The organism is Martelella lutilitoris (genome assembly GCF_005924265.1).
GTDB classification, from domain to species: Bacteria; Pseudomonadota; Alphaproteobacteria; order Rhizobiales; family Rhizobiaceae; genus Martelella; species Martelella lutilitoris.
Window position 1 is genome coordinate 169272 of sequence record NZ_VCLB01000009.1, and the last position, 57671, is coordinate 226942.

Here is a 57671-nt window from a genome sequence, read left to right on the forward strand (position 1 = left end):
GAAATTTCGCTTATTCTTCCAGTGGTTGTGCGACCGAACTCCGACCGCGGCCGACAGGCCTTACCGCGCCATCGCCGCAAAGCCGAACCGGAATCAGTCCGCACAGCGTGTGACAAGACCCCGCCGAGAACGATCGGGATCGTGCGGCCAAGCCGAAAACCAGGAGACGAAGATTTCAGGAAGATCACGAGACGCCAGAAGCGGAAATGGAGGCCTCGGCCGGAATCGAACCGGCGTGCAAGGATTTGCAGTCCTCTGCGTAACCACTCCGCCACGAGGCCCCAGGCTCGCGAAAAGCAAGCGTTGGCGGGCGTTTAGCGTTTCTGTACTGACTTTGCAAGAGCCGCGTTCTGAACGCAGTCCTTTTTTTGATCTGAACGCCTGATTTCCCATTGTTCTTGTTGCAGGTCCGGGTTGGCCGCGTATTCGATGTCCGAAAACATCCGCATGAATTCGGACCGGCCTTCCATGGTCGGCTCCCGTCTTGCGGCCTTCCGCCGCCAGCCGTAGGAAGGGCGTGACGACGCGCCTTGAAGGGAGCCAGAGCGAACATGCACATCGCCGACGAAGGAAGCACAGCGCGCTGCCGGACCGGAGACGGAAAACCGTCGTGAGCGCGCTTATTGCCTATGGTGGCCTGTTCGCAAGCGCGCTTGTCGCGGCAACGATCCTTCCGATGCAATCGGAGGCGGTTCTTTCCGGTCTTATTCTGACGAGCGACTATCCGGTCTGGGCCCTGGTTCTCGTCGCGTCACTCGGCAACGTACTTGGTTCGGTCGTCAACTGGCTGTTGGGGCGCGGCACTGCACGGTTTCGCGGTCGCCGCTGGTTTCCGGTCGGCCCGGCAGCGCTGGAAAGGGCGGAAGCCTGGTACCGGCGCTATGGGAAATGGTCGCTTCTCCTGAGTTGGGCCCCGATCGTCGGCGACCCGCTGACTGTCGTCGCCGGGATCTTGCGCGAACCCTTTGCGGTGTTTCTCGTCCTTGTCACGATCGCCAAGGTGGGGCGTTATCTGATGCTGGCGGCGGCGGTCCTCAGCCTGTTTTGAGTGTAGGGCGCCTTTCCCGCCGTGGCAGCATTTGTGCGGCTTGCGCTGAATCGAGCGCCAGCCTGCGTTGGTTTTGCCGAAAAAAAAGCAAATTCACATGGGTTCGGCACGAATCACATAAAAAATCGGGTAGGCTTTGTCGCGGATCGGTGTTTTTTTGACGTCCGGCCGAAGGCAAATGGGTCAAGGAGGCTGCGGAAAAGAGATGTATTCTGACAATTCAAGCCGGGCATGGAGCAACGGCTCCAAAACACCGTTCAGTCGATGCGCTATGCTCGCTCTCGCGCTGCTTTTTGCCTCTCTTTCCGCCTTGCAGCCCGGTAGTTTAACGCCGGCCCATGCGCAAGAGACATTGACGCAGACCAACGAAGAGGAGGAAGCCACCGCCGCGGAGCTGGTTCAGGAAATCATCAGCGACGCCGGAGACAATGAAGGCCTGAAGTCGCGCTACCAACGCCTGGTGACCAACCCGATCTCGCCGCCCGACACGCGCAGCCCGCGCGCGACGCTCGAGAGCTTTCTGGTGATCATGCAGGCGGCCAACAAGCTTTGGCTCGGCGTGCGCGACGAATTTTTCGCCAATGACGATTTCTTCATGACGGAAGAGCAGAAGGACCAGCTGGTTCTCGTCCAGTCGCTGCTCGGCAAGGCGGCACGGACCTTCGACCTTTCGGGCATTCCCGCCGCCTCGCGCGAGCGGTTCAGCATCGAAACGGTGCTCCAGCTTCAGGAGATCTTCGATCGCATTTATCTGCCGCCGCTCGATGATATCCCGGGCCTTCCGGCCGGCTCGAATGCCGGGCTGGATGAAAGCGGCAGCGCTCTACCTGACCGGTGGATCATTCCCGGCACGAGCCTGACCATCGAGCGCATGCAGGACGGTCCCTATTCCGGCCAGTATCTGTTTACCGCGGCGACCGTGGACGAAATCCCCGATGACTACGAGGCGTTGCAGTCCCTGCCGATCATCGCCGACCGGGGTGAGGACCTCTACCAGTATTACATCTATACGCCCGGAAACCTCGTCGCGCCGCAATGGTACGAGTTCATTCTGAAGGGCCCCGGCTGGCTTCAGAACACGTTTGGCGGCCAGGCTTACTGGCAGTGGATCGCGCTTGCGCTCACCGTGATCGTCATGATGCTGGCGCTCGCCGCCTACAGCCGGTGGAACAACCGCCGCTCGGTTCCCCTCGACCCCGCCGCCCGCCAGTCGCGCCGGCTGATGCCGCCGATACTGATCATCCTCGCCGCCAACCTGTTTCACTATCTGTGCGAGGAACAGATCAACATCACCGGCGACCTGCTCCAGATCCTGACAACGGTTGTGAGCGCCATCATCTGGACGACATCGGCCTGGCTCACCTACCAGGTGCTGCAGACGCTTTATCTCTGGACGATCCGCAACCCGGCGGTCAACAGTGCGAGCCTTGACGCAAGCCTGGTGCGCACCGGCTTCAGGGTCGCCTCCTTCATGGTGGCGATCGTCGTGCTCGGCTATGGCGCCACGCGGATCGGCATCCCGATCTACGGCGTCGTCGCCGGTCTCGGCGTCGGTGGTCTGGCCATCGCCCTTGCCGCCCAGCCGACTCTCGAAAACTTCATCAGCGGCCTCATTCTCTATGCCGACAGGATCGTGCGCGTCGGCGATTTCTTCCAGTTCTCCGACACCGCCGGAACCGTGGAGGAGATCGGCATCCGCTCGACCCGCATCCGCGCGCTCGACCGCACGCTGATCATCGTCGCCAATGCCGAACTGGTGAAGCACAAGATCACCAATTACAGCCAGCGCGACGTCTTCCTGTTCCGCCACAAGGTGGGTGTCAGATACGAGACGGACAGCGAAGCCCTGCACAAGGTGCGCGACAGCATCCACGCGGCCCTGGAAGCGCATGAGAGCGTTCTGGAAAGCCCGCTGCGCGTGCGCCTGGTGGAATATGGCGACTTCGCCATTCTCTTCGACATCTACGCCAATATCGCGGCGACCGACATGAACGCCTTCCTCGAGGTTCAGGAACAGCTCCTGATCGCGATCCGCGAGGCCGTCGAGGACAACGGCGCGAGCTTTGCCTTCCCCTCCTCCACTGTCTATCTGTCCCGCGATCAATTGCCGGAACAGAAGACCGTCGACATCGTTGAGGACAAAAGGGACGAGGAGCGGCCGAACGGCGCCCCCGAGGAAAAGGCCTATCCCGTCGATGAAACCTAAGCATTGACCTGCCGCAGGGGGCCGGCGGGTCCTTTTCGGAGAGGTCATGGTCTGGGGTTGGATCAATGCGAATTCGGGTGCGCTAAGCGCGATTGCCAGCATCTGCACGATCGTCATCTGGGCGATCTATCTGCAGCTGATTTTCAGCGGTTTTCGCGAAGGCCGGCGCGCGAAAATTCTCATCAATCGCGGCGCGGGGCCGACCCTCGACGGTCACTGCCTCGTCGCCAATATGAGCGCGAAGCCAATCTATGTCGACGCGGTGCTGCTGGATTTCTCGCTGAAGGACGACGAAGGAAACAGGGATTTCCGCTATTCGCTCTCCAACCTCAACTTCGATGAGAACGATAGCCGCGACCAGCGCGAACGCTGGTTTCAGGGCCCGCTCGATTCCGGCGAGCACATCGATCTCGGCTCGTTCAAGACGCTGATCGGCAAGATGTCGCCGAAAGGTTTCGATGATTTCGAGAACATCGCGGACGTCAAGCTGACCGTGGTCGCGACCTACACGTCGGAGGATCAGCCGGTCGCCGCGGAACGCAGCTTCGACATCATCCGCACCGATGGCGATCTGCTGCTGTCGCCGCGCTCCTATTCGGCCAACCAGATCCGCTCGCGCAGCGCCAGAAAGCGCATCGAGAACGAAATGCGCGACCTGCATAATTCAGAGCGCGGCGATGACCGCGAAACCGGCGACGGCGTGCAGCGGCTGGACTGAGGGCGTTCCTGCCTCGATGGGCCGGTCGGAGGACGAAGACCGCAAGCCGGCGTAAAACGGCCTTCGTTCAGGCTTGCGCGCGAAAGCGGAAGACAATGATATTTTTTTGCAAAAAGGGCTTGGCAAATCGCCCGTGCATTTGTATTAACCCGCTCACACCGCAGCGCCCGAGCGGCGCGCATATTCCCTGGTAGCTCAGCGGTAGAGCACTCGACTGTTAATCGATAGGTCGTCGGTTCGAATCCGACCCGGGGAGCCACTTTCTTACTCTTCCTGAAATGTTTAAGCGGTTTGTCTTTCCGGCTGTCTATGCAGCTGAAAAATTGGCGTATTCTTCCTTTCGAAGAATATGCGAATCATGAAGGCGCGCCATGGATATCACCGTAACAGCCGACCCCGACCAGGACGACATCGCCCGGGTCGACCAGAACCTCTCGGAATTCAACGATGACGATGTCGGGCCGGCGGAGCGAACGCCGCTTTCCGTCTTCGTGCGGGACGCGGACGGTCTTGTGATTGCGGGCATCAACGCGCTTACCGCCTGGGGCTGGCTCTATGTACAGCGGCTCTGGGTGGGCGAGGATGCGCGCGGGCAAGGCGTGGCGGGCAGGATGCTTGCGGCGGCAGAGGAAGAGGCTCTGGCGCGTGGCTGCCACAGCGCCTTTATCGACACGTTCAACCCGGTGGCGCTGAAGGCCTATCAGCGCGCCGGTTATGTCGAATTCGGCAGGATGCAGAACTTCGTTGCCGGTCGTGACCGCATATTTCTGCAGAAGAAGCTCCAAGGACCGGAATGAGCCACTTTGCCCGGCGATGGCACTGGCCGCGCTGATGATGGTGGGGGCAGCGTTTGCGGCGCGCTTTTGAAAGCGCCGTTGCAAATGCGGCGACGTCCCCTGAACCGCGTGCCGGAAAGAGCTTCTTGCCCGTTGCGTTCCCGGGCGAGACGGTTGGATCGCAGGCGCCTGCCGACGTCTTCTCAACCAGACTTCGAAGCGTCAGCGGCGTGTTGGCTGTGTGCCAACTGTGCATTGGCCTCGCGCTCTTGTTGTTGCATCTTCTCGCCATCGCGGTGCGACTTGATAGCAAAGAACATGGCCGTGCCGAGAACGCCGATCTTGAACGCGCCGAGAACAACAGGAACCCAAATCATCGTCTTCACTTTTCTCTTGCTGCTTTTTTTCGATTTCGCGCCCGCAGCGCACTACCTTACGCGCGACGGTGAACGATTGCCATTGGTCGCGTGAAATCGCATTCGCGGCTATCGATTATGCTTTCAGCGCGGTTCAATCAAGCCAACGCGCCGCTTCAAGTTGACGCATGTCAAGATGCGACGGCGGGTGACAGCATGCTATTGCGCAGGCCGACGGAGCCTCTTAGCCAAGGTCATCGGCACAGATAAGGCTTTTGCCGTTCATCCGGAAGAACCAAAGAAGGCTCTCCATCGGAACCGCTTATGGCGCCTGCAAACCGTTTCAACCAATGATTCTTCCGCCGGTCATCGGCTCCGGAACGCCGGTCGTGGTCGGATAGCTGAAGGGAAGGCCGCGCAGGGCCCTCACCGCTAGAAAGGCGAAGCATTCGGCTTCGATCGCGTCACCGCGCCAGCCGACGGCTTCTGCCGGCACCGCCTCGACGCCGGCGCGGGTCTCGAGCATTGCCATGATCGCCGGGTTGCGCCGGCCGCCGCCGCAGACGACGAGACGGCTCGGGCGGACGGGCAGACGGTCCAGCGCCTTGCCGACGGCAGCGGCGGTAAAGGCCGTCAGCGTCGCGGCGCCCGTTGCAGGATCCAGCCCTTCGGCCATGGCAGATGAGAAGTCGAAACGGTCGAGCGATTTCGGATAGGGCGCGGCGAGATAGGGATGTTCGAGCAGCTTTGAAAGCCGCGCCTCGTCCGCCGTGCCGGAAAGCGCCAGCGCCCCGTCGCGATCCATCTCGCCAAGGCCGTTTTCCTTCATGAAGTCGTTGAGCGGCGCATTTGCCGGGCCGGTATCGAAGGCGATCAATCGCTCGGCCCCATCCCACCAGGTGACATTGGCAACGCCGCCGAGATTGAGCACCGCCGTTTTGCCGGAGGTATCGAGGCTTTTCAGCAAGGCCTCATGATAGCCGGCCGAAAGCGGCGCCCCCTGACCGCCGGCCCGCACATCCGCCGTGCGGAAATCATAGGCCACCTTGCAATCGAGGATCCGGCTCATCAGCGCGCCGTCACCCAGTTGGCGGGTATCGCCGAAGCGGGTCTTGGTGGGCGCGCGGTGCAGCACGGACTGGCCGTGGAAGCCGACAATGCCGATATCGGCCATGCTCATGCCCTCGGCTTCGACCAGCGATCGCACGGCTTCCGACTGGGCCTCCGTCAGCACCTTTTCGGCCTCGGCGAAGATTTTCGGTTCCGGTCCCTCGAAATTCCATTTGCGGGCGGCGGCAAGCGTTTCTTCCAGAAGGTCGCGCGTTGGCCGCGGATAGGGCGCCAGCGTATAGGCGCCGAAGGCATCGACGGTCTCGCCATCGGTCTTCAAGAGCGCAACGTCGATATTGCCGTCAAGCACGGTTCCGGTCATCAGGCCGACGGCCCAGACGGGTTTGAAATCCTGCACCATCATTCCGCTCCGTTGATGAGATCGCTGACCCGACGCCTGAGCGCCATGATGCCGCTTTCGGTGTGGCGGCTCGGATGCACGCGGTTGGTCAGCAGCGTCCAGGCATGGCCGCGCTCGAAATCGACGCAGAGCGACGTGCCGGCAAAGCCTGTATGGCCGATTGTGCCGTCCGAACAAAGCGCACCGCCATGCCAGTTCTCGTAAGGGCGCTCCCAGCCATGGGTCCGTTTTTTGGACAGCGGCTCGCGCATCAGTTTCACCGCTGGATCACCGGCGGCATCGCGCTGCAGGAGGCCGGCTGCGTGATCAAGCACGGCATCCACCGTGCCGAACAGGCCGGCATGGCCGGAGCCTTCAAGCGCATAGCAATTCTCGTCGTGCACTTCACCGCAGATCACCCGTCCCCGCCAGTTGCAGCGCTCGGTGGCGGCTGTCTTCTCCGGATCGGCGGAAAAGGCAAAGCCTGGCCCCGGATCGAGATCGCGGATCGTCTTGCCCGAAATGCGCTCGAGCGCGATGCCGAGGAGAATGAAATTGATGTCGGAATAGACCGGGGTCTCGAGCCGCTTCCATTCGCGCTGCAGCACGAAGGCGCGCAGCCGGTCGGGATCGCCGCCATAGGTATAGATCGGCTCGACCGCCGGAAAGGGCGTCTGGTGGCCGAGGCACTGGCGGAAAGTGACCTGCCGCTCCCAGCAATCGGGAGCATATTGCCGGAAGTCGGGGATGCACGCGGTCAGCGGATCATCGAGGTCGATTGCCCCCTCCCCGGCCAGCGCCAGAATGCGCTCCGTGGTAAAGATCACCTTGGTCAGCGAGGCCAGATCGAACCATGTTTCGGTCGTCATCGGCCGTTTTTCCGGCTCCAGCGCCGCCGCGCCGCAGGCCTGCGTCAGTCGCCTGCCCTCACCGTCCACACATCCGAGAACGCCGCCGGGAATGCGGCCTTCGTCGACCGACGCCTTCAGCGCGGAAAAGGCCCTGTCGAAGCGCTCTGAAAAATCCGTCGCCATCACGCCTCTTCCCTCCGCGCCATGTGGTCGGCGCCAAAACGCTGCCACTCGGCCTTCGGCGGCTCAAAGCCTGCCGGGCGCACCAGCGAGGGCACTTCGGTGGTATCGAGCCGATACTCCTGCCGCCGCCGGTCGATGCTGGGCACGGCGGCAATCAGCCGCTTGGTATAGGCATGTTTCGGCGCGGAGAGCACAGAGGCGGCATCACCGATCTCGACGATCTGTCCGGCATAGACCACGGCGATCCGATGGGCGATGCGCTCGACCACGGCCATGTCGTGGGTGACGAACAGATAGGAAAGGTTCATCTCCCGCTGCAGCGCGGTCAGAAGGTCCAGCACCATGGCCTGGACCGAGACATCGAGCGCGGAGACCGCCTCGTCCAGCACCACGACGGAGGGCTTCAGCATCAGCGCGCGGGCAATGCAGAGGCGTTGGCGCTGGCCGCCGGAGAACTCGTGCGGATAGCGGGTGAGCGCGTTTTCGGGCAGGCCGACGCGGTCCAGGAGTTCGGCCATGCGGGCCCGCGTTTCGGCGTTCAAACGCCCGCCGGTGGCAATCACAGGTTCGGCGAGGATGCTGTCGACACGCAGGCGCGGATTGAGCGAGGCATAGGGGTTCTGGAACACCATCTGGATCGGATCGCCATGGGCGGCAACGCCAGCCCCCTCGCCCAGATGAAACGCGCCGCGCGTCGGCTGCGTCAGCCCCATGATGGCGCGCGCCGTGGTCGACTTGCCCGAACCGCTCTCGCCGACGATGCCGAGCGTTTCGCCGGGCATCAGATCAAAGTCGATGCCGTCAACCGCATGCACGGCACCGCTCCGGCGACGGAGGAAGCCGGAGGTGACGGGGAAGCGCACTGTCAGGTCTTCAACGGTGAGCGCCGGCCTGGCGGTTTCCACTTTTGTCCGCGAAAAATCGGTGCGCACCGCGCGGCCGTCATCGAAATGGGGAACGGCCTTCAGCAGATGCTGCGTATAGGGATGCTGCGGATTGTCGAGCACGTCATCGGTCGGCCCCTGCTCCACCGCCTCTCCCTGCTGCATCACCATCACCTTGTCGGCGATGCCGGCAACGAGGCCGATATCATGGGTGATGAAGATCAGCCCCATCTCGCTTTCGCGCTTCAGTTCGGAAAGCAGCGCCAGGATCTGCGCCTGCACGGTCACATCAAGCGCGGTCGTCGGCTCGTCGGCGATCAACAGGCGCGGATTGCAGGAAAGCGCGGTGGCGATCATCACCCGTTGCAGCATGCCGCCGGAAAGCTGGTGCGGATGGTATTTGAGCCGCCGTTCCGCGTCGGGAATGCGCACGCGTTTCAGGGCGTCGACAGCCGCATTCATCGCCTGCTTGCCGGTCAGGCCGTGATGCAGACGGAAGCTTTCGGCAATCTGCTCGCCGATGGTGTGCACCGGATTGAGCGAGGTCATCGGCTCCTGGAAGATCATGCCGATCTCTTTGCCCCGGATTTTCGCGAGTTCCTTTTCGGGTGAGGCGGCAAGATTGGTCACATTACCGGACCCGAGGGTGAAATCGATCCGGCCGCCGGTGATCTTTCCGCCGCCGAAATCGACGAGCCGGTTGAGGCAAAGCGCGGTGACGGACTTGCCCGAGCCGCTCTCGCCGACGATGGCCAGCGTTTCGCCGGCATCCAGCGTGAAATCGATGCCGTGGACGACCTCGTTTTTCACCGGATCCTTGCCAAAACCCACATGCAGATCGGTGACGGAAAGAAGACGGTTCATGCCTCGGCCCTCCTTGAACGCGGGTCAAGAATATCGCGCAGCGCATCGCCCAGAAGATTGAAGCCCAAAATGCCGATCATGATGGCAAAGGCCGGAAAAACCAGCAGCCAGGGCGCCATTTCCATCAGGTTGCGCGCCTCGCTCAGCATCAGCCCGAGTGAGGCTTTCGGCGGTTGGGTGCCGAGACCGAGGAAGGAAAGCCCGGCCTCCGTCAAAAGCGCCCAGGCGAGCGCCAGCGTCACCTGCACGGTGAGCGGCGCGACCAGATTGAGCAGCATGTGGCGCGAGAGAATATAGCGGCGCGACGAACCGAAGGTGCGCGCGGCATCGACGAATTCGCGGGTCTTCAGCGACAGCGCGGGCCCACGCACCACGCGGGTGAAGATCGGCGTATAGACGAAGGCGATCGCCATCACGCTCGTCCATGTGCCGGGGCCGACAATGGTGATGATCAGGAGCGCCAGCAGGATGGCCGGAAAGGCCAGAAGCACATCCATCATCCGCATGATCGTGCCGTCCCAATAGCTGCCGAACCAGGCAGCGGCCAGACCCAGCACGATGCCGGCGACGGTCGCCAGCGCCACGGAGGCGAAGGAGACAATGAAGGATTGGGCGATGCCGATCATCAGCCGGCTTGCGACGTCTCGACCGAGAAGATCGGTGCCCATCCAGTAGGTCGCGCTCGGCGCATGCAGCCGGTCGATGCGGAACTGCATCAGCGGATCGTGCGGCGTGAGCCCGACAAGGCCGAGCAGCGCAATGATGATGTAGACCGCAACGATGGTGCCGCCGATGCGGCCGCTCGGATGGGCGAAGATTAAGCGCAGGAGCTGCATTACTTGCCTCCCAGCCGGATACGCGGGTCGAGCGCGGCATAGGCGAGATCGACCAGCAGATTGACGATCATGAAATTGAAGGCGATGAACAGCACGCTGCCCTGCACCAGCGCGTAATCACGCTGCAGGATCGCTTCCAGCACGGTGCGCCCAAGGCCCGGCAGCGCAAACACCTGTTCGACGATGACGGCGCCGCCCAGAAGATAACCGAACTCGACGCCCGAAACGGTCACCACCGGGATCAGTGCGTTCGGCAGCGCGTGGTGCCAGATCACCGAACGGGAAGGCACGCCCTTGGCGCGGGCCGTGCGGATGTAGTCGTCGGAGAGAATATCAAGCATCGCCGAGCGGGAAATACGGGTGACGGCGGCGGCAAAGGCAAAGCCGAGCGTGAGCGCCGGCAGGATCATCTGCGCGAGGTTTTTCAGCGGGTCTTCCCACAGCGGCGTGAACGTGCCCATGGCGGGCAGAACGCCGAACCAGACGGAAAGCGCATAGATCGCCAGCAGCGCGACAACGAAACTCGGGGTCGACTGGCCGACCATGGCGACGATACGGACGATCAGATCGGACGGGCGCTCGGCATGGGTGGCGGCGTAAATGCCGGCGGGAAGGCCGACGGCGAGCGCGACGACCATGGAGAGAAGCGCCAATTCCAGCGTCAGCGGAAAGACGCGCAGGATGACCTCCATCACCGGACGGCCATAGGTAACCGAAATGCCGAGATCGCCATGCAGCACCCCGCCAAGCCAGTGCCAGTATTGCCCGAACCAGCTCTGGTCCATGCCGAAATAGGCTTCAAGCGCTGCACGCTGCGCCGGCGTCAAAAGGCCGGCCTCGGTTCCCAGCATCGCCGTGATGGCATCGCCGGGAACCAGCCTGATCGAGACGAAGACGAGGACGGATACCCCGAGCATGACCACAGGGAAGGTCACCAGTCGCCGGGTCAGATAGTTCATGGGGTATGCGCCTCTTGCTTCTTTTCTGCCCGGTTATTCGCTGACAGTGACGGCGGAAAGACCGAAGAGCGAGCCGGTCGGATTGGCCTCAAAGCCGCTAACCTTGTCGTTTGCCGCCGTGTAGCTGTAACCGGTGTAAAGCCAGATCCAGGGAGAGACCTCGGTGATGTGCTTGGAGAATTCCGCAAAGATCTCCTTGCGCTTTGCCGGGTCGGTTTCGACGCGGCCCTGCTGCATCAGGCTGTCGAGCGTGTCGTCGCCGTAATGGGCGACATGAGCGAGGTTGCCGTCCTTTGTCCAGTAGCGGTTATACATGGTGTAGGGGTCGGTGCGCCCGCCGTTCAGCGCCACGGCCATGTCGAAATCGCCCTTCAGCCAGCGATCGATATAGACGTTGAGTTCCATCATCTCGATTTCGAGGTCGATGCCGATTTCGCCGAGCTGCGACTGGATCACCTGCGCTTCGGCGGCTGCCGTCGGCGGCTCGCCGGTTGCCGCCATCACCCTGGCGGAGAAGCCGTCTTCATAGCCGGCCTCGGCCATCAGCGCCTTGGCCTTTTCGAGATCGGGCGTATAGCAGAAGAGCTCGGACGGATCGGTCGCATAGGCCGGCATGGTCAGCGGCCCGGTCACCTTGCCCTCGCCGAGAAGCGCCGCGTCGAGCACGTCCTGACGGTCGATGGCGCAAGAGATTGCCTGACGCACCTTTTCTTCAGCCATTGCACCGCGATCGGCATTCAGCTGCAGCACGTGATAGTTCAGCACCGGCTCGCGGTTGAGCGTCAGGCCCGGATTGTTCGGCACCAGGGTTGCGACCAGCGGGTCGTTGATCAGCGCGAAATCGACCTGATTGGTACGCAGCGCCGCCAGGATCGCGGTTTCATCGGGAAGGACCGAAATGTTGATGCCGTCGACGCCGACAGCACCGCCGGCCCAGCTTTCATTGGCGCTCAGCACTTCGCGGGAATTGGGCTCCCAGCTGTCGAGAACGAAGGGGCCGGAGCCGAGCGCTTCCGTGCCGATCGTGCCGGCCTCGATCGCGCTTGCCGGGACGATCGCGGCGTTGATCGACGACATCGCCGTCAAAAGCGGCACATCCGGCTGCGACAGGTTGAAGACGACGGTTTCATCGTCCGGCGTGTCGATGCTCTCGATGGAAAGGAAGTTCGCGCGGGCCGATGCGCCGGTTTCCTCGTTCAGGATACGCTCGAAGGATGCTTTCACATCCGCCGGCATCACCTTGTCGCCATTGGAGAATTTCGCATCCGGGTCAAGTTTGAAAGTCAACGTCTGGCCGTCTTCGGAAAACGCCCAGGACGAGGCGATGGCCGGCGCGATATTGAGCTCGGTATCGGTGCGCACCAACGGCTCGTAGACGAGTTCCAGAAGGCGCAAAGACGAAAACGCCGTCTGCTTGTGCGGGTCGAGACCGGTCGCATCCTGCGACCAGGCCATGTTCAGCGTTGCAGCGGCTGCCGAACCGGCCGCGCCTGCAGCGCCGAGCGCCGCGGCGACGGCAACAGCGGAAACCAGATTTTTGAAACGGGGTCTGCCCATGATCATTTCCCTCGAGATTATTGAGTGTTGCCGATGCGGCCTCCTGCCGACACCGGAGAGACTTCAGCTATCGCGGCTTTTCGCCGTCTTCTGATTGATCGCCTTGCGCAGGAAACCGCCCGTCTCGTCCAGGAGATCGCGGCCTTCCTGCAGTTCCATATCCGTCAGCGCCAGGAGAATGGCGAGCTTGACGTCGTTGTTCGTCTTTCCAAGCAAGTCTTCGGCGGTTTCGGCCGGAACGTCCGACGCCTCCATGACGATCCGCACGGCGCGCGCGTAAAGCTTGGCGTTGGAGACCGTCACATCGACCATCAGGTTCTGATAGACCTTGCCGATGCGGACCATGCTGGCGGTGCTCAGCATGTTGAGGACGAGCTTCTGCGCCGTGCCGGATTTCAGCCTTGTGGAGCCGGCCAGCACTTCCGGGCCGACAACGGGCGCAATCGAGATATCGGCGATTTCGGCGATGGCGGAAGACGGATTGCAGGAAAGCGCCACCGTCGTCGCACCCGTCTCCCGCGCATAGGTCAGAGCGCCGATGACATAGGGGGTACGGCCGCTGACGGCGATGCCGACGACGACATCCTTCTCCGTGAGATCGATGGCTTTCAGGTCGGCGGCGCCCAGCGCGGGATCGTCCTCCGCCCCTTCGACAGCGGTGGTCAGCGCCTTCTCGCCGCCGGCAATCAGGCCGACGACCATGCCGGGGGGAACGGAGAAGGTGGGCGGGCATTCGGATGCATCGAGCACGCCAAGCCGCCCGCTGGTGCCGGCGCCGATATAGACAAGGCGACCGCCGGCATTGAACGCCTCGACGATGCGATCAACGGCGCTCGCAATGGCATCGGCCTCGCGGCCGACCGCGATCGCGGCCTCGCCATCCTCGGCATTGATCTTTTCGATGATTTCGCGCGTCGACAGCAGGTCGAGATCGAGCGTGCGCGGATTGCGCCCCTCGGAAACCAGCTTTTCCAGCTCGCCGGCCAGCAAATTCATGAATGCATTCCCCTTGTCTGCCGCGCGATGCGTGTTTTTGTTCTCTGTCATCGCAGCGTTCGGGAAAGGCTATAATCACAAATTCCATTTGTCAAATCAGATAAAGAATATTTTATTCCATCCTGATTTCCTGCCAACTCGGCCTGCCGCAGCGTTACGCTTTCGCAATCATTCCGTTGTATTCCTATCAATCGGAATTTATTATTCCGTTCCGGATTGCCGACCCAGCGAAAGGAAAGCCCGTGTCCGTTCTCAAGGTGATCGAAGCGCAGATGGACGGCCTTTCGCCGGCGGACCGGCAGATCGGCCGGTATATTCTGGACAATCCCGACGAGGTGCTGCGCCTGTCATCGGCGCGCCTTGCCGAAGAGACTGGCCGCAGCCAGTCGAGCGTGGTGAAATTCGCCCAGAAATTCGGCTTTTCCGGCTACCAGGACATGAAATTCGCCGTCAGCAAGGCGCAGGCGCGCGAGTGGCGCGCGCCCGGCGCGCTGCACAGCACGATTGAACTCGGCGACAGTCCGGCGACGGTGGCGCAGAAAATGCTTTCGAGCAAGATGCACGCCATGCAGCAGACCATCGCCGCCAATGACGAGCGCGACATCGCCCGCGTCATGGACCTGATCGACACGGCGGGCCGCATCCACGTGGCCGGCGTCGGCGCCTCCTCGCTGGTGGCGCGCGATTTCTGTCTCAAGCTGCAGAAACTCGGCCGCTACGCGCTTCACGATGCCGACAGCCATGTGCAGATGGCCAATGTCTCCGCCTCGAAGGCGGGCGACGTGCTGTTCGCGCTTTCCCATTCCGGCACCAGCATCGAAACGGTGCGGATTGCCGAGCTTGCCGAAAAACGCGGCGCGACCGTGGTCTCGATCACCGGGCCGCAGCATAACCCCATCGCGCGCGGCGCTGGCGTCACGCTCTACACGATTGCCGACGAGGAACGGGTGCGTTCATCCGCCATCACCGCCCGCGACGCGCAGTTGATGCTGACGGATTTTCTCTTCATCCTGCTGCTGCAAAGACAAAAGGATGCCGGCGACTATATCGCCGACAGCGGCGAGGCGGTGACCGCGCTCAAGCTTGGCGCCGAAAAATGAACGGCGACCTCAGACCTTCAGCGGCACGCAGATCTCGGTGATCAGTTCGGCAGGCGGGGTATCGCGCGGGTCATTGCGATAGATTTCGCAGGGCGGCCCGTCCGCCGGCTCGTGGCCGGCCGCCGGCAGCCAGCTTCCGTAGAACCAGTTATAGGCCTTGTGCAGTTCCGCATAGGGCCCCTTGTGGGTGAGCACCGCATAGCGACCGCCCGCAAGATCCCGGCTTTCCAGGCCCTGCGGCACATCGGCGCCGTCGGCGAGCGTGAGGCCCGCGAAGGCATTGAGGTCCTTCTCCGCCGTGATGCCGGGATCGTCATAATAGACGCCGATCATTTCCGTCTGCGGCCCGAAGGCTCCGGCAGCGGCCATCATGCCCGCCGCCGGACCGAAGGCCTTGTCGATTTCCATATAGGAGCCGCGGTGCGGCAGGCCCGCAAGCCGCCGCTCGTCCATCTCGCGCACGTCAACATCATACATGTCCTGCATCCTTTCCCGAACCGGTTGATCAAACATCGTATGCCGGCCGGCCTTTCTGTAGGCAGCCGGGGTGATGCCATAGGTGGTCTTGAAAAGACGGGTGAACGCCGGCACACCGGATGATCCGGCCCGTTTCGCGATCGCCTCGACCGGCGCGTCCGAATTGACCAGTTCGCCCGCTGCCCGGTGCAGACGCAACCGCCTCACGGTCGCGGCGATCGTCTCGCCGTGGATGCCGCGATAGATGCGGTGCCAGTGCCAGGGCGACAGGCAGGCGATCTCGGCGAGCCTGGCGAAATCGAGCTCCTCGTCGAGGTGATCGTGAATATAGGCGGTGACCCGCATGAGCCTTTGCTGATAGGTTTGAAAATCCGGCGCGTTGTTCATCTCTTCTTTCCGTTTCCACTTGGCGATATGATTGAAGCACAGGCCGAGTTGACAAATCTTGCGGTATTGTCCGGCGTACCGGAAAACGTTACGCTGACCTTGTCAGCGGCAGCATTTTTGCTAAGCATGAACCGATCATCCCCTCCCCGCGCAAGGTTGCCAAGCCATGCCCACCCGCCTCGTTCCCAAAACCGTCAGCGTTCTCAAGGAAGGCTACAACCTTTCTCGACTGAGGGCCGACGCCATCGCCGGCCTCACCGTCGCCATCGTCGCCCTTCCTCTTTCCATGGCAATAGCGATCGCCTCGGGCGTTTCGCCCGACCGCGGGCTATACGCAGCCATCATCGGCGGCTTCTTCGTCTCGCTCTTCGGCGGCAGCCGGCACCAGATCGGCGGACCGGCAGGCGCCTTCATCGTGCTGGTGGCGGCCTCGGTGGAGCGCCACGGCGTCGACGGGCTGATGCTGGCGGTCATCATATCCGGCCTGATCATGATCGCAGCCGGCTATCTGAGGCTCGGCGCCTATATCCGCTTCATCCCCTACCCCGTGACCGTCGGCTTTACCGCAGGCATCGCCATCATCATCTTCGCCAGCCAGCTTTCGGCCATCCTCGGCCTCAACCTGCCGGAAAAGGAGCCGGGGCCCTTTGCCGACAAGATTGCCTATCTGGCACGGTTCGTCGGCACGACCAATTATGCGGCGCTGGCCATCGCAGTCGGCACCATCGCCCTGATCATCGCGCTCCGAAAGATCAGGCCTGGCTGGCCGGGCATGCTGATCGCCGTTGCCGTCGCGACGCTCGCGGCGACGCTTATGAACCTTCCGGTGGAGACCATCGGCAGCCAGTTCGGCGGCCTGCCGCGCGGCCTGCAAACGCCCGCTGTCCCGACGCTTTCGCTCGAAAAGATTATTTCGGTCCTGCCCGATGCCTTTGCCTTCGCGCTGCTGGGCTCGATCGAATCGCTGCTGTCCGCCGTCGTTGCCGACGGCATGACCGGGCGTCGGCATCGCTCGAACATGGAACTGATCGGCCAGGGCATTGCCAATATCGCCTCGGGGCTCTTTGGCGGCATCTGCGTCACCGGCACGATCGCCCGCACCGCCACAAACGTGCGCGCCGGCGCAACCAGTCCCTTTTCGGGCATGCTCCATGCCGTTTTCCTTCTTGTGTTCATGCTGGTCGCAGCGCCCCTCGCCCGTTTCATTCCGCTCGCCGCCCTTTCCGGCGTGCTGGCGGTGGTTGCCTGGAGCATGGTCGAAAAACCGGCGATCCGCGCGCTTTTCAGGAGTTCGCGCGGCGACGCTGTGATCCTCACCGTCACCCTGCTGCTCGTCGTCTTCCGCGACTTGACCGAGGGGATTGTCGCCGGCTTTGCGCTGGGCGCCGTGCTCTTCATCGACCGCATGGGCCGCAATGTCGCCGTCAGCCCCTATGACGACTACAACGCGAAGAGCGAGCACCCCATCGTCAACACCGATCCGGACACCATCGTCTACCGCATTTCCGGCGCTTTTTTCTTCGGCGCGGCTTCCACGGTCGGTTCGGTACTGGACCGGATTGCCGACCGCTCGAAGAACTTCGTGCTCGACCTGTCGGACGTTTCCTATATCGACTCTTCCGCCGCCAACGTGCTTGAAAGCACGGTCAGGCGGGCACGCGCGCGGCACGTCCGCGTCATCCTCACGGGTGTGGCGCCACCGGTAAAGGCGATCCTCACCGCTCACCACATCGACGAAGACCACGTCACCTACGGTCGCGATCTCGATGCCGCCGCAGCGTTGATTGCGGCAGACGCAGACAGGCCGGGCGAAAACCATTGATCCACATCTCTCTTGCGCCCGAAACATAAAAAGAACACGAAACGAAAAACCATTATATTTCAATGGTACTAGGGGGATTGAAAAAAGGGAACAAATGGAGTACGAATAGGTAAATCAGGGCCTCACCTAGGCGGCGGGCGCAACAAGGGATAAAGTCGATGGCACAGAATTCACTCAAACTCGTTGAGGAAAAATCCGTGAACAAGAGCAAAGCGCTGGAAGCAGCACTTTCCCAGATCGAACGCTCGTTCGGCAAGGGCTCGATCATGAAGCTCGGCGCCCAGGACAGCGTCGTCGAGATCGAGACCGTTTCGACCGGCTCGCTGGGCCTCGACATCGCCCTTGGCATTGGCGGCCTGCCGCGTGGCCGCATCGTCGAGATCTACGGCCCGGAAAGTTCCGGCAAGACCACGCTGGCGCTGCAGACCATTGCCGAGGCACAGAAGGGCGGCGGCACCTGCGGCTTCATCGACGCCGAGCATGCGCTCGACCCGATTTATGCCCGCAAGCTTGGCGTCGACCTGCATGACCTTTTGATCTCCCAGCCCGACACCGGCGAGCAGGCGCTTGAAATTGCCGACACGCTGGTGCGCTCCGGCGCGCTGGACGTGATCGTCGTCGATTCGGTCGCCGCACTCACCCCGCGCGCGGAAATCGAGGGCGAGATGGGCGACAGCCTGCCCGGTTCCCAGGCCCGGCTGATGAGCCAGGCGCTGCGCAAGCTGACCGCCTCGATCTCGCGTTCGAACTGCATGGTCATCTTCATCAACCAGATCCGCATGAAGATCGGCGTCATGTTCGGTTCGCCGGAAACGACGACGGGCGGCAACGCACTGAAATTCTACGCCTCCGTCCGCCTCGACATCCGCCGCATCGGCTCGGTGAAGGATCGCGACGAGGTGGTCGGCAACCAGACCCGCGTCAAGGTCGTGAAGAACAAGATGGCCCCGCCCTTCAAGCAGGTCGAATTCGACATCATGTATGGCGAAGGCGTTTCCAAGATGGGCGAGTTGATCGATCTGGGCGTGAAGGCCGGCATCGTCGAAAAATCCGGCTCGTGGTTCTCCTACAACAGCCAGCGTCTTGGCCAGGGCCGCGAGAACGCCAAGACCTTCCTCAGGGAGAATGCGGCGATCGCCGAGGAGATCGAACTGGCGTTGAGGCAGAATGCCGGGCTTCTGTCCGAGGGTCTGCTGGATACCGACGAGGAAAACCAGGCGACCGGAACGGACGACGATTGATTGGCGCTTTCCTCCGACGGGTGATCCGGACGCCTTTGATACGCATTGACAGCGGCTTTGCGGAGCCGCTGTTTTGTCTTGTCTGGACAGTGACGACGCCTGTCGCTAAAAGCCCGTGAAAGTCTCGGCAGACAACACCGACATATGAAGGGGCGTGGCATTAATGAGTGGCGTGAATGAAATCCGGTCGACATTTCTCGACTTCTTCAAGCGGAACGGTCACGAGGTCGTGGCATCCAGTCCGCTTGTGCCGCATAACGACCCGACCCTGATGTTCACCAATGCGGGCATGGTGCCGTTCAAGAACGTCTTCACCGGGCTTGAGAACCGTCCCTATTCGACCGCGACGACGGCGCAGAAATGCGTGCGCGCCGGCGGCAAGCACAACGACCTCGACAATGTCGGCTACACCGCGCGCCATCACACCTTCTTCGAGATGATGGGCAATTTCTCCTTTGGCGACTATTTCAAGGAACAGGCGATTTCGCTGGCCTGGGAGCTGATCACCAAGGAGTTCGGCCTGCCCAAGGACAAGCTGCTGGCAACCGTCTATCACGAGGATGACGAGGCGTTCGAGCTCTGGCGCAAGATTGCCGGCCTTCCCGAGGACCGGATCATCCGCATTCCGACCTCCGACAATTTCTGGTCGATGGGCGATACCGGCCCCTGCGGCCCCTGCTCCGAAATCTTCTATGACCATGGCGAGCATATCTGGGGCGGACCGCCCGGCTCGCCCGAAGAGGACGGCGACCGCTTCATCGAGATCTGGAATCTCGTCTTCATGCAGTATGAGCAGATCACGCCGGAACGTCGCGAAGACCTTCCGCGCCCCTCGATCGACACCGGCATGGGCCTTGAGCGCGTCGCCGCTGTCCTGCAGGGCAAGCACGACAATTACGATATCGACCTGTTTCAGAAGCTGATCGGCGCTTCGGTCGAACTGACCGGGGTGAAGGCCGAGGGCGAACGCCAGGCCAGCCATCGCGTGATCGCCGACCATCTGCGCGCCTCCGCCTTCCTGATCGCCGACGGCGTGCTTCCGTCGAACGAGGGCCGCGGTTATGTGCTGCGCAGGATCATGCGCCGCGCCATGCGCCATGCCGAACTGCTCGGCGCCCGCGAACCGATCATCTACCGCCTGCTGCCGACGCTTGTCAGCGAGATGGGCCGCGCCTATCCCGAACTCCAGCGCGCCGAGGCGCTGATCTCCGAGACGCTGAAGCTTGAGGAAACCCGCTTCCGCAAGACGCTGGACCGCGGCCTGACGCTTCTGGAAGAGGCGACCCGCGACCTGTCCAAGGGCGACAGCCTCGATGGCGAAACCGCCTTCAAGCTCTACGACACCTATGGCTTCCCGCTCGACCTGACCCAGGACGCGCTCCGGGCGCGCGACATTCATGTCGACCTGACCGGCTTCCAGGATGCCATGCACAGACAGCGCGCCGAGGCCCGCGCCCACTGGGCCGGCTCCGGCGATACGGCAACCGAGACCATCTGGTTCGAACTCGGCGAGAAGCACGAGGCGACCGAGTTTCTCGGCTACGAGACCGAGAAGGCCGAGGGCGTGGTGCTGGCTCTCGTCAGGGACGGCGCCGCGGTCGAGACGGCCGAGGCCGGCGATACGGTTGCCGTCGTCGTCAACCAGACGCCGTTTTACGGCGAGTCGGGCGGCCAGATGGGCGACACCGGCACGATCGTGACCGACGAGGCCAGGCTGCGGGTGACAGATACCCAGAAGAAGGGCAACGGTCTCTTCATCCACTACTGCGAGGTCGAGCAGGGCGCGGTTTCACTCGGTGAGCCGGTGAGCCTTGAGGTCGATCATGCGCGTCGCGCGCGCCTTCGCGCCAACCACTCGGCGACCCACCTGATCCATGAGGCCCTGCGCCAGAAGCTCGGATCGCACGTGGCCCAGAAGGGCTCGCTGGTCGCGCCCGAGCGGCTGCGCTTCGACATTTCCCACCCCAAGCCGATGACGACCGAGGAACTGTCGGTCGTCGAGGACATGGCCAATGAGATCGTGCTGCAGAACGCGCCGGTCTCCACCCGGCTGATGGGCGTTGACGACGCCATCGCCGAAGGCGCCATGGCGCTGTTCGGCGAGAAATACGGCGACGAGGTGCGCGTCGTGTCCATGGGCACGGCCACATCCGGCGAAAAGGCGGGCAAGACTTATTCGCTGGAGCTTTGCGGCGGCACCCATGTGCGCGCCACGGGCGAGATCGGCCTCATTCGCATTGTCGGCGAAAGCGCCGTCGGCGCCGGCGTGCGCCGCATCGAGGCGCTGACCGGGGTGGATGCGCGCCGCTACCTCACCCAGCAGGATGACAAGGTGAAGGCGCTTGCCGCCGCCCTCAAGGTTCAGCCGGACGAGGTGGCAAACCGCGTCACGGCCCTTGCCGAAGAGCGGCGCCGGCTGGAACGCGAACTGACCGAAGCGCGCAAGCAGATCGCGCTCGGCGGTTCGGGCGGTCCTGAGGACGCGGAACAGATCGGCGACATTTCGCTTGCCGCCAAGGTGCTTTCGGGCGTCGCCGCCAAGGAACTCAAGGGCCTTGCCGACAGCGCCAAGAAGGACAAGGGCCGCACCGTCGTCGTCTTCATCAGCGTGGCGGAAGACAACAAGGCCAGCGTCGTGGTTTCCGTCACCGCGGACCTCACCGACAGCGTCTCGGCAGTCGACCTCGTGCGCGTGGCCTCGGCGGCGCTCGGCGGCAAGGGCGGCGGCGGCAGGCCCGACATGGCGCAGGCCGGCGGCCCGGACGGAGACAAGGCAGACGCCGCAATTGCCGCGATCCGCGACGCCCTTAGGGGCTGACGGCGCCTCTCAAGGCTGCGATGCCGGAACGTCAGGCCGTTTCGGCATCGAGAACCACGGCCGCAAAGGCCTCCGCGATAAGCTGCGGCCCCGCGCCGGGCCTGACCGTCTCTGTGGACAGGATCTGGCGGTAGCGCCGCGCGCCCGCATGGCCGCTGAAGAGCCCGATCATGTGGCGGGTCATCTGCGACAGACGAACGCCCTTGCCCATCTGGCGCTCCGCATAATCCATCATCGCGCGGCAGAGCGCGTCCGGATCGAACGGCTTTTCAGCCTTGCCGAAGAGACGGTGGTCGACTTCCGCCAGCAGGCGCGGCGTCTGGTAGGCGGCGCGCCCCAGCATCACGCCGTCAACATGGGCGAGATGCGCCTCCGCTTGATCAAGCGTGGCGATGCCGCCATTGATGCCGATGAAGAGGTCCGGATTTTCCGCCTTCATGCGATAGACCAGCGGATAGTCGAGCGGCGGGACCGTCCGGTTCTCCTTGGGACTCAGCCCCTTCAGCCAGGCCTTGCGGGCATGGATCCAAACGGCGTCCGCCCCAGCGCCAGCCATGCGGGCCACAAAATCGGGCAACACCGTTTCCGGCGCCTGGTCGTCAACGCCGATCCGGCACTTGACCGAGACCGGCACATCGACCGCCGCTCTCATCGCCGTCACGGCCTTCTCCACAATCTTCGGCGTCTGCATCAGGCATGCGCCGAACGTGCCGGACTGAACGCGATCGGAGGGGCATCCGACATTCAGCCCGATCTCGTCATAGCCGAAATCGGCGCCGATCCTCGCCGCTTCCGCAAGCTTCTGCGGATCGGAGCCGCCAAGCTGCAGCACCACCGGATGCTCGGCGGCATCAAACCCCAGGAGCCGCTCCCGGTCGCCGCGCAGGATCGCGTCGGCAACAATCATCTCGCTGTAGACCTGCCCCTCGGCCATCAGCTGCCGATGAAAAAACCGGCAATGCCGATCGGTCCAATCGATCATAGGTGCGACGGCAAAGCGCCTTCCCGATTGATTATTGATTTCACTTGTATTTTTCAATTTTCGGCTCATTTCAGTCTAGGATTTCTATCCTATTTCCTGCCTTTTCAGACCGTTTTTTTGAATGCTAATGCGAATTTTAAGCAACACGAGAAAAGCGTTAGCAATAAGGGCACGATAACAGCACGAAAAAAGAAAAAATCCGGCCTCATCGTCTATACGGCGCAAATCCGCATAACCCGCAAAGGCAAAACAGTCCACAGCGAGAGCCAGACGTTTGACCGCAAGAAGCTCGCCGTCGCGTGGATGAACAAGCGCGAGGGCGACCTCTTCGAACCGGGCGGACTTGAGCGCGCCAAGCATGGAAACGTAACACTGGCCGACGTTATTGACCACTATATCAGGAAAACGCCGCCCCAATGGGCCGAACCAAGGCTCAGGTCCTTCGCGCGCTGAAAGGTTACGACATCGCCGACCTTCCCTGCGAGGAAATCACTAGCGCGCACATCATCGCCCTGGCGCGCGAGCTTTCGATCGGCAAGAAACCGCAAACTGTCGCAAACTACCTGTCTCATCTGTCTTTGCGGTTGCGCGCCCTGCGTGGGGCTATCCGCTTGACAGGGAGGCAATGCAGGATGGCGTGATCGTTGCCAAACGGTTGGGCATGACCTCGAAAAGTAGGCAGCGCGATCGCCGGCCGACACTTGAGGAGCTCGAGCTTCTCCTGGCATTGTTCCGACAACGCAGCATTCAGACACCGCAATCCATGCCCATGGACGAGATCGTTCTGTTCGCGCTCTTCTCCACGCGCAGACAAGACGAGATCTGCCGCATCACCTGGGCTGATCTCGACGCGCAAAACAGCCGCGTGCTCGTGCGCGACATGAAAAATCCAGGACAAAAGATAGGAAACGACAACTGGTGCGACCTGCCGGCGCCCGCCATGGCCGTCATCCGGCGGGCGCCACAGAAAGACGAACGGATTTTTCCTTACGCGCCGGAATCCATCAGCGCCAACTTCACCAGAGCCTGCCGGCTGATCGGCATCGAAGACCTGCACTTCCACGACCTCAGGCACGAGGGCATAAGCCGGCTCTTCGAGATCGGCTACAACATTCCGCATGCCGCCGCCGTCTCCGGCCACCGCTCATGGGTCTCCCTCAAACGCTATTCCCATATCCGGCAGCGGGGAGACAAATACGAGAACTGGGAATGGCTGCCAATCTCCGGTCCCGCTGCAAGCCCTCTATCAGCGCCCAATACAGAGGGCCAAGCGATAGACAGCGGAGGCAAATTCCACATCGGAACTCAATCCTGAACAGATGAACGTCGGCTTAGAACGCCACGACGAATCCCTTTGAGCACAGGAGCTCTGGGCAATCTAGCTGTAAACCACTCTTCGCAGAAACATTGGACTTTTTGTAGGTCGTGTAAACCAGATTAGCCAGAAATCCCCTACCCTTTTTCGCGCGTCCGGACAGAGGGGATTTGCCGCGAAAGCGACCTTATGCAGGCGATCCGTTTCTGCTCTGTCATGAACACGGGAACTTGAAGGATGGGAAATCGCCTCTTGCCCCCTCGCTTTGTCGGCCATTTGGAATTTTGGATTTGAAAACATCCGGTTCGGAGTGCTAACGGACTGCCAGCCTTTTCCAAGCGGTTTCCTGCAGGTTTTATCGCCGGTCTCCAGCACAGCAGAAGAGAATCCGATGGCAGAACATGTCTCCGGTCCGACCGAGCGACCGGTTGCTGAACCCGGCTCGCCGATGGTCAGCTTTGAAAATGTGACCAAGACCTTCAGCAGCCGGGAAACCGGCAAGAGCGCCTTCAAGGCGCTCGACAATGTCACCTACACCGTTCCGCGTGGCGTGATCACCGGCATAATCGGCCGCTCTGGCGCCGGCAAGTCCACGCTTGTACGCCTGGTCAACGGTCTTGAACGTCCAAGCGAAGGCCGTGTCATTGTCGATGGCACGGATGTCGCGGCGCTTGACGAGGTGGCGCTTCGCTCCGTCCGGCGCTCGATCGGCATGATTTTCCAGCACTTCAACCTGCTGTCCTCACGCACTGTCTATGACAATGTCGCCATGCCGCTCGAGATCGCGGGCATGGGAAAGCAGGATATCAAAAAGCGGATCGAACCGCTGATCGACCTCGTCGGGCTTTCGGAACGCACGCGCCATTATCCGGCCCAGCTTTCCGGCGGACAGAAGCAGCGGGTCGGCATCGCCCGCGCGCTGGCCTCCGAGCCGAAACTGCTTTTGTCGGACGAGGCAACATCGGCACTGGACCCGGAAACGACCCAGCAGATACTCGGCCTTCTGAAGACGATCAACCGCGATCTCGGCCTGACCGTGCTGCTGATCACTCATGAAATGGAAGTGGTCAAGGCCGTCACTTCGCGCGTTGCGGTGATGGACAAGGGCCAGATCGTCGAGAGCGGCCGCACATTCGATGTCTTCACCGCGCCTGAGCACGAGACCACCCGCTCTATGCTGGCGGCACTGCCGGGCGGCAGCCTGCCGGACTGGATCGGCCGCCAGGTAATTGCCGACCCCAAGCCCGGCTGTACTGCGCTTCTCCGCCTGCGCTTCTTTGGCGAGACTGCCGACCAGCCATTGGTCTCGCGCCTGATGACGGTGCTCGGAAGCCCGGTCAATATCATCGCGGGCACGGTGGACGAGATCGCCGGCGAACCCTACGGCACGCTCTATGTCGCCTATTCGGCAGATCCGGCAGTGATGCGGAAGGCGGATCAATTCTATGCCCAAACCGGTCTGAACGCGGAGGTCGTCGGCTATGTCGCCTGATATGCTTATCTCTCTTCTGACCAAAGGTACGCTGCAAACGCTGCAGATGGTCATCGTTTCCGGCCTGATCGGAACTTCGCTCGGCCTACCGATCGGCATTTTCCTGGCGACCAGCGGCAAGGGCGAACTGCTGCAAGCGCCGATCCTCAACCGCATCGTCGGCCTGATCGTCAACGCGACACGGTCCACGCCCTTCATCATCCTCGTGGTCGCGATCATTCCGTTCACACGGCTCGTCGCGGGCACGTCGATCGGTACGCAGGCGGCAATCGTGCCGTTGACGGTGGCCACCATCCCCTTCTTCGCGCGTCTGGTCGAGAGTGCGATCCGGGAAGTAGACAAGGGGTTGATCGAGGCCGCGCGCGCCATGGGCGCGACGCCGATGCAGATCGTCATCAAGGTGCTGCTGGCGGAATCGAAGCCCGCCATCACGCTCGCCTTTACGCTCACCATCGTCAGCCTGATCGGCTATTCCGCCATGGTCGGCGCCGTCGGCGGCGGTGGTCTTGGCGATCTCGGCATCCGCTATGGCTATCAGCGCTTCATGCCCGGCGTCATGCTCGCCGTCGTCGTCGTGCTGATCGTGCTGGTGCAGGCCATTCAGAGTGCCGGCGACCGTCTGGCGCGCAGCTTCGACAAGAAGAACCGGAACCAGTAGAGCCTCCGTCGGAGTGGCGCGCGATGTGAGCTCCGGGACCTATGCGTTGGCAAGAAATTGCGCCAACGGCCCAACTTTGGAAACCGGATTTCTTTAGAACCGTTCGGCTGCTCGATAGATCGATAAAATTACCAGGAAACACAGCGCACCGGAGAAACCGGCGCGCCGGCGTCAAGGACAATAGAAATGAAACTCGCAACCCCATTTGCCGTACTTGCCATTGCATCCAGCCTTGCCGCTGGGACAGCCCTTGCCAAGGACACGATCACCGTCGGCGTCACGCCCGGTGCGCATGAGGAAATTCTCGAAGAGGTTCAGAAGCTCGCCAAGGAACAGGGCCTTGATGTGGAGATCGCCACCTTCAGCGATTACGTCGTGCCCAACCAGGCGCTGAATGACGGTGACCTCGATCTCAACAGCTTCCAGCACGTGCCGTATCTCGACAACCAGGTCGCCGATCGCGGCTACGACCTGAAGGCCGTCGGCAAGACGATCATCACGCCGATGGGCATTTATTCCAACAAGGTCGAGAGTGTCGATGACATTCCGGAAAACAGCCGTGTGGCGATCCCGAACGATCCGACCAATGGCGGCCGTGCGCTGCTCCTGCTGCAGGCCAAGGGCGTCATCAAGCTTGCCGATGGCGCCGGGCTGAAGGCTACGCCGCTGGATATCGTTGAAAACCCCAAGAACATCGAGATCCTTGAGCTGGATGCGGCACAGCTGCCGCGTGTTCTCAACGATGTTTCGGTCGCCGCGATCAACACCAATTATGCGCTCGATGCCGGCTTCAACCCGATCGAGGACTCGATCGCCATCGAAAGCCCCGACAGCCCCTATGCCAATGTGATCGTCGCACGCACGGAGGATGCAGACGCCGACTGGGTCAAGAAGTTCGTAGAGATCTATCAATCCGATGAGATTCGCGGCTTCATCGAAAATACTTATGGCGGCGCGGTCGTCCCGGTCTTCTGATCAGACCGCCATGAGCGGGAAACGTCTCTGCCGTACAGCGCCCAGCTTCTCGCGGTGAAAGGCTTTCCCGCACCAACGACCGTGTCTCGCCGAGGCAGCAATCATATGCTCCCTCGGCGAAGCTTTCTGAGGTGGGGTCTTCCTTGATAAGGCCGCATTCGTTGGGGCTCCATAGACCCGCCCCAGATGGGCCGCGCGACATGCGGCCTGAGTTTTGAGCCATCGATAGACTGGCGGCCTGATCACGGGTGAGGATTTAGAACAGGGGAAGGTTTCGGTCTAGGCGAATGTCCTTGCCATCGAGTATGATCACCTCGCCCACAGCCTTCTGCCCACCACTGCCGATCGTGTAGTCGAGCTTCACATCGGCAAACTCAACGCCCGAGAAGATCTCGCGCACCTCAGGCCGGTCATTCAGCGACAGGATGAACCGGCCCTTGATGCTCGAGAGCCGTTCCGCCATTTCGGCAAAGTCGGCGCGCCTGAAGCTATCCTTGCTGTAATCCGTCTCGCAGCCGCAATAAGGCGGGCCGAGATAGAACAAGGCCCCTTCCCTGTCATAGCGGTCGATGAAGGCGCGCCAGTCGAGGTTTTCGATGACGACGCCTGTAAGACGTTCGTGCACCTCTTCAAGGATCGGACCCAGCCGCGTCAGATCGAAGCGGGCCGGGCCGTGGCGTTCGACGCCGAAACTGCGGCCCATGATCTTGCCGCCGAAGGCGAGGCGCTGGAGATAGAGAAAGCGGGCGGAACGCTCGAGGTCGGTGAGCGTTGCCGGATCCGTCGCGGCGAGCCGCTCGAACTCCCGCCTGGAGGTAAGCTGGAATTTCATCACTTCCATGAACTGCGGATAGTGCCGCTGCAGGATCCGGAACAGCGTGATCACGTCGCCGGAATAGTCGTTGATGACCTCGCAGCGCGCTGCGAGCGAACGGCGGAAGAACACGCCGCCCATACCGACAAAGGGCTCGGCATAGAGATCGTGCGGGGTCTGTTCGATGATGGAGGACACGCGCTTGGCGAGACGTTTCTTGCCGCCAAGATAGGCGGCCGGCGGCGACACGGGCCGCACGGAAATCATTCCTTGCATTGTGGGATATATCCGAATCTGCCACACACCGCGTCGCCTGCGCAGGCAACCGGGTGCGGTGAGGATTCTTAGTGCTTACCGGACGGGACCAAGTTTGGCGACTGACCCGTCGCTTGCAGCCTTGGCGGGCTGCAGACCGCCCGGGATCCGGGCACAGAAAAAGGCCGGTGAAGTGTTCGCTTCACCGACCTCTGCTTTTCGGGTTTTCGTTGATGATGCCTATGGCACCCGGTGAATGGCTTTGGCGCCGATCAGGACCTGCGCCGCCTGCTCGATCATTGTTTCGAGGTGGATGAGCCCGCCCATAGCGGCATTGACGCCGTGGACGTCGATATCGGCGGTTGCCAGACCGGTGATCGCCCTGATCTCTTCGGCGCTGGCCTGCATAACCATGATAGGCTGTCTAATAACGTTCTGTTATTCCATGACAACTACTCTCCATATCAGTTCGCAGCATCGCTCCGGACAGGACGGAAGGCGAGCAATCGGATTGCTCATCTCGGCGGATGGAGAATCAGTCTTGGTGAGACCGCATGCAGGAGCGGCGAAAAAAAGACGTCGACGCCTTTCTTCAGCACTATGCTTTCAATCGTAACAATGGAATGTTTTATCTGGACTAACGGATAAACCGAATTTTCGCTGAAGCAACAATGGGAGGTCAGACAATGCCGACGATCAAGGATGAGACATATGAACTTCTGCGGCAGCTCGGTCTGACAACGATTGTCGGGAATCCGGGCTCGACCGAGGAGCCTTTTCTTGCAGATTTTCCCGATGATTTCGAATATGTGCTCGCACTCCAGGAGACCAATGTCGTCGCGATCGCTGACGGGCTGTCACAGAGCCTGCGAAAGCCGGTCGTGGCAAACATCCACACCGGCGCGGGCCTTGGCAATGCAATGGGTGCGGTGCTGACCGCCTACCAGAACAAGACGCCTCTCATTATCACCGCCGGGCAGCAGACGCGGGACATGCTTCTTTTGGAGCCTCTGCTGACCAATATAGACGCCGCCCAGATGCCGCGCCCCTGGGTCAAATGGTCCTATGAACCGAGTCGCGCGGAGGATGTGCCAGCGGCCTTCATGCGGGCTCTGGCCGTAGCGATGCAGCCTCCAATGGGCCCTGTGTTCCTTTCGCTTCCCCTTGATGACTGGAACAAGGAGGCGACGTTCCCGGCCGTCGTTCGAAGTGTAGCGACGCGCCAGGCCGGCGACCCGGAACGGGTTTCCAAATTTGCCAATACGATCAATGACAGCCGGAATCCGGTCGTCTTATATGGCGCCGATCTGGCGCGAAGCCAAGCGTGGGAGGCTGGAGTTTTGTTCGCCGAGAAATTGGGGGCGCCCGTCTGGACAACTCCGTTCTGCGAGCGCACCCCATTTCCGGAAACCCACAAGCAATATGCTGGGGTACTGCCTGCGGCAATCGGGCCGTTGTCGTCGAAACTCGAAGGCCACGATCTGGTGATCGTGGTCGGAGCTCCGGTATTCCGCTATTATCCTTATGTCTCGGGCGACTACCTGCCGGCAGAAGCCAGGCTGCTCCAGGTCACCGACGATCCAGACATGGCTGGCAAGGCTGCTGTCGGAGACAGCTTGCTATGCGATGCCAAGCTTTTCCTTGACGCGGTGCTACCGCAGATCGACAAAAGACCCTTGAAGAGTTCCGCGCCGCTTCGCGCTGCTCCCGAACCTGCCAGTCTCGAAGAACTACCCCTCACGCCGCCCGCGGTGATGTCGACCCTCGCATCTCTGATGCCGCAGGATTATGTCCTGGTCGAAGAGTGCCCTTCCATGGTGGCGGAAATGCAGAACCGGTTGCGTATCGACAAGCCGGACTGCTTCTACACCTTTGCTTCGGGAGGATTGGGCTGGGGGCTTCCGGCCGCTGTCGGACTCGCACTTGGCGAACGGGAGAGCGGACGGAACCGGCCCGTTGTGTGCCTAATGGGCGATGGTTCCTTCCAGTATTCGATTCAGGGGCTTTACACCAGCGCGCAGCAGAATACGCATCTGATCTATGTAGTGCTTCAAAACCATGAATATGGAATCCTGAAAGAATTCGCAGATCTTGAACACACCCCCAACGTACCGGGGCTCGATCTGCCCGGCATTGACATCGCCTCCTTGGCGCGCGGCTATGGTCCGAAGACAACTGCTGTCTCGAACACAGGCGAACTTGAGGCTGCGTTCCGACAGGCCCTTGATTACAAGGGAGCAAGCGTCATTGTTGTAGAGATGAGCACCAAGCTCGGATCCTTGTTGGGTTGAAGCCGGTCTCAGTTGCAGTGCGCTCATTTATTGGACCGCCGGATGTTGGATTTTCCGGCTTTGATCACGATGGCGGGCTGGCGGCGCCACGGGGATTATGCAACGCGATCGGGACGTTGTATCCGATCGCCGAATGAGGACGATCCTCATTGTAGTGTCTACGCCAATCCTCCAGCTTTTCGCGCGCATCCGCAAGGGTCATGAACCAGTTCGCATTCAGGCATTCCGAACGCAGCTTGCTGTTAAAGGCTTCGATAAAGCCATTATCGGTCGGCTTGCCAGGCCGCGAGAAGTCCAGCGTGACCTTGTTCACGTAGGCCCACAAATCGAGGTCGCGGGAGATGAATTCGCTACCATTGTCGACCCGTATCGTTTTCGGATAGCCGCCTTTCTGGCAGATTCGCTCTAGAGTTTGCACCACATCCTCACCGCGATAGGTAAAGCGCGGGTCGGTTGCCGGGCTGAAGCGGGAATGGATATCCACGATGGTCAGGATTCGCAGCTTCTTGCCCGCCGCGAACTGATCATGAACAAAGTCCATCGCCCATATATCGTTCGGCCCTATGGCCTCCTGGCGATCCTCGCGCAGCTTTGCCTTCACCCGGCGCTTCGGGTGCTTGTTCCTGAGCTGAAGCCCTAACGCCTTGTAAATCCTGCGGGTCTTCTTGATATTGACCATCCAGCCTTCACGTCGAAGGAGCACGTGAACACGCCGATAGCCAAACCGGACGCGTGTCTCGCATATCTCCTTGATCCGTCTTTCAAGAGCGGCCTGACCGATGCGACGGGACTTGTAATGGTAGGTCGAGGTGTCGAACGTCAGAACCTTGCAGGCCCGCCTGATCGACACCCCCCAATCCACCAGCATCCCATCCACAAGCTTGCGCGTTCGGGCAGGCCTTAAAGCTTTCGGCGGATGACATGCCTCGAAGCATCTCGCGGTCCAGCGTCAGGTCCGCCACGATCCGCTTCAGTTTCGCATTCTCATCTTCCAAAGCCTTCAGCCGGCGCATCTCGTCAGGCAGCAGACCCGCGTATTTTTTCTTCCAGTTGAAATAGGTCGCCTGACTGATCCCGGACTTGCGGCAAACCTCCGCCACAGGCACACCGTCATCCCCCTGCTTCAGAATAAACGCCTTCTGGGCGTCTGAAAACTTCGATGCCTTCATCGCTTCCACTCCTTCTCCCAGCCGGAAAAATACCGCGGAAAACTCCAACAGCAAACGGTCCAGTTCTCAGGGGGCAGAGCAAAAGTTTCGCGTTACCCTTTGGCGGGATGGTACTTTTCGCAACGCGTCGAAACGAGAAAAGCGCCGAGCTTTGCCGTTCGTTTCAGCAGCGAAGAAGGGACATATGAACGTAACCGAGCGGATCTGCATCGCGGGGACACGCATCCAGGTATCGGGCTCGCCTTGTCTGACAAATGATCAACGAAGATTGGCTTTCAGGAACGTGTCCATCGTCACCGGTGGTCGGCCAAGAATTTCGGCCAGGGTGCCATCAACCGCGGCGAATTCTCCCGCGCGTGCAGCACGATAATAGCCCATGGCTACGGCGATGGCGCCTGGCGGAAGGCCGGCATTCCGCAGTCTCGTTTCCATTTCATGCTCGCTCGTGAGGGTACGCCCGACGGGACGCTCCAAAATTTCGCCCGCAAGCGTGGCCAATTCCGCGAGATCCAGGGCCTGACTGCCGGTCAGAGGCGGGGTTGGCCCGTCGATAACGGCGTCTCCCGCCATGAGGGCGGCGTCAACGGCGGCCAGGTCGTCATGGGTCGTCCAGGCGACCTTCCCATCCTCCGGCGCGCTCAATTCGCCCGTTTCAAAGGCGCGCGCATTCATCGCAAGGGCGCTTGCAGCGTAGAAGCCGTGGCGAAGCGCGGTCCAGCGGAGTTTCGAGTCCGCCAGCATCTTCTCGGTGGCGGCATGGGTCCTGCCGGGAGGAAACTGAGAGGTCGGGGAGCTCGCCACCTGGCTTGTGTAGAAGACACGTTCAACGCCCAGTTCGCGCGCGACAGCAATCGCCGTCGCGTGCTGCTTCAGCGGATCGCCGCCCGTTGCGGCCGCATTCGAGGAGACGAGCAGCAGACGTTCGACGCCCTGCCAGGCAAACCGCAGGCTGTCGGCGTCATCGTAATCGCCCTGGCGCACACGAACGCCGGCCGCCTTCAGATCCGAGACCGTTTCGGGATCGCGGACGCTGATGCCTATCCTTTCAGCGGGCACGTGATGAAGAAGACTATTCACAACCTTGCGGCCGAGTTGGCCCGAGGCGCCGGTGATGATCAGCATAAGGTTTCTCCTGAACTTGATTTGTGGGCGGGCGCAACCGCCGCTTCATCTTCGGGAGACAAACTGGCTGTTCTCATTAACTTTGATAATCCAATATTTTTGGAATAGACTGTTCTCCATGAAGAACAATGTTTCCCCTGACGACCCGCAGGTCTTTCTGACGGTCCTCACCGAAGGCGGGTTCCGCGCCGCGGCCGGTCGCCTCGGTGTTGCTCCGTCAAAGGTCAGCACGACGATTGCGCGGCTCGAACAGCAGCTTGGCGTGCCGCTTCTTCTGCGCACGACCCGCAGCGTCAGGGCGACGGAGCAGGGACAGGCGCTGGCCGAGCGCGTTGCGCCCCTCCTGTCTGAGGTGAATGCGGCCGTGATGGAAACGGCAAATTCCAAAAACCTCGTGCGGGGACGATTGAAACTCAATGTACCGGGTGCTGTGATGCCTGATGTCCTGCCGCCGCTGCTCGGCGATTTTCAGCGCCGTCATCCGGCAGTGGAGGTCGAGCGCGTCGTGGAAAACGACCTTGTCGATATCATCGCGGCAGGCTGCGACGCAGGCATCCTCTATGGCGCCCATCTGGAGAAGGACATGATCTCAACTCGGGTCGGGCCCCGCGTCCAGCAGGTCGCGCTCGCCGCGTCGCCCGGTTATCTCGCCGAACGCGAACATCCGCGAAGGCCCGCCGACCTCCTGCGCCACGACGCCATCCGCTATCGCTTGCTGAGCGGGCGGCTTCTGCCCTGGGTGTTGAAGGACGGCGACCAGACTGTCGAAATAGAGGCCATCACGCGGCTTACATTGAGTGTGAACGCCTTGAATACCGGTCTCGCCATTGCCCGAAACGGATTGGGCATTATCGGCGCGTTCCGTAGCTGGCTTGAAACCGATTTCGCCGACGGAACGCTTGTTCCGGTTCTCCAGGACCACTGGACAAAACAGGACGGGCCGCGCCTGTATTATCCGAGCCGTCACGCTTCGGCCCCGCTAAGGGCCTTCATCGAGACCTGCCAGAGTTCTTCACGACAGAATTGCCGCCTCCGCCCGGAAGAGAAAACCGCTGCCCGTTCGGCGCAGGCCCACATAGGGCATGGTGACGAAGCAGACCACAGCGAACGCAAGTCCGACCTCCGCGCCGCCGACAAACCAGCCAATCTTTTTCGATTGCGGGCACTGAAGATAGCCTGTCTCGCTTCGCAGGCGGATCTGGACACGCAGGCATGTCGTCGAGGTGTATCGGGCGGAGCATGCGCGTATCGCGATGTATATCCTTGCTGAAATTGATGGTCTACTATTCGCGGGAAAAGACAGGGGGGCTGGAGGGTAGCATTGAAGGGCAACCCGAAATTCACCAATATCCAAATCGAAGACGGGGTTTCCGATGAAATACGCTCTTGCAGCAATCGCCATTCTGGCCGCAACGCCAGCCTTTGCCAATGACCCTCTGCTGGATGACGCGGTCGAATTCACAGGCCAGATTTTCCATCTCGACACCGGTGTTCCCGGGCTCGTCATCGCCGCCGTACGCGGCGACTCAAGCGCGGTGTTCGGCTTTGGAGAGGTCGCCAAGGGCAGCGGCCGGGAGCCGGACGCCGACACGGTGATCGGGGTTGGGTCCTTGACGAAGACATTCACCGGCCTTTCGCTTGCCTCCCTCGCCGCAAAAGGCACAGTTTCCCTGACGGAGCCCGTCGGGCCGCATGCCGGCGTCGTCGACGCCTTGCCCGAAAAAGACGGCCGGCAAATCCGGCTGATCGATCTCGCCACGCATTCGAGCGGCCTGCCGCGCGAGCTCGCGACTGTCGACGGCGCTGAGAAATACAGCGATGCATCCTTCGCAGCCAATCTTGCGGATAGTCCGCTGCTCTTTGCCCCGGGCAGCGGCGTTCTATACTCGAATGTCGGCTTCGATGTCCTGGCAATGTCGCTCGCCAACATTGCCGCAGAGCCCTATTCGGACCTACTGAAGTCAGAAGTCCTCGATCGCATCGGCCTCATGTCCACCGGCTATCCCCGCCCCGAGGGCGAAAATGCCATGGTCGGCTATGACTGGAACGGCAATGAAATTGATCCGGGCGACCCGATCGCAAACAGGTACGGCGCGTCCGGTCTTTATACCACGGCCAATGACATGTTGCAGTATCTGCGGTGGAACCTTGATCAGTTTGGCGAGGACGATGCGGAGGTCCGCGCCCTCAGCCACGCAGCCTGGCTGATCCGCGACGGGCTCGAACCGGTCTACGGCATGGATGAGTCCGGCCACATGAACGCCATGGGGCTTGGATGGGTCATCATGATGCCCGAAGGAGAACGGCCGCTGATCATCCAGAAGGCCGGGGGCACCAACGGCGTCTTCAGCTATCTCGCCTTTGCGCCGTCGCGCGGCGTCGGGGTTTTCATCGCCATCAACCAGTTCAAGTTTTCCGCCAGCACGGAAATGGCTCATATCGTCAACGATCTGATCACGATGCTCGCGCCACGCTGACCTGCGCCGGACAGTAAAACTCAAGCAGGCACCCGGCGACAGGGAAAGAAGCGCATGAGGAAGCAAGGCCATGCAGGCCAATGCATCCCGGCATTCCTGCGGATTGCGCTCGATCATGGCGAGGAACGGGACCAGGCCGAGCCGAAGCGCGGCAACAAGACTGACGAAGGTTATCGCGGTGCAAATTGCTCCGTCCGAAATTCCTTCAATGGCCTTGTTTCAAACGCAACTTCGACCGGCCGGTCCCTGAACCGGCGCGTAAGTTCGCCCTCCCCGATCAGGCTCCAGAGGCAGGTGCCCTTCACATCTTCATGGCTTAACTCTGCTTATCGGTTGGCGTTCTCCCGCATTTCCCGCGCATGGATGCCGAGCATCATCAATGCCGGCCAGAGGAGATAGGCCTCGATCTCGATGTTTTCGCCGAAGCTCAGCACGATCATGACGAAGACGATCGAAAGCGGCAGGCGGCCGCGCGGATGGCGCACGCAATCAACCAACACGATCGCGGTCTGGGCCAGAAGCGGCACCAGCATGGCCAGAAAGCCGGTCAGGCCTTTGACGAACAACAGGCCATACCAGGTATGGTGCGAGCCGATGGGCATGTATTCCACAAGATGCGGGCCCGGCTGCACGGTGCCGTGGCCGAACCAGTAGGCCTCCGACCAGCGCTCATAGGCGATGCGCTGCAGCGCTTCGCGCACGCGCGTGCTGTCGGCGCGGGCATTCTTGAAGGCGTAGATGCCGCCCTGGATCATGGTGAACACGGCGCCGCCGAAAATCGCCATCAGCGTCGCGAAGGCGGCGGCCATGCGCCAGGCATAGACCTTGGCGATCAACGGCAGCATGCGCGGTCCGACCGTGCAGACGACAACGCCGACGAGGCTCATGCGCGATTTGGTCAGCACGATCATGGCAAGGCCGGCGACGATGCCGCAAGTCTTCCAGAAGGGCTGTTTTTCTTCGAGCGCGAACGCGACCATGACAATACCGAGAAGCCCGGCAAAGGGCGACCAGGGCGCATAGAACTGCCAGCGTGGCGTCCAGCTGGAGGGATCGAGCGTGTAGAAATAGACCGAGAAATATTCAGGTCCCGGCCCGCCCACGGCCTTCAGCGGGGAGACGAAAATACGCTCCGGCAGGCCGATATAGGGGGCGGCGAACATCATCGGCAGCAGGATCAGCGTCCACAGCCCGATCACGCACTGGCCGCGGACGATGACCTCGCGCCGCACCTGCAGCACCGCGCCGGCGAGCGGAAACAGCGCCAGCAGCGCCCAGCCCTTGGCCCAGCCGATGCTGGACTTGATGGTCTGTTTCAGGCCGAGCCCCCACTGAAGATGCCCGCCCCAGAGCGCCACCAGCATGACCAGCATGCCGGCAATCCACAGCCAGACGATGAGCGGCACCGGTCCCGCCGGCCTCAGCGAAGGCCGCAGCGCAGGGCCGAAATAAAGCGCGATCACGGCGAGCGCGAACAGCGACCAGCCGAGAACCGGGCCGACGACGTAAAGCGCGCCGAAGGCATAGAACAGCCAGGTGAAGACCAGCGTCTTGTAGACGATGGCCTCCGGGATGTTTTGTGGCCGAAACGACAGGGTCATCTCACTTGCCTTCGGTAAAGAGGCGGACGGCACGGCCGAGGATCGGCTGACGGATCCAGGCGAGAAGCAGGCTGAAAAGCGCGAAGGCGCTGCCGGCAACGCCGCCGGCAATGGCGATCTTGATGTTGGGCGAGGTCGGCGCGTAGTCGATGGACGGGCTCGAAACGACCTGAACCATTGGGTAAGATGCGAAAATATCCGATTTCGCGGTGTTGATGCGGGCAAGCGCGGAAGCAAACACGGCTTCGGCCACCTTGTACTCGCGCTTCAAGGCGTCAAGGCGTGCGGCGGCATCCGAAAGGTTCCGAACCCGGGCTTCACCCTGCGCGAGCGATGCCTGTTTGGTCGCGATTTCGGCGGCAAGTCCGCGCGCTTCGGCGGCAAGCGACACCAGGCTGGACAACAGCCCTGCCCGCTGGCCATCGGCCAATGCATCCACCTCGCCGGCCAGTTCCAGCGTGTCGAACCCAGCGAGGACAACGCCGCGGCTGGAAAGCCGGTCGCGCAAACCGCTGACGCGATTATTGGCGCCGACGATCTTGGGATGTTTCGGGCCGAAATTGACCGCGAGCTTGGCGAGATCTGCACTGTCGCGCGCCAGAGTGTCGGCCAGGGTCACATATTGCGGATCGGCGCGCAGCTTGAGGATGATGGCGGCGATCTCCGGCGTGGTCTCGAGCGTCCGGCCAAGGGTCGCGATCCGCTCATGGAGCTCGTCCAGTCTCGCCCGGCTGGCCGCGATCTCGAGCTGCAGGTCCTCGTTGTCGGCGACGATCGCGTCATATTGTTCGTTGGACTTCAAGCCGCTGTCGCGCTGCAGGTCGGCAATCGCCGTGCGGGCGTCCTCAACCTTTGCCTGATAGGCATCGATCGCGTTGACGACCGAGCTCTCGCGGCGGACGATTTCGTCATTGCGCAGCTTGTCGAGCTCGAACAGGAAGGCGTCGAGCAGCGCCTTGTTGCGATCGCGCGCCTCTTCCGGCGATGCGCCCTTGAGCGCAATCTGGATGAAGCTGGTCTGATCGAGAAGCTTGATGCGCGGCTTGCCGAAGGCGGAGGCTTCCTGACCAAGCGTCTCGGCGGCGCGTTCGAGCACCTGCGGCGAGGATAGCAGGCTCTGATAGGTCACCGTCGGGCTCAGCGTCGAGCTGGAATAGGCCGAGTTGGCCGAGGATGACGCCTGACCGATATCGGAAAGGTTGATCGAGGTGGAAGCGCCGGCGCCCGGCAGGATCAGCGCCATATCCGACGAAAAGGTCAGCGGTGCGTAGCGGACGTAAGAGATCACCGGCGCCCAGATGGCGCCGAGCATGATGCCGCCCAGCAGGATATAGCGCGGCAGACGGCCGGCATCGCCCGGTTTGCCGCCGGAGGCCACGCGCCAGAGGCTGACCCGGCCGCCACGGCTCAAGTGAAGAAAACGCGGGATGCGGAAAACCGCGCGGAAGACCGCCTTCGCGCCCCGGGCGAGCCAGAAAACGGGCGTCAACAGGCGCGACAGGCTGCGCGGCTTTTCTGCAATGGTTTCGAATTCGCTGGTCTTCATCAAACGGTCCCCCGGTTCGAGTTCGCGTTTCTTATAAAGACCGCCTTATTCTTCAGGGTAACACGATGGCACTAGCGGCACGCCCTTTCGCGATCGCCCCTAGCCTTTCGGATAGTGTCTAGAACAACCCTTCATTCTTCGCGATCATCGCCGCCATGGTGCGGTTGCGCGCCTCAAGCTTGCGACACAGCGTCTTGACGTGAAGCTTGACGGTCACTTCCTGCAGGTCGAGCGTGCGGGCGATCTCCTTGTTGGAATGCCCTTCGACGAGGCCCCTCAGCACTTCCATCTCGCGTTTGGTAAGCTTCTCCTCCAGCGGATGGGCGGTCTTCTCTTCCTTCTCGGTCATAAACTGGACCGGCGCATATTGTTCGCCCGCCGCCATGAACCGCACGGCATGGATCAGCGATTTCGCCGGGAGGCTCTTCGGCAGAAATCCGGCGGCGCCGGACGCGAGCGCCTCTTCAGCCACTTCCCGCGATGCCGTGCCGGAGAGAATGGCGACCGGGCTGCCGAAATTGAGCTCCCTCGCCTTGGCAAGACCGTCCAGTCCGTTCATGCCGGGCATCGAATAGTCGAGCAGGACCAGATCGAACGGCCCCTCCTTGTTCATAAGTTCGGCCGCGCCGTCAAAATCGGCGGCCGCGGAAATCCGCAGACCCGGCTCGTTCGACAGGAAGGCGCATATGGTGTCGCGCACCAGTTCGTGATCGTCCGCTATCAATATCTTCATGAGCTTCCTCTTCTCATGATCTCCGCCGCAAATTTCATCCATAGCTTAAAAAGCGCTGTCCGGCCACCATTGCCGGGCGTCGTTTAAACCTAGGGGGCAGGCAAAAGCTCCGGGACCTGCCTTTGGGCTAGGTACGCTATGCGAAAGCGCAGAATGTCATTTCGGCGGCGCAAAAGCCTATGCTTCCGGAAGGCCCTCCTCGCCTTACTCGATAAGGCACGGCATCATCCCGCACGGCATCTTCTCCTCAACAGCAACACGCATCGATGGAGAGGCAGATGGCCGCTTTCAAAACAGTTTCGCTTTTCGGACTTCCGATTGTCAGCGCTTCCCAGAGGCAAGCGGTGGCCGGCATGCTCAGCGCGCCGCAGGAAAAACGCACCGCCGCATTCCTCAACGCCCATTGCATGAACACGCACAAGGACGATGCATCCTATCGCTGGGCCGTGAGCAAGGCGGACTACCTTCTGCCCGACGGCTCCGGCATGAAGCTTGCCGCCAAGCTTCAGAACAAAAGCTTTGAAGCCAATCTCAATGGCACCGATCTCTTTGTCCCTCTTTGCCGGGAAGCCGCGCGGCTTGGCCGATCGATCTTCTTCTTCGGCAGCCAGGATGGCGTTGCGAATGCCGCGGCGAACCGCGCCTCGGAACTCGCGCCCGGCCTGAAGATCGCCGGCACACGCCACGGTTTTTTTGCCAAGGACGATGAGGCCGGCATCATCGACGCGATCAATCGCTCCGGCGCCGATATCGTGCTGGTCGCGCTTGGCGTCCCCTTGCAGGATGTCTGGATTGCCCGCAACCGCCACAAGCTTGATGCCGGTCTGGTCATGGGCGTCGGCGCCCAGTTCGACTTCTTTTCCGGCCGCGTCGCCCGCGCGCCCGTCATCTTCCGCAAGGCCGGATGCGAATGGGTCTGGCGGCTGATGATGGAACCGCGCCGGATGGCCAAGCGCTATCTGGTCGGCAATTTCCGCTTCGTGTTCAATGCCTGGCGCGAGGCCCGCGCCGTGCGTGCCGGGGCGACGGCGACAACGGCTGTGCGCGGAAAACGCCTGCTGGATATCGCGGTTGCCTCCTCGGCGCTGATCATGCTCTCTCCGCTGATGGCGAGCACGGCCCTCGCCGTGGCCGCAACCTCGCGCGGGCCTGTCTTCTTTCGCCAGACCCGTGTCGGCGAGAACGGCAAGCCTTTCACCATGCTGAAGTTCCGATCGATGTATCGGGACGCGGAAGCGCGGCGTGCGGCCCTGCTGGAAACCAGCGACCGGGAAGGCATCTGCTTCAAGTCGCGCACCGATCCCCGGATCACGCCGGTCGGCCGGATCATGCGCAAGCTCTCGATCGACGAACTGCCGCAGATCATCAACGTGCTGAAGGGCGACATGTCGATCGTCGGCCCGCGCCCGGCGCTGCCGCAGGAAGTCGCCGCCTATGCGCCGGAAGCCATGTCGCGGCTTGCCGCCAAGCCCGGCATCACCGGCCTTTGGCAGGTCTCGGGCCGCGCCGAGATCGGCTTCGAGCGCATGCTGCAGATGGACAACGCCTATATCCGCTCGCGCAGCATCGTGCTCGACCTGACGATTATTGCATTGACTGTCCGGGCAGTTTTCTCAGGGCGGGGCGCCTACTGACGAAGCATCGGTGAAAGACGGGCGCATCGTGATCGGCCGTCTTTCTATCCTTTCGTATAGCTAAACCATCCATGTTTGCATGCCCTGCGCGCCGACGTTGGAGTAATTTCAACGTCACCACCTCCGCTTTTCAGGAAGGCAGAAATCATGATCAGAACCATTCTTCTCCTGGCCGCTATCGCGCCGCTCATGTTTGTAAGGCCGGCCCTTGCCGAAGATTTGACGGAGCCAGCCAGTCGCGTCATCCTGACCGTCTCCGGCAATATCGGCAAAAGCAACACGCCGGATAACGCGGCTGAATTCGATCTAGCCATGTTGGAGGCTCTGCCCCAGACCCGTTTTGAGACGTCGACGATCTGGACCGACGGCACGGCCGAGTATTCCGGAGTTGAGCTTTCCACGCTGCTTGAGGCGGTCGAGGCCGATGGCACGCAGCTACTGATGACTGCGCTTAACGACTATGCCATCGAGGTGCCGGCCAGCGAAGCAGTTTCCGGCGGCCCCATTCTGGCGACGCGGGTCGACGGCAGGCCGCTGTCCGTCCGCGACAAGGGGCCGATCTGGGTGATCTATCCCTTCGATGACAACCCCGCCTACAAGACAGAAGTCACATATTCGCGTAGCATATGGCAGCTGAAATCAATCGATGTGAAAGACTGATCCGATGAAGGAAGAGGCGGCCCAAGGGATACCTGCCCGCAAGCCGCAGAGCTGGAAAGGCATCTATGTCGCCGCCGGCCTCCTGCTGCTGGCGGTGATGCTGGTACTGAGCCTGCTCGCCGCCCAGCTGATGCAGGAGCTGACCCGGCTGCGCTCGGCCTCGACCGACAATGTGCAATGGTCGATGGCGCAGGTGCAGGTCGAGCTTCTCGTGCTGGAAACAGCCGTGGATGACGCAATCCACAACAATACGCCGCAGGCGCTCGACGAGGTGCGGCAACGTTTTGACATTTTCTACAGCCGGATCGATACGCTTCAACAAGGCTCCGTTTTCAGCGGCGTCACACAGGAAACCCGGGCGCGCCAGGTTCTTGACCACCTGATGGACGCGCTCAACCGCTTCATCCCGATCATCGACGGGTCCGATGAGGCACTGTCCGCTGCACTTCCCGTTCTGGATGATGCATTCGTGGCGATGCGCGCAGATGTCCGCGCCATTTCGCTGACAGGGGTGCGTCTGCTGGCGGAGCAATCCGACAGGGACCGCCAGGCCTTTTCCAGTGTGTTGCTGCGCACCGGGCTGGTTGCTGCCGGTGTCATGGCCGCCATGTTTCTCGCGCTTTTCCTCGCCGTCTGGCAGTTCAAGATCGCACGCACGAGAACGGAAGACCTGCAAACCCAGAACCTCCTCTACGAGAGCGCAATCAACGCCTCGCTGGAGGCGATCATCGTGTCCGACGAGGCCGGGCGCATCCTCGATTTCAACCCGGCGGCCGAGCAATTATTCGGCTACAAGCGCGAGCATGCCATAGGCGTCAGCGCGGAAAAACTCATCATTCCGAAAGAAGATCTGCAGCTTCACCGCGAAAGACGCGTTCAGTTTCTCGAACAGTTCCGCGGCGGGGAAGCCAACCTTTCCGGACGGCTGGAAATCAACGCCATGCGCGCCAATGGCGAGGTCTTCCCGGCGGAGGTTTCCGTTGGCCTCACGCGCCGCGGCGAAGGACGGATCATCGTCACCTATATGCGCGACATATCCGAGCGCAAACGGGCGCAGGAAAACCTGACGCAAGCGCGCGATGACGCGGTGGCGACGGCCAAGGCGAAATCGGATTTTCTCGCGGTGATGAGCCACGAGATGCGCACGCCGCTCAACGGCGTCATGGGTCTGCTCGACATGCTGAGCGAGACCCGGCTGACCCGCAAGCAGCGCGACTATGTGGAGACAGCCATCTCATCCGGCGAAATCCTGCAGAACCATATCGACGACGTCCTCAACATCACCCGCATCGAGGCCGGCGTGACGCGGCTCAACCCCGTCCGCTTCGAGGTCGCGCCGCTCTTGACCGAACTGAAAAAGATGAATGATCCGGCGGCGCAAAGGCGCGGCAACACCATTGTGACGGACATCGCCGAAGGGGCGCGTTTCTGCGATCAGGATCGCCACGGGCTGCGCCAGGTGCTGATCAACCTTGTCGGCAATGCGGTGAAATTCACCGAAAAGGGGACAATTACGCTGGAAGCCGCGCCCTGGGGGGACGACGGCTGGATCGAGTTTTCCGTCAGCGACACCGGCATCGGGGTAAGCCGGGAGGACGCCAAGCGGATTTTCGAGGATTTCGTGATGCTCGATCCGTCCTACAAGCGCACTGCGCCAGGCTCGGGCCTGGGGCTCGGAATTTCGCGTCGGCTCGTCGACCTGATGGGCGGCGAGATCGGGGTTGAAAGCGAACCCGGTCAGGGAAGCCGCTTCTTCCTCCGCCTGCCGCCATTGGAAGTATCGGCGCAGAAACCGGTGGAACCGGAACGCGCCGAAACCGTCATTCCGGACCTGGAACAGGCAAACCTTTCCGTCCTCCTGGTCGAGGATAACGAGACGAACCGCTTCGTCGCCCGCGAAATGCTGAGGAAACACGGCTGCAGGATCACCGAGGCCCATGACGGCATCGAAGGCGTCGAGAAGGCCGCAGGCGAGCGGTTCGACGTGATCTTCATGGATGTCAGCATGCCGCGGCTCGACGGGATCGGCGCCACGCAGGCAATCCGGGAGGGCGACGGCCTTTCCCGCCACACGCCGATCATCGGCCTCACGGCCCATGCGCTGCCCGACGAGCGGCGCAGGCTCGAAGAAGCCGGCATGGTGGACTGTATCGTCAAGCCGCTCAGAAGCGCGAAGGTGCGCGACGTCATCGGCGCGCTCCTGCTGCAGAGATCAGCTTCGGATGACACTTCGTTCGACACCGACGTCGATGACGACGATACCGGTCTGATCGATCACGAGACCCTGGCCGAGCTGACCGAGGCGCTGCCGCCCGAGCTTTTCGAACGCCAGCTTGAGCGGTTCAGGGCGGAACTGGCGGAATCAAAAGAGCGCTTCTGCGGCGGCTCGGATCAGGTCGTCAATCTGGATGAGCTTGCAGCCGGCGCGCACAAGATGGCCGGCTCCGCTGCCGTGTTCGGCGCCGTTGCCCTGCGCGCCGCTCTGCTGGATGTCGAATCTGCGGCAAAACATGGCGCGCGCGAAGAGGTTGCACCGCTCTGCGAGACGGCCAGCGAAACCGCGCAAAAGACGCTCCGAGCGCTTTCGGACCTTACCGCCTGAGAAGAGACGGTCAGATGATCACGCCGAGCGCGCCGATGATGCCGAGCTTGGTGGCAAGATCGGTGATGTTGATCACCGAGGAATCATAACAGGCCAGCGCATCGCCCGGCATCAGATAGGGATCGAAATCGTCGCGGTCGCCGCGCCTGAGAAGCTCCTCGAGATTGCGCTCGATCACGATCGACTGTCCGGTAATGGGATTGCGCGTGAACAGCACCGCCGAGCGGTTGGAATTGGTGAGCCGTGCACCGCCCACGCAATTGAGGCTGAAGACCGCCTGCAGGAAGCGCGTTCCATACCGCAGTTCGACCGTATCCTTGGAAATCGCGGCCTGCGCATTGGATGAAGCCGGTACCGCCAGATTGGACATGAACACCTTGACGCCGGGCGGCGCGACGGCGGACGGCGCCATCAGCTCTTCCTGGAAGCAATGCCGGCTTGGAATCTCGACCTGGTCGCCTTCCAGCAGAACCGGATCGGGATAGGCATGCCCGGTGATGACCGGTCGCATGTCGTAGGTTCTCTTGTGTCCGCCGCGCCAGACGGTGACGCGCGAGAGGTCCGCATCCGGACGCACGCCGCCGGCCGATTGCAGGGCGCGGGCCAGACGGCGCTCGCTGGTGCGCCCGCCAAGTGTCTCCTGCCGCAAGCGGTCGAGCGACGTCGCGGCGACCGAGCCGACGGTGACCGAGCCGGGTTCGAACACCGCGCCCGCGACAAACACGCGCGCGGGCGCAAAATCCATCACGCGGATCGAGACCAGCGGTACGGTGTTGTAAAGCCCCTCGTCGATCAGGGCCCTGCGTACGCTTTCCTCGATGGAGTCGACCGAGCGTCCCTTGGCGCTGACCGGCGGCACATACATCAAACGCAGCATGCCGTCCTGCGAGATTTCGTACTTTCCGGAAATCTCGTCATCGTCGGAAATCGAGACCTCGATCAGATCGCCCGGCGAAAGGATGTCGATATCGGCCGGCACCATGCGACTTCCGGGCGGGCCGAGCGTCTTGTCAGGCGCGCAGCGCTGGGCGTTCATCAGTACGGAGGATTTGCTGAGGCGCTCGGCCTCGTCATCGGAGGTGGCGCGATACTGAGCCTGGTAGCTCTCGCCTTCTTTGACGTTTTCTCTGTTTCCGATCGGCTCGAGCGAGGCACAACCCTGCGCGAGAGCGAGGAGCGAGACGAGCGCGACCCGGCCAGAGGCCGATTTCAGACGGTTTTTCAAACGCTTTTGACCCATACTGCACTGCGGCTCTGTCACCCGGCCGCTGTCACACCCACTAACCATACGGCCTGGCAGCCTGTCGCCTATACCAAAGGATAGAAGACAGAACCGAATGGGCGTTCCCATGACCTTCGGAACCCCCAAAGACCAGCCCCCTCTCATCTATAAACCTAACACAACGAAACCCGACGTCCACCGCTTGCAACACAAGGCCGGATATCAAGATGTTCATGCTCAGAAACAAGATTGCTGACGCTGCCTCTTCGCCGCTCATCCGCGGCGCCTCGGCCTATCTCGCGTCGGAGGCTGCCGCGAAGGCCTCCCGGCTCGCGGTCGTCGTCGCGATGGCCCGCTTCCTCTCCCCCCTGGAAATCGGCATCGCGGCGGCGGCCATGGCGGGCTCGGACATCCTGAAGTCCCTCGCCGAAAACGGCGTCGGCCAGCGGATCATCATCGCCGGCGACAGCGAACTCGATGCGGTGACCAAGCGCGCCCACCGGATCTTCTGGGTCTGGTGCACGGGGTTGACCGTGCTGCAGATTGCTGTCGGCGCCGGCGTCTGGCTTGCCGGCGGCAGCGTCATGACCTTTGCCCTGATGGCGCTTCTCGGGCTGGAATACCTGTTCATGCCCGGTGGTCTGGTGCAGTGCGCCCTTGCCATGCGCAAAGGCATGCTGGCCCGCACGGCGGCCGTTTCCGGTGCGCAGAATGTCAGCGCCAATCTGTTGACGGTCGTGCTCGTGGCGCTCTTTCCGAGCCCGCTCGCGGTCGTCCTGCCCAAGCTGCTGTCGGCGCCCGTCTGGCTCATCGGCATGCGGCGGCTGGTGCACTGGCGGCCCGCGCCCGGCATCGCGCCGGCGCCGCTTTCCGCCTTCACCCGCTTCGGCGCGTCCGTTCTCGGCATTGAGTTCGTGAAAGCCTTGCGCGCGCAGGCTGACAAGCTGATTGTCGGCGCTGTTCTCGGCACCGAGGCGCTCGGCATCTATTTCTTTGCCTTCAATGCCGGAGTGGGCATCTCCACCTCGCTGGCAACCGCATTGTCGACGGTGTTGTTTCCGTATCTTTCGACCAGCGGCGACCGGGTTCTGGCGCTCAAGCGTGGGCTGACACTGGCCTTGACGGCGATCACCGTCGTCGCTGTTGCCCAGAGCCTGGCGGCATCCTCCTATGTATCGCTGGTCTTCGGCGACAAATGGGCATCGGTCGCGCCGCTGGTCGCCATTCTCTGCCTGATGGCGATCCCGAACATGCTGTGGTCGGTCACCGCCCAGTGGCTGCGCTCCGGCGGCCGCGCCGATCGTGAGCTGGTTCTCTCGCTGATTGCGGGCGCAATCATCACGGCGACGGCTGTTGTCGCTGCGCCCCACGGCTTGACAGTCTTGGCCTGGGCAACGCTTGGAGCCGCAACGATCGTCCAGAGCGCGATTTCGCTGCCAGTCCTTCTGAAAGCCTTTGCTGTGCGCAAGGCACCCCGTTGCAACCCTTCTTTCCAGGGAGCCTGACCCATGCCACGTTTTTCGGTTGTCATTCCTTGCTACAATGCCGCAGCCACCATCGCGGAAACGCTGAAATCGGTTCTGGATCAGACCTTCTTCGATTTCGAGATCATCGTCATCGACGACGGCTCCCAGGACGAGACCATTGCCATTCTCGACTGGTTTGCAGAACGCAGCCGACGCGTCCGGGTCGTGCAGCAGGCCAATGAGGGCCCGAGCATTGCCCGCAATCGCGGCATCTTCAACTATGCCGAAGGCGAGCTGATCGCCTTTCTCGATGCCGATGACATCTGGCCAGCCGACCGGCTGGATATCCTCGACCGCCGGTTTGCTGAAGCCAGCGCTCCGACTGTCGCCTATGGCCGCGTCGCCTTCTTTTCGGAGAGCGTCAGCAACATTGAAACCCATTCGACGGTCTCCTCGAAGCCGCTGGAGGTCGCGGACCTGATCGCCGAAAACGAAACCTGCACGATGTCGAATATCGTCGTCACACGCGAAGCCTTCGTCGCCTCCGGCGGCTTCAACACATCGATCGTGCACGGCGAAGACGTCGAATGGCTGGTGCGAATGGCGGCCGAAGGCGCTCGGATCGAAGGCATCGACACGGTCCTGACCTGCTACCGCGCCAGCCGAAATGGCCTTTCGTCTGACCTTTCGGCGATGCGCTTGTCCTGGGAAACGGCGCTTTCAACGGCCCGCAGACTGAATGTTGTACTCACCAAGGACGAGATCGCAGCCGCTGAGGCGACCCATTTGCGCTATCTCGCCCGCCGCGCGCTGCGGCTGGAGGCCGCCCGCGGCACGGCGCTCAAACTCGCTTTCAAGGCGCTGCGGCTGAGCCCGCGGGCCTTCTTTAAACAGCCGGGCCGCGGCGTCCTAACCCTCGGCGCGGCCTGCATCGAAGCTCTTTGCCCGAGCGCCATCAAGTGCCTTTCGGCCAACCACTGACCATCATCCGGAGGATGTCGCTATGAAAAACCTGTCTCCTGCCGCCAGCATCATCGTTCCTGCCTACAACGCAGCAACGACCATTCGCGAAACGCTCGATGCGCTCATCGACCAGACCTTCGCCGATTTCGAGGTCATCGTCGTCGACGACGGCTCGAGCGACAGCACGGTCGCCATCGTCGAAGGCTATGCCGATCCGCGAATCCGACTGATCTCGCAGGCCAATCGCGGGCTTGCAGGCGCCCACAATACCGGCATTGCCGCGGCGAAGGGCGCATATATCGGCTTTTGCGATGCGGACGATCTGTGGCTTCCGGAAAAGCTCGAACTGCATATCCGCCACCTTCAGGAAAACCCGGATGTCGGCATCAGCTTTGCCGGTTCCAGCCTGATCGATCGCGACGGCAAGTCCGTCGGCATCAACCAGTCGCCGAAACTGAAGAACATCACCGCCGCCGATGTTTTCTGCCGCAATCCGATCGGCAACGGCTCCGCCGCCGTCATGCGCAAGGAAGCGCTCGATGGCTTTGCCTACCGCCCGGCGGGCGAAACCGAGCGCGACTGGTGGTTCGACGAGAATTTCCGTCAGTCCGACGATATTGAAGGCTGGTTGCGCTTCATCGTCACACAGGACTGGAAGATCGAAGGGATCCCGGGCCACCTGACCCTCTACCGCATCCATATCGGCGGCCTTTCGGCCAATGTCGAAAAGCAGTTTGCGACCTGGCTTGCCATGCGCGACAAGATCGCCCGCATCGCCCCCGACCTGATCGCGCGGCACGGCGACCGCGCCGCGGCCTATCAGTTGCGCTACCTGGCGCGGCGTTGCGTTTCCATGCGGCAGGGCCGCGCGGCGCTTGGCTATGCACTGCGCGCGCTCAAAGCCTCGCGCCGCCCCTTCATCGAGGAGCCGGTGAAGTCTGTAGTCACCCTTGCCGCCGCCGCCTTCATCGCGCTCGCCGGCGACGGCCTTTACGGCCAGATCGAAAACCGCCTTCTCGGCGCCAGCAACGCCTGACCTTTAGGAGATCAGACCCATGACCATCTATCACCTCATCGATGATGCCGGTTTCGGCGGCGTCAACCGCATGCTCGATCACCTCATCCGCGCGCTCGGACATGATGCCGAGAGACACGAAGTCGTGCGCATAAAGCGCGGCCAGTTCTCGCCGCCGCGCCTGGAAAATGCGAGCCACATCGTCTCGCATCTGTCGGTCTGCTGGAAAAATATGCCGCTGATGACCGCGCTGCGCGCCCGCTATGCCGAAACGCCGCTCATCCATGTCGAGCACAGCTATTCGGAGCGCTTCGTCGCCGCCCGAGTGGAAAACCGTGACCGGTTCGAGACGCTGCTGTCTGCCGCCTACGCGTTGTTCGACAGGATCGTTGCCGTCAGCGCCCAGCAGGGCCGCTGGCTCGGCCGCAAATTCGTCGGGGCAGACCGTCTGGCGGTCATCGAACCCTGCGTCGAGCTCGATGACTTCCATGCCGTGCCCGACCGCATCGCCGGCCGCAAGACCGTGATCGGCGCGATCGGCCGGTTCGACACGCAGAAAGGCTTCGACATCCTGATCGAAGGCCTGCGCAAGTCTGACCGGCAGGACATCGAACTGCATCTTTATGGTAAGGGCGACGAAGAAAAACGGCTCAGAAAACTCGCCGGCAACGACCCGCGGATCGTTTTTCAGGGCTATGCCGAAAGCCCGGCGGCAGCCATGGCGTCATGCGACGTCATTGCCATGCCCTCGCGCTACGAGCCCTATGGTCTTGTCGCCCTTGAAGCCATGGCAGCCGGCCGGCCGGTGATCGCTTCGCGTGCGGACGGGCTGGCCGGACACATCGCCAATGGCGCGGCCGGCGTCGGCGACAATACGCCCGATGGCTGGGCCAAATTCTTCAACGAACTCGACATCAACGACTTTCGACGGGGCGCCGTATCCCGGAGAAAGCAGGCGAAGGAGGCAGAGCAAGTCTTCGCAGAGCGCTGGCTGCGTTTGCTCGGCGACCTGACGGAACGCTCCCACCAGTTCCTGATGGCCGCATAGAACCATCCACGCCTGTTTCGGGAGCCCGCCGGTTATCGCCGGCGGGCTCCTATTCTTGTAAAGGCAAGGAAAATCGCTGCCGGCCTCAATCAAAATGGCGCTCGTTGAAACGCTGGATCAAAAAGCAAGACAGCCTTGTGAACGAAAAGATTACAACCATAGCGAGAGCGAAAGGAGTGCTGCGCTCCCCGGATCTGCCCCTATCCGCAGCAGGGCGCTCGTCCCCGATTGGCATATCGCCGCCCGGTTTCTTGTATCAATCGGGCTTCCGCCAAGGCCGCCTTCCTTGCAAATACCTGGCCAATGCCGAACAGGACCGGATTGTCATGGCCGATTTCGGCCATGCCCTCGCCCAGCATTGCCAGCGCGCCGAACCAGCGTCTTTCATCCGGACGGCTGATATTGGCGGCGATCAGGACCGGGGTGTCCGGCGGCAGGCCTTCGGCGATCAGCCGCGCGCCGATCTCGCCGGCGGTGCGGCCGCCCATGTAGAACATCGTCGTGGTCGTCGGGTCGGCGATGGCGCGCCAGTCGATATCCTCCGGCAGCGCGCCCTTTTTCGAATGCCCGGTGACGAAGCGCACCGATTGAGCGCAGTCGCGGTGGGTGAGCGACGTCGTCGTGCCGGCGGCGAGCGCGCTTGCGGCGGTGATGCCGGGGATGACGGAGACCGGGATGCCAGCGTCTTTCAGTGCGGCAATTTCCTCGCCGGAGCGCCCGAAGACCGAAGGGTCGCCGGATTTCAGCCGCACGACGCGCTTTCCGGCCCGCGCCAGATCGAGCATCATCCGGTTGATATCCTCCTGCCGGCAACTCGTCCGGCCGCCGCGTTTTCCCACGAGCATGCGCTTTGCTTCTCGCCGCGCGAGTTCGAGGATTTCCGGCGAAATCAGATCATCGAACAGGATGACATCGGCCGATTGCAGCGCGCGCATGGCCTTCAGCGTCAGGAGTTCCGGATCGCCCGGCCCGGCACCGACCAGCGTGACGCTGCCGGTTTGCGGTGAGGCTGCGATCTGTGTGGCGCGCGTCAGGAGCCGGTCGGCCGCAGCCTCGTCGGGGCTTCCGGAAAAGCTGAGATCGACAAAATGCTCCCAGAAGGCCCGTCGCGCGCCGCCCGGTTTCAGCCGCGCACCGATGGCCTCGCGCAGGGAGGCGGCAAGACCCGCCCATTCGGCAAGCGCCTTCGGCAGCAGCGTCTCAATCCGCCGGCGGATCGCCTGACCCAAAATGGGAGCCGCGCCATCGGTGGAAATGCCGACCACGACCGGCGAGCGGTTGACGATCGAGCCGAACTGGAAATCACAATAGGCTGGCTTGTCGATGACATTGACTGGCACGCCTTCCGCCTTCGCCCGCGCGCGGAAGGTCTGCGCTTCCTCTTCGCTGTCGCAATCGCCCAGCGCCAGCTCAAATCCATTCCAGTCGGCCGCCGACCAATGCGCGCCGGAAAGCCGCACCCGGCCGTCGGCTTCGAGCGCAAGCAGCGCCTCGTCGGCAGCCTCGCGCCCCAGAAAGACCGTGACGTCGGCCCCGGCAGCGGCCATAAGCTCGGCTTTCCAGGCGGCCGCGTCACTGCCGCCGGCGACCAGCACCGCCCTGCCCTTCAATCGGAAGAACAGCGGCAGGACGGCGAGGTCCTCCATGCGGGCAGGCGTTTTTGCGCGTCCGGTGGCCATGGGTCCGCCTCCCTATTCCGCCGCCATCGGCAGGGCCGAAAGCGCGATCGAGAGGCGGCCGTCTTCAACGCGAACAGGATAGGTCTGCACCGCGCCCTCATCCGCGCCGAGCGCCGCGCCGCTTTCCAGCGAGATCACCATGTTATGAAGCGGACAGGTCACGGCCTGGCCATGCACCAGTCCCTCCGATAACGGCCCGCCCTTGTGCGGGCAGCGGTCGTCGATGGCGAAGACCTCGTCCGCCGCGGTGCGGAACACCGCGATCCGCCCGAAACCTGTGTTGACGCAGCGCGCGCCGCGTTGCGGGATGTCGTCGATATGGCCGATGGCGATGAAATCATTGCTCATGATGGGCTCCTCACTCCGCCGGCTCGGGATGTCCGACCACGGCCATCGGCTTGAATTCATGCTTGTCCTTGCCGGAGACGCGCTCCGACCACGGGTCGACCTGGGCATATTTCTGGCTTTCGACGAAGCGATCGAAATAGGCCTTGCGCTTTTCGGCATCGTTCATGATCTGGGCGCACACCTCGTCATAGCCGATGCGTTTTGCCCATTTGTAGATGCGCTCCAGATAGCGCGCCTGTTCGCGATACATCTGGGTCAGCGCCACGATATGCTCGAGCGCCTCGTCTTCGGTCTTCACCATGCCGAGCACTTCCGTGCCGCGAATTTCCAGCCCGGCCGCGCCGGCGAAATGGATTTCGAAGCCACTGTCGACGCAGATCACGCCGATATCCTTGCAGGTCGCCTCGGCGCAGTTGCGCGGACAGCCGGAAACGGCAAGCTTGACCTTGGCGGGCGTCCACGAGCCCCACATGAATTTCTCAAGCCTTATGCCAAGCCCGGTCGAATCCTGCGTGCCAAAGCGACACCAGTCGCTGCCGACACAGGTCTTCACGGTGCGCAGGCCCTTGGCATAGGCCTGCCCGGAGACGAAGCCCGCCTTGCCGAGATCGGCCCAGACCGCCGGCAGGTCTTCCTTTTTCACGCCCAGCATGTCGATACGCTGGCCGCCGGTGCATTTGACGGTCGGGATCTCGTATTTGTCGACAACATCGGCAATCGCGCGCAGCTCCTTCGACGACGTCACCCCGCCCCACATGCGCGGCACCACCGAATAGGTGCCGTCCTTCTGGATATTGGCGTGGACGCGCTCGTTGATGAAGCGCGACTGATAGTCATCGGCATATTCGCCGGGCCAGTCGCAGACGAGATAGTAGTTCAGCGCCGGCCGGCATTTGGCGCAGCCGCAGGAGGTTTTCCATTCAAGCTCCTGCATCACAGCGGGGATGGTCTTCAGCCCCTTGGCGCGGATCAGGCGGCGCACATCGTCATGGCCGAGATCTGTGCAGCCGCAGACCGGCTGGACGGCGGCGGGGTTATAGGCATCCCCCAGCGTCAGCGCCATGAGCTGTTCGACCAGCCCGGTGCAGGTGCCGCAGGACGCCGAGGCTTTGGTGTGGGCGCGGACATCGTCGAGCGAAGTGAGGCCCTTGTCCTTGATGACGGAAACGATCTTGCCCTTGCAGATGCCGTTGCAGCCGCAGATCTCCGCGTCATCGGGAAGGGCTGCCACGGCCGCCGCCGGATCGGCGGTGCCGCCGCCCTGATAGGCCTGACCGTAGATCAGCGTCTCGCGCATTTCCGAGACATCGGTTCCGCGCTTCAGCATGTCGAAATACCAGGGGCCATCGGCGGTGTCGCCATAAAGCACGGCGCCGATCACGCGGTTATCCTGCAGGATCACGCGTTTGTAGACGCCGCGCGTGGCATCGCGCAGCACCACCTCCTCGCGGTCCGGCCCCTCGGCGAAATCGCCGGCGGAAAACAGCTTGATGCCGGTGACCTTCAGCTTGGTGTTGACATGCGAGCCCTTGTATTCCGCCGTGCCGCCGGCAAGCCGATTGGCGAGCACGGAAGCACTTTCGTAAAGTGGCGCGACCAGACCGTAGCAGGTGCCGCGATGTTCGGCGCATTCGCCAAGCGCGAAGATGGCAGGGTCGGAGGTCGCCATGCCGTCATCGACGACGATGCCGCGATTGGTTTCAAGCCCGGCATCCTTGGCCAGCCCCGCCGCCGGACGGATACCGACCGCCATCACCACCATATCGGCGGAGATGATGCGGCCGTCCTCCAGTTCGACGCCCTCGACCCTGCCCTCTCCAATGATTTGCTTGGTGTTGGCCTTGGTGATGATCTCGATGCCGCGATCGTCCAGCGCCTTTTCCAGGAGATAGGCCGCCGCCGGATCGAGCTGCCGCTCCATGATCGTGTCCATGAGATGCAGCACGGTAACGCTCATGCCGCGCTGCTTCAGCCCGTAGGCCGCTTCAAGCCCCAGAAGCCCGCCGCCGATGACCACTGCATGGCCCTGCCCCTCGGCAATCTTCAGCATCTTCTCGACATCGTCGAGATCGCGATAGGCGAGCACGCCGGGCAGATCATGCCCCGGCACCGGGATGATGAAGGGCGAGGAGCCGGTCGCGATCACCAGCCGGTCGTAAGAGGCCGTGACGCCGTTTTCGGCGGTGACGGTCTTCGCCTCCCGGTCGATCTTCGCGACCTTCGCGCCGCGATGCAGCGTCACGCCATTGGCTTCATACCAGTCATCGCCATGGATGATGATGTCTTCATAGGTTTTTTCGCCGGAGAGCACCGGCGACAGCATGATGCGGTCGTAATTCACCCGCGGTTCGGCGTTGAAGATGGTGACGTCATAGAGGCCGGGGGCGCGCTCGAACAGGTCCTCGAGCATGCGGCCGGGGGCCATGCCGTTTCCGATTATGACAAGTTTCTGGGCCATGTTTTCTACTCCGCTGCGACGCGTTTGTTGCAGGTCTGCCGGCTGATGCGCTGGTCGCGCTTCTGCCTGATGGCGGCGAGCTGGTCTTCGGCCGGTTCCGCCCCGCCCTCATAGGCCTCAAGGAACTCCAGCAATTCCTCGCGGTAGGCGTAATAATCCGGATGATCGAGCAGCGCCTTTCGCGAGCGCGGGCGCGGCAGGTCGACCTCCATGATATTGCCGATGCGGGCGTTCGGCCCGTTCGACATCATCACCACCCGGTCGGCGAGCAGGATCGCCTCGTCGACGTCGTGGGTGACGCAGATGGCGGTGACCTTGGTGCGCGACCAGACCTCCATCAGCACCTCCTGCAGCTCCCAGCGCGTCAGGCTGTCGAGCATGCCGAAGGGTTCATCGAGCAGCAAAAGCTTCGGCGACAAGGCAAAGGCGCGGGCAATGCCGACGCGCTGCTTCATGCCGTTCGACATGTCGGCCGCCGGCCGGTGCATGGCATCGCCAAGGCCGACGCGCTCGAGGTAATATTCGACGATATCGCGGCGTTCGGCGGGGCTTGCCTTCGGATAGACCCGGTCAACGCCGAGGGCGACATTCTCGCGCGCCGTCAGCCATGGCATCAGCGAGGGGGCCTGAAACACCACGGCGCGATCCGGCCCGGCGCCGGAAATCTCGCGGCCATCGAGAATGATGCCCCCGGCATTGATCGGGTTGAGCCCCGCCGCCATGGAAAGCACCGTCGATTTGCCGCAGCCGGAGTGGCCGATCACGGAAACGAACTCGCCCTTCTTCATCTTCATGTCGAAACCGTCGACAACGGTCAGCGGGCCCTTGGGCGTCGGATAGATCTTGGTGACGTTGGAAAATTCGACATAGCCGCTCTCGATGGCCGACTGCGCCTTTTCCCGGTAAGCGGCGGGCAGCGGTTTCGAGGTCGACTTGATCGAGATCGGGACGACATTCGGCAGCGTTTCCACCCGCGCGGTTTCAGGCTTGGCGCTGACGCCGACATCCATCAGATATTCGGTGATCGACGCGCGCAGGCGGATAAAATCGGGGTCGGAATTCATTGCCGCACGCTCGCGCGGCCGGGCGATATTCACATCGAAGGACGGGCCGAATGTGGCGTTGGGTCCGGGAGTGAGCGGGACGATCCGGTCGGCCAGAAGAATGGCCTCGTCGACATCATTGGTGACGAGGATGATGGTCTTCTTCTCTTTCTGCGAGATATCGGCAAGCTCATCCTGCAGCTTTGCTCGGGTCAGCGCATCGAGCGCCGACAGCGGCTCGTCGAGCAACAGCAGGTCCGGCTGCATGGCAAGCGCGCGGGCGACCGAGACGCGCTGGCGCATGCCGCCGGAAAGCTCCGACGGCTTGCGGTCGCGGGCATGTTTCAGGCCAACCATCGCCACATACCAGTCGACGAGTGCGGCCCGCTCCTTCGCCGGTTTGTCCTGATGCACGGCGTCGACGGCAAGCCGGACATTGGCCTCCACCGAAAGCCAGGGCATCAGCGCATAGTTCTGGAACACGATACCGCGTTTGGGCGATGTGCCCTCGACCGGCGCGCCGCGAAACAGGATTTCGCCGCTGTCCGGCTTTTCGAGACCGGCGAGCATCGACATCAGCGTCGTCTTGCCGGCGCCGGAAAAGCCGAGGATGGCGATGAACTCGCCTTCCTGTACATCGAGCGAAATGTCGGAGAGCACCGGGTTGCGCTTGACGCCTTCGCCAAAGCCCTTTTCGACGTTTCTGAGCTGAAGAATGGGTTTCATCATGCCCTCCTTAGCGGTTCGCCGAATAGGTGAAGGCGGTCTGCAGCGCGAACATCACCCGGTCGAGGAAGAAGCCGATCAGGCCGATGGTGATCACCGCGACCATGATGCGGGCGAGCGAATCCGATGAGCCGTTCTGGAACTCATCCCAGACGAACTTGCCGAGGCCGGGGTTCTGCGCCAGCATTTCCGCGGCGATCAGCACCATCCAGCCCACACCGAGCGAAAGCCGCATGCCGGTGAAGATCAGCGGCAGCGAGGACGGCAGCACCAGCTTGCGGATCGTCGTCCAGGTGGAAAGCTGCAACACCTTGCCGACATTGACGAGGTCGCGGTCGATGGAGGCGACGCCGAGCGCGGTATTTATGATCGTCGGCCAGATGGAACAGAGCGTCACCGTGATCGCCGAGATCACCATGGATTTCGGCAGAAGGTCGTTCTGGCTTTCGTAAAGCGCCGCGACCACCATCGTCACGATCGGCAGCCAGGCAAGCGGGGAGACCGGCTTGAACAGCTGGATCAGCGGATTGATCGCACCCTCGAAGGTTTTCGACAAGCCGCAGGCGATGCCGACCGGAACGGCAATCAGCGTGCCGATGAAAAAGCCGAGCGCGACCGTCATCAGCGAGGTCCAGATCTGGTCGAAATAGGTCGGCTTGCCGGTATAGGGTCTGACCTTGACGCGGTCGGCATAGCCCTCGGCGATCAACATCTGATTGCGCGCGTCCTGCCGGGCGTAGAATGCCTCGGCCTTCTGCCGCTCGGCAAAATGATCGTCCATCAGCGCCTCGGCCTGCTGGAACACCGCCGCCGGTCCGGGGATCGCGCCAAGCGAGGTCTGCACCTTCGGCGCGAGATACGCCCAGGCCGCGAGAAAGGCGAGAATGCCGATGAGCGGCACCAGCAGCATCTGCTTCAGATCCGCCCATTGTTCCGACGGCGTGTCGCCGGCGGCAAGCTTCAGCAGCGGCACGACGAAGCCGAGGCCGAAAGGGGCGAGCACCTTGCCCGCCCGGTTGATCCGGGCGATGCGCCGTTCGCGGCGGGCGGCGATTTCGGGGTCCAGAATGTCCGTTGCAATGGTCATGGCGCCTTCCTTGTCCGTGCTCGTTTCAATCGCGCTCAGCGGCCGGCGATCTTGTTGCCGTCGATCACCTCATCGCCCTTCAGGCCGATCGGGAAGCTTTCGAGATAGGCGTTGGGCTGGCGGCCGTCATAGGTCACGCCGTCGATGAACTCGTTTGTCGCGGGCTTGTAGCCATCGGTGTCGAAGGGGAAGTCGGCTTCCGTGGCATGGCCCTCCTCGATCAACTGGCGCGCCGCTTCCAGATAGATATCCGGCAGGTAGACGGAACGGGCGACCTCGTCATACCAGCCGTCTTCCTGCGGCTCGGCGATCTGGCCCCAGCGGCGCATCTGGGTGAGATACCAGATGGCGTCGGAATAATAGGGATAGGTCGCATAGTGGCGGAAAAAGACATTGAAGTCCTCCGCCGTGCGCTTGTCGCCCTTCTCATATTCGAACGTGCCAGTCATCGAATTGGCGATCACCTCGGCATCGGCCCCGACATATTCCGGCCGCGAGAGGATCTCGACCGCCTCTTCGCGGTTGGCATTGTCGTTCTCGTCCAGCCACATGGCGGCGCGGATCAGCGCCTTGGTCAGACCCAGCGTCGTCTGCGGATATTTTTGGGTGAATTCCTCGGTCAGGCCGAAGACCTTTTCCGGATTGTTCTTCCAGATGTCGTAATCGGTGACGACCGGCACGCCGATGCCCTTGAACACGGCCGCCTGGTTCCACGGTTCGCCGACGCAATAGCCTTCGATCGTGCCCGCCTCCATCGTCGC

General features: G+C 62.1%; 45 protein-coding genes, 2 tRNA genes and 1 pseudogene (1 of these 48 only partly in view). 23 read left to right on the forward strand and 25 right to left on the reverse strand.

What is annotated here, in order from left to right; genetic code table 11:
• Window positions 1-207: 207 nt before the first annotated feature.
• Window positions 208-281 (reverse strand) — tRNA-Cys (locus FF124_RS17005).
• 329 nt (window positions 282-610) lie between these two features.
• Between FF124_RS17005 and FF124_RS17010 the strand changes: the two genes are divergently transcribed.
• From FF124_RS17010 to FF124_RS17030, 5 genes are all read left to right on the forward strand, one after another.
• A complete protein-coding gene (locus FF124_RS17010; RefSeq protein WP_138749675.1) occupies window positions 611-1048 on the forward strand; it encodes a YqaA family protein in 438 nt (145 codons plus the stop codon).
• Between the two features lie 352 nt (window positions 1049-1400).
• Window positions 1401-3254, forward strand: coding sequence for a mechanosensitive ion channel family protein (locus FF124_RS17015; RefSeq protein ID WP_246072516.1), 1854 nt, complete (start codon window positions 1401-1403; stop codon window positions 3252-3254).
• A gap of 46 nt (window positions 3255-3300) precedes the next feature.
• The gene (locus tag FF124_RS17020; RefSeq protein ID WP_138749677.1) at window positions 3301-3972 is read left to right on the forward strand and encodes a hypothetical protein; all 672 of its coding nucleotides are present in this window, start codon (window positions 3301-3303) and stop codon (window positions 3970-3972) included.
• 184 nt (window positions 3973-4156) lie between these two features.
• A tRNA-Asn gene (locus FF124_RS17025) sits at window positions 4157-4231 on the forward strand.
• Window positions 4232-4343: 112 nt separating this feature from the next.
• Window positions 4344-4769, forward strand: a complete 426-nt coding sequence (locus FF124_RS17030; protein WP_138749678.1) for a GNAT family N-acetyltransferase — start codon at window positions 4344-4346, stop codon at window positions 4767-4769.
• A 182-nt stretch (window positions 4770-4951) separates the two neighbouring features.
• Here FF124_RS17030 and FF124_RS17035 read toward each other — a convergent pair whose 3' ends face one another.
• From FF124_RS17035 to murQ, 8 genes are all read right to left on the reverse strand, one after another.
• A complete protein-coding gene (locus tag FF124_RS17035) occupies window positions 4952-5134 on the reverse strand; it encodes a hypothetical protein (protein ID WP_138749679.1) in 183 nt (60 codons plus the stop codon).
• Window positions 5135-5447: 313 nt separating this feature from the next.
• Complete coding sequence (locus tag FF124_RS17040) at window positions 5448-6575, reverse strand: anhydro-N-acetylmuramic acid kinase (RefSeq protein ID WP_138749680.1); 1128 nt, start codon at window positions 6573-6575, stop codon at window positions 5448-5450.
• Entirely contained in the window at window positions 6575-7588 is a 1014-nt protein-coding gene (locus FF124_RS17045) for a serine hydrolase domain-containing protein (protein WP_138749681.1), read from the reverse strand. Before FF124_RS17045 ends, FF124_RS17040 begins: the two co-directional genes overlap by 1 nt.
• Complete coding sequence (locus FF124_RS17050; protein ID WP_138749682.1) at window positions 7588-9336, reverse strand: ABC transporter ATP-binding protein; 1749 nt, start codon at window positions 9334-9336, stop codon at window positions 7588-7590. The genes FF124_RS17045 and FF124_RS17050 overlap by 1 nt, the downstream gene beginning before the upstream one ends.
• The gene (locus FF124_RS17055; protein WP_138749683.1) at window positions 9333-10172 is read right to left on the reverse strand and encodes an ABC transporter permease; all 840 of its coding nucleotides are present in this window, start codon (window positions 10170-10172) and stop codon (window positions 9333-9335) included. Before FF124_RS17055 ends, FF124_RS17050 begins: the two co-directional genes overlap by 4 nt.
• Window positions 10172-11131, reverse strand: coding sequence for an ABC transporter permease (locus FF124_RS17060; RefSeq protein ID WP_138749684.1), 960 nt, complete (start codon window positions 11129-11131; stop codon window positions 10172-10174). The genes FF124_RS17055 and FF124_RS17060 overlap by 1 nt, the downstream gene beginning before the upstream one ends.
• 33 nt (window positions 11132-11164) lie before the next feature.
• Window positions 11165-12688 (reverse strand): ABC transporter substrate-binding protein, encoded by a 1524-nt coding sequence (locus FF124_RS17065; protein WP_138749685.1) that lies wholly within the window; start codon window positions 12686-12688, stop codon window positions 11165-11167.
• Between the two features lie 63 nt (window positions 12689-12751).
• Window positions 12752-13684 carry an N-acetylmuramic acid 6-phosphate etherase gene (gene murQ, locus FF124_RS17070; protein WP_138749686.1) on the reverse strand — a complete coding sequence of 311 codons (933 nt, stop codon included), beginning with the start codon at window positions 13682-13684 and terminating at the stop codon, window positions 12752-12754.
• 242 nt (window positions 13685-13926) lie between these two features.
• On the opposite strand from murQ, the gene FF124_RS17075 reads away from it, so the two are divergent.
• Window positions 13927-14784, forward strand: a complete 858-nt coding sequence (locus tag FF124_RS17075) for a MurR/RpiR family transcriptional regulator (RefSeq protein WP_138749687.1) — start codon at window positions 13927-13929, stop codon at window positions 14782-14784.
• A gap of 9 nt (window positions 14785-14793) precedes the next feature.
• Here FF124_RS17075 and FF124_RS17080 read toward each other — a convergent pair whose 3' ends face one another.
• Window positions 14794-15648 (reverse strand): AraC family transcriptional regulator, encoded by an 855-nt coding sequence (locus FF124_RS17080; RefSeq protein WP_138749688.1) that lies wholly within the window; start codon window positions 15646-15648, stop codon window positions 14794-14796.
• 166 nt (window positions 15649-15814) lie between these two features.
• On the opposite strand from FF124_RS17080, the gene FF124_RS17085 reads away from it, so the two are divergent.
• The 3 genes from FF124_RS17085 (at window position 15815) to alaS (ending at window position 21529) form a co-directional block, all read left to right on the forward strand.
• Window positions 15815-17470 (forward strand): SulP family inorganic anion transporter, encoded by a 1656-nt coding sequence (locus FF124_RS17085; RefSeq protein ID WP_138749689.1) that lies wholly within the window; start codon window positions 15815-15817, stop codon window positions 17468-17470.
• 158 nt (window positions 17471-17628) lie between these two features.
• A complete protein-coding gene (gene recA / locus FF124_RS17090) occupies window positions 17629-18711 on the forward strand; it encodes a recombinase RecA (protein WP_138749690.1) in 1083 nt (360 codons plus the stop codon).
• A 163-nt stretch (window positions 18712-18874) separates the two neighbouring features.
• Window positions 18875-21529, forward strand: coding sequence for an alanine--tRNA ligase (gene alaS / locus FF124_RS17095; protein WP_138749691.1), 2655 nt, complete (start codon window positions 18875-18877; stop codon window positions 21527-21529).
• Window positions 21530-21560: 31 nt separating this feature from the next.
• Here alaS and dusA read toward each other — a convergent pair whose 3' ends face one another.
• Window positions 21561-22580: a tRNA dihydrouridine(20/20a) synthase DusA gene (gene dusA, locus FF124_RS17100; RefSeq protein ID WP_138749692.1), complete on the reverse strand. Its 1020-nt coding sequence runs from the start codon at window positions 22578-22580 to the stop codon at window positions 21561-21563.
• 48 nt (window positions 22581-22628) lie between these two features.
• On the opposite strand from dusA, the pseudogene FF124_RS17105 reads away from it, so the two are divergent.
• The 4 genes and pseudogenes from FF124_RS17105 to FF124_RS17120 all read left to right on the forward strand — a co-directional run bounded on the left by FF124_RS17105 (window position 22629) and on the right by FF124_RS17120 (window position 26951).
• A pseudogene (locus FF124_RS17105) lies at window positions 22629-23826 on the forward strand (tyrosine-type recombinase/integrase).
• A gap of 448 nt (window positions 23827-24274) precedes the next feature.
• Entirely contained in the window at window positions 24275-25318 is a 1044-nt protein-coding gene (locus tag FF124_RS17110; protein ID WP_138749769.1) for a methionine ABC transporter ATP-binding protein, read from the forward strand.
• Window positions 25308-25976: a methionine ABC transporter permease gene (locus FF124_RS17115; RefSeq protein ID WP_138749693.1), complete on the forward strand. Its 669-nt coding sequence runs from the start codon at window positions 25308-25310 to the stop codon at window positions 25974-25976. The genes FF124_RS17110 and FF124_RS17115 overlap by 11 nt, the downstream gene beginning before the upstream one ends.
• Window positions 25977-26162: 186 nt before the next feature.
• Window positions 26163-26951, forward strand: coding sequence for a MetQ/NlpA family ABC transporter substrate-binding protein (locus tag FF124_RS17120; protein ID WP_138749694.1), 789 nt, complete (start codon window positions 26163-26165; stop codon window positions 26949-26951).
• Between the two features lie 256 nt (window positions 26952-27207).
• Here the strand turns inward: FF124_RS17120 and FF124_RS17125 are convergent, their stop codons facing one another.
• Together FF124_RS17125 and FF124_RS20620 are read right to left on the reverse strand one after the other, a co-directional pair.
• Window positions 27208-28041 (reverse strand): DNA adenine methylase, encoded by an 834-nt coding sequence (locus FF124_RS17125; protein WP_246072518.1) that lies wholly within the window; start codon window positions 28039-28041, stop codon window positions 27208-27210.
• Window positions 28042-28260: 219 nt separating this feature from the next.
• On the reverse strand, window positions 28261-28434 hold the full coding sequence (locus tag FF124_RS20620) for a hypothetical protein (protein WP_187326986.1): 174 nt from the start codon (window positions 28432-28434) through the stop codon (window positions 28261-28263).
• 272 nt (window positions 28435-28706) lie between these two features.
• Between FF124_RS20620 and mdlC the strand changes: the two genes are divergently transcribed.
• A complete protein-coding gene (gene mdlC, locus FF124_RS17130; protein WP_138749695.1) occupies window positions 28707-30311 on the forward strand; it encodes a benzoylformate decarboxylase in 1605 nt (534 codons plus the stop codon).
• A gap of 64 nt (window positions 30312-30375) precedes the next feature.
• On the opposite strand, the gene FF124_RS17135 is transcribed toward mdlC, so the two are convergent.
• Window positions 30376-31480 (reverse strand): IS3 family transposase gene (locus FF124_RS17135; protein ID WP_138749696.1). Its coding sequence is split into 2 segments (ribosomal slippage): window positions 30376-31221 and window positions 31223-31480, totalling 1104 coding nucleotides; the frame shifts between segments, so codons are not numbered across the junction.
• Between the two features lie 258 nt (window positions 31481-31738).
• Entirely contained in the window at window positions 31739-32602 is an 864-nt protein-coding gene (locus FF124_RS17145) for an NAD(P)H-binding protein (RefSeq protein ID WP_138749698.1), read from the reverse strand.
• A gap of 118 nt (window positions 32603-32720) precedes the next feature.
• On the opposite strand from FF124_RS17145, the gene FF124_RS17150 reads away from it, so the two are divergent.
• Both FF124_RS17150 and ampH read left to right on the forward strand, forming a co-directional pair.
• A complete protein-coding gene (locus FF124_RS17150) occupies window positions 32721-33872 on the forward strand; it encodes a LysR family transcriptional regulator (protein WP_138749699.1) in 1152 nt (383 codons plus the stop codon).
• A gap of 103 nt (window positions 33873-33975) precedes the next feature.
• Window positions 33976-35079, forward strand: a complete 1104-nt coding sequence (gene ampH, locus FF124_RS17155; protein WP_138749700.1) for a D-alanyl-D-alanine-carboxypeptidase/endopeptidase AmpH — start codon at window positions 33976-33978, stop codon at window positions 35077-35079.
• Window positions 35080-35405: 326 nt separating this feature from the next.
• Here ampH and FF124_RS17160 read toward each other — a convergent pair whose 3' ends face one another.
• The 3 genes from FF124_RS17160 to FF124_RS17170 form a co-directional block, all read right to left on the reverse strand.
• Window positions 35406-36680: an O-antigen ligase domain-containing protein gene (locus FF124_RS17160; RefSeq protein WP_138749701.1), complete on the reverse strand. Its 1275-nt coding sequence runs from the start codon at window positions 36678-36680 to the stop codon at window positions 35406-35408.
• A gap of 1 nt (window position 36681) precedes the next feature.
• Entirely contained in the window at window positions 36682-38226 is a 1545-nt protein-coding gene (locus FF124_RS17165) for a GumC family protein (protein WP_138749702.1), read from the reverse strand.
• A gap of 118 nt (window positions 38227-38344) precedes the next feature.
• Complete coding sequence (locus FF124_RS17170; protein WP_138749703.1) at window positions 38345-38959, reverse strand: response regulator; 615 nt, start codon at window positions 38957-38959, stop codon at window positions 38345-38347.
• A gap of 278 nt (window positions 38960-39237) precedes the next feature.
• Between FF124_RS17170 and FF124_RS17175 the strand changes: the two genes are divergently transcribed.
• From FF124_RS17175 to FF124_RS17185, 3 genes are all read left to right on the forward strand, one after another.
• Window positions 39238-40593, forward strand: coding sequence for a WecB/TagA/CpsF family glycosyltransferase (locus FF124_RS17175; protein WP_210237489.1), 1356 nt, complete (start codon window positions 39238-39240; stop codon window positions 40591-40593).
• Between the two features lie 147 nt (window positions 40594-40740).
• A complete protein-coding gene (locus FF124_RS17180; RefSeq protein WP_138749705.1) occupies window positions 40741-41253 on the forward strand; it encodes a putative pterin-binding protein in 513 nt (170 codons plus the stop codon).
• Between the two features lie 4 nt (window positions 41254-41257).
• Window positions 41258-43855: an ATP-binding protein gene (locus FF124_RS17185; protein ID WP_138749706.1), complete on the forward strand. Its 2598-nt coding sequence runs from the start codon at window positions 41258-41260 to the stop codon at window positions 43853-43855.
• A gap of 10 nt (window positions 43856-43865) precedes the next feature.
• Here FF124_RS17185 and FF124_RS17190 read toward each other — a convergent pair whose 3' ends face one another.
• The gene (locus FF124_RS17190) at window positions 43866-45080 is read right to left on the reverse strand and encodes a polysaccharide biosynthesis/export family protein (RefSeq protein ID WP_210237490.1); all 1215 of its coding nucleotides are present in this window, start codon (window positions 45078-45080) and stop codon (window positions 43866-43868) included.
• 224 nt (window positions 45081-45304) lie between these two features.
• Here FF124_RS17190 and FF124_RS17195 point away from each other — a divergent pair, with 224 nt between their 5' ends.
• From FF124_RS17195 to FF124_RS17210, 4 genes are read left to right on the forward strand one after another with little or no spacing between them, the layout of a single operon-like run.
• On the forward strand, window positions 45305-46582 hold the full coding sequence (locus FF124_RS17195) for an oligosaccharide flippase family protein (protein WP_210237491.1): 1278 nt from the start codon (window positions 45305-45307) through the stop codon (window positions 46580-46582).
• A 3-nt stretch (window positions 46583-46585) separates the two neighbouring features.
• A complete protein-coding gene (locus tag FF124_RS17200) occupies window positions 46586-47524 on the forward strand; it encodes a glycosyltransferase family 2 protein (protein ID WP_138749708.1) in 939 nt (312 codons plus the stop codon).
• A gap of 22 nt (window positions 47525-47546) precedes the next feature.
• Entirely contained in the window at window positions 47547-48542 is a 996-nt protein-coding gene (locus FF124_RS17205; protein WP_138749709.1) for a glycosyltransferase family 2 protein, read from the forward strand.
• A gap of 19 nt (window positions 48543-48561) precedes the next feature.
• Window positions 48562-49569: a glycosyltransferase family 4 protein gene (locus FF124_RS17210; RefSeq protein ID WP_138749710.1), complete on the forward strand. Its 1008-nt coding sequence runs from the start codon at window positions 48562-48564 to the stop codon at window positions 49567-49569.
• Between the two features lie 200 nt (window positions 49570-49769).
• Here FF124_RS17210 and cysG read toward each other — a convergent pair whose 3' ends face one another.
• The 6 genes in view from cysG to FF124_RS17240 are tightly spaced (at most 35 nt apart) and all read right to left on the reverse strand, a layout consistent with a single transcriptional unit that may run on beyond the window.
• Window positions 49770-51248 carry a siroheme synthase CysG gene (cysG, locus tag FF124_RS17215; protein ID WP_246072519.1) on the reverse strand — a complete coding sequence of 493 codons (1479 nt, stop codon included), beginning with the start codon at window positions 51246-51248 and terminating at the stop codon, window positions 49770-49772.
• A gap of 12 nt (window positions 51249-51260) precedes the next feature.
• The gene (gene nirD, locus FF124_RS17220) at window positions 51261-51596 is read right to left on the reverse strand and encodes a nitrite reductase small subunit NirD (RefSeq protein WP_138749711.1); all 336 of its coding nucleotides are present in this window, start codon (window positions 51594-51596) and stop codon (window positions 51261-51263) included.
• 10 nt (window positions 51597-51606) lie between these two features.
• Window positions 51607-54054 carry a nitrite reductase large subunit NirB gene (gene nirB / locus FF124_RS17225; protein WP_138749712.1) on the reverse strand — a complete coding sequence of 816 codons (2448 nt, stop codon included), beginning with the start codon at window positions 54052-54054 and terminating at the stop codon, window positions 51607-51609.
• Window positions 54055-54059: 5 nt separating this feature from the next.
• Complete coding sequence (locus tag FF124_RS17230; protein ID WP_138749713.1) at window positions 54060-55826, reverse strand: ABC transporter ATP-binding protein; 1767 nt, start codon at window positions 55824-55826, stop codon at window positions 54060-54062.
• 7 nt (window positions 55827-55833) lie between these two features.
• Window positions 55834-56910, reverse strand: coding sequence for an ABC transporter permease (locus tag FF124_RS17235; RefSeq protein WP_138749714.1), 1077 nt, complete (start codon window positions 56908-56910; stop codon window positions 55834-55836).
• 35 nt (window positions 56911-56945) lie between these two features.
• Window positions 56946-57671 carry the 3' portion of a CmpA/NrtA family ABC transporter substrate-binding protein gene (locus FF124_RS17240; protein WP_187326987.1) on the reverse strand. Its footprint extends 648 nt past the window's final position, so the window shows 726 of its 1374 coding nt (coding positions 649-1374); its start codon lies off the right edge, out of view; its stop codon occupies window positions 56946-56948.

Bases quoted from the DNA above. Each gene is read 5' to 3' on its own strand.
- FF124_RS17085 (WP_138749689.1), top strand. From the start codon at position 15,815: ATGCCCACCCGCCTCGTTCCCAAAACCGTCAGCGTTCTCAAGGAAGGC.
- FF124_RS17165 (WP_138749702.1), bottom strand. From the start codon at position 38,226: ATGAAGACCAGCGAATTCGAAACCATTGCAGAAAAGCCGCGCAGCCTG.
- cysG (WP_246072519.1), bottom strand. From the start codon at position 51,248: ATGGCCACCGGACGCGCAAAAACGCCTGCCCGCATGGAGGACCTCGCC.
- FF124_RS17055 (WP_138749683.1), bottom strand. From the start codon at position 10,172: ATGCAGCTCCTGCGCTTAATCTTCGCCCATCCGAGCGGCCGCATCGGC.
- FF124_RS17145 (WP_138749698.1), bottom strand. From the start codon at position 32,602: ATGCTGATCATCACCGGCGCCTCGGGCCAACTCGGCCGCAAGGTTGTG.
- FF124_RS17175 (WP_210237489.1), top strand. From the start codon at position 39,238: ATGGCCGCTTTCAAAACAGTTTCGCTTTTCGGACTTCCGATTGTCAGC.
- FF124_RS17235 (WP_138749714.1), bottom strand. From the start codon at position 56,910: ATGACCATTGCAACGGACATTCTGGACCCCGAAATCGCCGCCCGCCGC.
- murQ (WP_138749686.1), bottom strand. From the start codon at position 13,684: ATGAATTTGCTGGCCGGCGAGCTGGAAAAGCTGGTTTCCGAGGGGCGC.
- FF124_RS17045 (WP_138749681.1), bottom strand. From the start codon at position 7,588: ATGGCGACGGATTTTTCAGAGCGCTTCGACAGGGCCTTTTCCGCGCTG.
- FF124_RS17205 (WP_138749709.1), top strand. From the start codon at position 47,547: ATGAAAAACCTGTCTCCTGCCGCCAGCATCATCGTTCCTGCCTACAAC.
- FF124_RS17150 (WP_138749699.1), top strand. From the start codon at position 32,721: ATGAAGAACAATGTTTCCCCTGACGACCCGCAGGTCTTTCTGACGGTC.
- FF124_RS20620 (WP_187326986.1), bottom strand. From the start codon at position 28,434: ATGGTTATGCAGGCCAGCGCCGAAGAGATCAGGGCGATCACCGGTCTG.
- FF124_RS17060 (WP_138749684.1), bottom strand. From the start codon at position 11,131: ATGAACTATCTGACCCGGCGACTGGTGACCTTCCCTGTGGTCATGCTC.
- FF124_RS17050 (WP_138749682.1), bottom strand. From the start codon at position 9,336: ATGAACCGTCTTCTTTCCGTCACCGATCTGCATGTGGGTTTTGGCAAG.
- FF124_RS17180 (WP_138749705.1), top strand. From the start codon at position 40,741: ATGATCAGAACCATTCTTCTCCTGGCCGCTATCGCGCCGCTCATGTTT.
- FF124_RS17115 (WP_138749693.1), top strand. From the start codon at position 25,308: ATGTCGCCTGATATGCTTATCTCTCTTCTGACCAAAGGTACGCTGCAA.
- alaS (WP_138749691.1), top strand. From the start codon at position 18,875: ATGAGTGGCGTGAATGAAATCCGGTCGACATTTCTCGACTTCTTCAAG.
- nirD (WP_138749711.1), bottom strand. From the start codon at position 51,596: ATGAGCAATGATTTCATCGCCATCGGCCATATCGACGACATCCCGCAA.
- FF124_RS17210 (WP_138749710.1), top strand. From the start codon at position 48,562: ATGACCATCTATCACCTCATCGATGATGCCGGTTTCGGCGGCGTCAAC.
- FF124_RS17030 (WP_138749678.1), top strand. From the start codon at position 4,344: ATGGATATCACCGTAACAGCCGACCCCGACCAGGACGACATCGCCCGG.
- FF124_RS17170 (WP_138749703.1), bottom strand. From the start codon at position 38,959: ATGAAGATATTGATAGCGGACGATCACGAACTGGTGCGCGACACCATA.
- FF124_RS17040 (WP_138749680.1), bottom strand. From the start codon at position 6,575: ATGGTGCAGGATTTCAAACCCGTCTGGGCCGTCGGCCTGATGACCGGA.
- FF124_RS17125 (WP_246072518.1), bottom strand. From the start codon at position 28,041: ATGCAAGGAATGATTTCCGTGCGGCCCGTGTCGCCGCCGGCCGCCTAT.
- recA (WP_138749690.1), top strand. From the start codon at position 17,629: ATGGCACAGAATTCACTCAAACTCGTTGAGGAAAAATCCGTGAACAAG.
- FF124_RS17195 (WP_210237491.1), top strand. From the start codon at position 45,305: ATGTTCATGCTCAGAAACAAGATTGCTGACGCTGCCTCTTCGCCGCTC.
- FF124_RS17200 (WP_138749708.1), top strand. From the start codon at position 46,586: ATGCCACGTTTTTCGGTTGTCATTCCTTGCTACAATGCCGCAGCCACC.
- ampH (WP_138749700.1), top strand. From the start codon at position 33,976: ATGAAATACGCTCTTGCAGCAATCGCCATTCTGGCCGCAACGCCAGCC.
- dusA (WP_138749692.1), bottom strand. From the start codon at position 22,580: ATGAGCCGAAAATTGAAAAATACAAGTGAAATCAATAATCAATCGGGA.
- FF124_RS17020 (WP_138749677.1), top strand. From the start codon at position 3,301: ATGGTCTGGGGTTGGATCAATGCGAATTCGGGTGCGCTAAGCGCGATT.
- mdlC (WP_138749695.1), top strand. From the start codon at position 28,707: ATGCCGACGATCAAGGATGAGACATATGAACTTCTGCGGCAGCTCGGT.
- FF124_RS17110 (WP_138749769.1), top strand. From the start codon at position 24,275: ATGGTCAGCTTTGAAAATGTGACCAAGACCTTCAGCAGCCGGGAAACC.
- nirB (WP_138749712.1), bottom strand. From the start codon at position 54,054: ATGGCCCAGAAACTTGTCATAATCGGAAACGGCATGGCCCCCGGCCGC.
- FF124_RS17230 (WP_138749713.1), bottom strand. From the start codon at position 55,826: ATGATGAAACCCATTCTTCAGCTCAGAAACGTCGAAAAGGGCTTTGGC.
- FF124_RS17185 (WP_138749706.1), top strand. From the start codon at position 41,258: ATGAAGGAAGAGGCGGCCCAAGGGATACCTGCCCGCAAGCCGCAGAGC.
- FF124_RS17065 (WP_138749685.1), bottom strand. From the start codon at position 12,688: ATGGGCAGACCCCGTTTCAAAAATCTGGTTTCCGCTGTTGCCGTCGCC.
- FF124_RS17080 (WP_138749688.1), bottom strand. From the start codon at position 15,648: ATGAACAACGCGCCGGATTTTCAAACCTATCAGCAAAGGCTCATGCGG.
- FF124_RS17160 (WP_138749701.1), bottom strand. From the start codon at position 36,680: ATGACCCTGTCGTTTCGGCCACAAAACATCCCGGAGGCCATCGTCTAC.
- FF124_RS17120 (WP_138749694.1), top strand. From the start codon at position 26,163: ATGAAACTCGCAACCCCATTTGCCGTACTTGCCATTGCATCCAGCCTT.